This window comes from Burkholderia sp. BCC0506, from assembly GCF_902833145.1.
In the GTDB taxonomy this organism is placed as follows: domain Bacteria; phylum Pseudomonadota; class Gammaproteobacteria; order Burkholderiales; family Burkholderiaceae; genus Burkholderia.
The window spans coordinates 265456-323126 of the sequence record NZ_CADFEN010000007.1; the positions used below are offsets into that span (position 1 = coordinate 265456).

General features: G+C 68.5%; 48 protein-coding genes (1 of these 48 running past the window's edge). 33 read left to right on the forward strand and 15 right to left on the reverse strand.

The features are described from left to right. The 4 genes from adhA to HWX62_RS18625 form a co-directional block, all read left to right on the forward strand. On the forward strand, positions 1 to 7360 hold a 7360-nt coding region (adhA, locus tag HWX62_RS18610), incomplete at its 5' end, for an Ig-like domain-containing protein (protein WP_175985205.1). Positions 7361 to 7827: 467 nt separating this feature from the next. Beyond that, on the forward strand, positions 7828 to 9282 hold the full coding sequence (locus HWX62_RS18615; RefSeq protein WP_244136065.1) for a TolC family protein: 1455 nt from the start codon (positions 7828 to 7830) through the stop codon (positions 9280 to 9282). After that, positions 9275 to 11494: a type I secretion system permease/ATPase gene (locus HWX62_RS18620; protein WP_175931841.1), complete on the forward strand. Its 2220-nt coding sequence runs from the start codon at positions 9275 to 9277 to the stop codon at positions 11492 to 11494. The genes HWX62_RS18615 and HWX62_RS18620 overlap by 8 nt, the downstream gene beginning before the upstream one ends. Next, positions 11491 to 12663 (forward strand): HlyD family efflux transporter periplasmic adaptor subunit, encoded by a 1173-nt coding sequence (locus tag HWX62_RS18625; protein WP_175931746.1) that lies wholly within the window; start codon positions 11491 to 11493, stop codon positions 12661 to 12663. Before HWX62_RS18620 ends, HWX62_RS18625 begins: the two co-directional genes overlap by 4 nt. 18 nt (positions 12664 to 12681) lie before the next feature. On the opposite strand, the gene HWX62_RS18630 is transcribed toward HWX62_RS18625, so the two are convergent. Both HWX62_RS18630 and HWX62_RS18635 read right to left on the reverse strand, forming a co-directional pair. Continuing rightward, on the reverse strand, positions 12682 to 13242 hold the full coding sequence (locus tag HWX62_RS18630; RefSeq protein ID WP_175931747.1) for a DUF488 domain-containing protein: 561 nt from the start codon (positions 13240 to 13242) through the stop codon (positions 12682 to 12684). Continuing rightward, positions 13239 to 13466 carry a DUF2945 domain-containing protein gene (locus tag HWX62_RS18635; protein WP_175931748.1) on the reverse strand — a complete coding sequence of 76 codons (228 nt, stop codon included), beginning with the start codon at positions 13464 to 13466 and terminating at the stop codon, positions 13239 to 13241. The genes HWX62_RS18630 and HWX62_RS18635 overlap by 4 nt, the downstream gene beginning before the upstream one ends. A 280-nt stretch (positions 13467 to 13746) precedes the next feature. Between HWX62_RS18635 and HWX62_RS18640 the strand changes: the two genes are divergently transcribed. The 3 genes from HWX62_RS18640 to HWX62_RS18650 all read left to right on the forward strand — a co-directional run bounded on the left by HWX62_RS18640 (position 13747) and on the right by HWX62_RS18650 (position 17115). Then, positions 13747 to 15036: an FAD-binding oxidoreductase gene (locus tag HWX62_RS18640; RefSeq protein WP_175931749.1), complete on the forward strand. Its 1290-nt coding sequence runs from the start codon at positions 13747 to 13749 to the stop codon at positions 15034 to 15036. 22 nt (positions 15037 to 15058) lie between these two features. Beyond that, the gene (locus HWX62_RS18645) at positions 15059 to 15616 is read left to right on the forward strand and encodes an XRE family transcriptional regulator (protein ID WP_175931750.1); all 558 of its coding nucleotides are present in this window, start codon (positions 15059 to 15061) and stop codon (positions 15614 to 15616) included. A gap of 152 nt (positions 15617 to 15768) precedes the next feature. Continuing rightward, entirely contained in the window at positions 15769 to 17115 is a 1347-nt protein-coding gene (locus HWX62_RS18650) for a glutamine synthetase family protein (RefSeq protein ID WP_175931751.1), read from the forward strand. 25 nt (positions 17116 to 17140) lie between these two features. On the opposite strand, the gene HWX62_RS18655 is transcribed toward HWX62_RS18650, so the two are convergent. The 4 genes from HWX62_RS18655 to HWX62_RS18670 form a co-directional block, all read right to left on the reverse strand. Further along, positions 17141 to 17668 (reverse strand): GNAT family N-acetyltransferase, encoded by a 528-nt coding sequence (locus HWX62_RS18655; RefSeq protein ID WP_175931752.1) that lies wholly within the window; start codon positions 17666 to 17668, stop codon positions 17141 to 17143. Between the two features lie 98 nt (positions 17669 to 17766). Then, the gene (locus tag HWX62_RS18660) at positions 17767 to 18153 is read right to left on the reverse strand and encodes a lysozyme inhibitor LprI family protein (protein ID WP_175931753.1); all 387 of its coding nucleotides are present in this window, start codon (positions 18151 to 18153) and stop codon (positions 17767 to 17769) included. A 54-nt stretch (positions 18154 to 18207) separates the two neighbouring features. Then, positions 18208 to 18963: an N-acetylmuramoyl-L-alanine amidase gene (locus HWX62_RS18665; protein ID WP_175931754.1), complete on the reverse strand. Its 756-nt coding sequence runs from the start codon at positions 18961 to 18963 to the stop codon at positions 18208 to 18210. A 247-nt stretch (positions 18964 to 19210) separates the two neighbouring features. Continuing rightward, positions 19211 to 19663 carry an SRPBCC family protein gene (locus HWX62_RS18670; RefSeq protein WP_175931755.1) on the reverse strand — a complete coding sequence of 151 codons (453 nt, stop codon included), beginning with the start codon at positions 19661 to 19663 and terminating at the stop codon, positions 19211 to 19213. A 191-nt stretch (positions 19664 to 19854) separates the two neighbouring features. Between HWX62_RS18670 and HWX62_RS18675 the strand changes: the two genes are divergently transcribed. Further along, entirely contained in the window at positions 19855 to 20895 is a 1041-nt protein-coding gene (locus HWX62_RS18675; RefSeq protein WP_175931756.1) for a bifunctional nicotinamide-nucleotide adenylyltransferase/Nudix hydroxylase, read from the forward strand. A 73-nt stretch (positions 20896 to 20968) separates the two neighbouring features. Further along, the gene (locus HWX62_RS18680) at positions 20969 to 22402 is read left to right on the forward strand and encodes a nicotinate phosphoribosyltransferase (RefSeq protein ID WP_175931757.1); all 1434 of its coding nucleotides are present in this window, start codon (positions 20969 to 20971) and stop codon (positions 22400 to 22402) included. A gap of 42 nt (positions 22403 to 22444) precedes the next feature. On the opposite strand, the gene HWX62_RS18685 is transcribed toward HWX62_RS18680, so the two are convergent. Beyond that, on the reverse strand, positions 22445 to 23920 hold the full coding sequence (locus HWX62_RS18685; protein ID WP_175931758.1) for a PLP-dependent aminotransferase family protein: 1476 nt from the start codon (positions 23918 to 23920) through the stop codon (positions 22445 to 22447). Between the two features lie 124 nt (positions 23921 to 24044). On the opposite strand from HWX62_RS18685, the gene HWX62_RS18690 reads away from it, so the two are divergent. Further along, on the forward strand, positions 24045 to 24932 hold the full coding sequence (locus tag HWX62_RS18690) for a DMT family transporter (RefSeq protein WP_175931759.1): 888 nt from the start codon (positions 24045 to 24047) through the stop codon (positions 24930 to 24932). A 165-nt stretch (positions 24933 to 25097) separates the two neighbouring features. Here the strand turns inward: HWX62_RS18690 and lysA are convergent, their stop codons facing one another. After that, on the reverse strand, positions 25098 to 26336 hold the full coding sequence (lysA, locus tag HWX62_RS18695; RefSeq protein ID WP_175931760.1) for a diaminopimelate decarboxylase: 1239 nt from the start codon (positions 26334 to 26336) through the stop codon (positions 25098 to 25100). 108 nt (positions 26337 to 26444) lie between these two features. Between lysA and HWX62_RS18700 the strand changes: the two genes are divergently transcribed. Next, the gene (locus tag HWX62_RS18700) at positions 26445 to 27359 is read left to right on the forward strand and encodes a LysR family transcriptional regulator (protein WP_175931761.1); all 915 of its coding nucleotides are present in this window, start codon (positions 26445 to 26447) and stop codon (positions 27357 to 27359) included. A gap of 59 nt (positions 27360 to 27418) precedes the next feature. Next, entirely contained in the window at positions 27419 to 28039 is a 621-nt protein-coding gene (locus HWX62_RS18705) for a GNAT family protein (protein WP_175931762.1), read from the forward strand. Between the two features lie 96 nt (positions 28040 to 28135). Here the strand turns inward: HWX62_RS18705 and HWX62_RS18710 are convergent, their stop codons facing one another. Then, the gene (locus HWX62_RS18710; protein ID WP_175931763.1) at positions 28136 to 28714 is read right to left on the reverse strand and encodes a DUF4142 domain-containing protein; all 579 of its coding nucleotides are present in this window, start codon (positions 28712 to 28714) and stop codon (positions 28136 to 28138) included. A 406-nt stretch (positions 28715 to 29120) separates the two neighbouring features. Further along, positions 29121 to 29744: an HAD hydrolase-like protein gene (locus tag HWX62_RS18715; RefSeq protein ID WP_175931764.1), complete on the reverse strand. Its 624-nt coding sequence runs from the start codon at positions 29742 to 29744 to the stop codon at positions 29121 to 29123. 302 nt (positions 29745 to 30046) lie between these two features. Here HWX62_RS18715 and HWX62_RS18720 point away from each other — a divergent pair, with 302 nt between their 5' ends. Both HWX62_RS18720 and HWX62_RS18725 read left to right on the forward strand, forming a co-directional pair. Next, the gene (locus HWX62_RS18720; protein ID WP_175931765.1) at positions 30047 to 30490 is read left to right on the forward strand and encodes a GNAT family N-acetyltransferase; all 444 of its coding nucleotides are present in this window, start codon (positions 30047 to 30049) and stop codon (positions 30488 to 30490) included. A 56-nt stretch (positions 30491 to 30546) separates the two neighbouring features. Beyond that, positions 30547 to 30765 carry a DUF1653 domain-containing protein gene (locus HWX62_RS18725; protein ID WP_175931766.1) on the forward strand — a complete coding sequence of 73 codons (219 nt, stop codon included), beginning with the start codon at positions 30547 to 30549 and terminating at the stop codon, positions 30763 to 30765. Positions 30766 to 30835: 70 nt separating this feature from the next. Here HWX62_RS18725 and HWX62_RS18730 read toward each other — a convergent pair whose 3' ends face one another. Together HWX62_RS18730 and HWX62_RS18735 are read right to left on the reverse strand one after the other, a co-directional pair. Beyond that, positions 30836 to 32047 carry a crosslink repair DNA glycosylase YcaQ family protein gene (locus HWX62_RS18730; protein ID WP_175931767.1) on the reverse strand — a complete coding sequence of 404 codons (1212 nt, stop codon included), beginning with the start codon at positions 32045 to 32047 and terminating at the stop codon, positions 30836 to 30838. Between the two features lie 339 nt (positions 32048 to 32386). Next, a complete protein-coding gene (locus tag HWX62_RS18735; protein WP_175931768.1) occupies positions 32387 to 33775 on the reverse strand; it encodes an MFS transporter in 1389 nt (462 codons plus the stop codon). 325 nt (positions 33776 to 34100) lie between these two features. Here HWX62_RS18735 and HWX62_RS18740 point away from each other — a divergent pair, with 325 nt between their 5' ends. Then, positions 34101 to 34730, forward strand: coding sequence for a TetR/AcrR family transcriptional regulator (locus HWX62_RS18740; protein ID WP_175931769.1), 630 nt, complete (start codon positions 34101 to 34103; stop codon positions 34728 to 34730). Positions 34731 to 34866: 136 nt separating this feature from the next. Continuing rightward, the gene (gene treA, locus HWX62_RS18745) at positions 34867 to 36579 is read left to right on the forward strand and encodes an alpha,alpha-trehalase TreA (RefSeq protein WP_175931770.1); all 1713 of its coding nucleotides are present in this window, start codon (positions 34867 to 34869) and stop codon (positions 36577 to 36579) included. A gap of 95 nt (positions 36580 to 36674) precedes the next feature. On the opposite strand, the gene HWX62_RS18750 is transcribed toward treA, so the two are convergent. Both HWX62_RS18750 and HWX62_RS18755 read right to left on the reverse strand, forming a co-directional pair. Then, complete coding sequence (locus HWX62_RS18750) at positions 36675 to 38165, reverse strand: carbohydrate porin (RefSeq protein ID WP_175931771.1); 1491 nt, start codon at positions 38163 to 38165, stop codon at positions 36675 to 36677. Positions 38166 to 38255: 90 nt separating this feature from the next. After that, positions 38256 to 38525, reverse strand: coding sequence for a hypothetical protein (locus HWX62_RS18755; RefSeq protein ID WP_175931772.1), 270 nt, complete (start codon positions 38523 to 38525; stop codon positions 38256 to 38258). Between the two features lie 1081 nt (positions 38526 to 39606). Between HWX62_RS18755 and HWX62_RS18760 the strand changes: the two genes are divergently transcribed. Both HWX62_RS18760 and HWX62_RS18765 read left to right on the forward strand, forming a co-directional pair. After that, on the forward strand, positions 39607 to 39744 hold the full coding sequence (locus HWX62_RS18760) for a hypothetical protein (protein ID WP_175931773.1): 138 nt from the start codon (positions 39607 to 39609) through the stop codon (positions 39742 to 39744). Between the two features lie 122 nt (positions 39745 to 39866). Beyond that, entirely contained in the window at positions 39867 to 41513 is a 1647-nt protein-coding gene (locus HWX62_RS18765) for an Nramp family divalent metal transporter (protein WP_175931774.1), read from the forward strand. A gap of 114 nt (positions 41514 to 41627) precedes the next feature. Here HWX62_RS18765 and HWX62_RS18770 read toward each other — a convergent pair whose 3' ends face one another. Next, positions 41628 to 42536: a LuxR family transcriptional regulator gene (locus tag HWX62_RS18770; RefSeq protein WP_175931775.1), complete on the reverse strand. Its 909-nt coding sequence runs from the start codon at positions 42534 to 42536 to the stop codon at positions 41628 to 41630. A gap of 283 nt (positions 42537 to 42819) precedes the next feature. Between HWX62_RS18770 and HWX62_RS18775 the strand changes: the two genes are divergently transcribed. From HWX62_RS18775 to asnB, 15 genes are all read left to right on the forward strand, one after another. Beyond that, on the forward strand, positions 42820 to 43653 hold the full coding sequence (locus tag HWX62_RS18775) for an autoinducer binding domain-containing protein (RefSeq protein ID WP_175931776.1): 834 nt from the start codon (positions 42820 to 42822) through the stop codon (positions 43651 to 43653). Between the two features lie 250 nt (positions 43654 to 43903). Continuing rightward, positions 43904 to 46111, forward strand: coding sequence for a type III secretion system export apparatus subunit SctV (gene sctV, locus HWX62_RS18780; protein ID WP_175931777.1), 2208 nt, complete (start codon positions 43904 to 43906; stop codon positions 46109 to 46111). Next, a complete protein-coding gene (gene sctS / locus HWX62_RS18785; RefSeq protein ID WP_006480854.1) occupies positions 46108 to 46386 on the forward strand; it encodes a type III secretion system export apparatus subunit SctS in 279 nt (92 codons plus the stop codon). Before sctV ends, sctS begins: the two co-directional genes overlap by 4 nt. Then, the gene (gene sctC / locus HWX62_RS18790) at positions 46386 to 48440 is read left to right on the forward strand and encodes a type III secretion system outer membrane ring subunit SctC (RefSeq protein ID WP_175931778.1); all 2055 of its coding nucleotides are present in this window, start codon (positions 46386 to 46388) and stop codon (positions 48438 to 48440) included. The genes sctS and sctC overlap by 1 nt, the downstream gene beginning before the upstream one ends. Further along, on the forward strand, positions 48421 to 49764 hold the full coding sequence (gene sctD, locus HWX62_RS18795) for a type III secretion system inner membrane ring subunit SctD (RefSeq protein ID WP_175931779.1): 1344 nt from the start codon (positions 48421 to 48423) through the stop codon (positions 49762 to 49764). The genes sctC and sctD overlap by 20 nt, the downstream gene beginning before the upstream one ends. Before the next feature lie 140 nt (positions 49765 to 49904). Next, complete coding sequence (locus HWX62_RS18800; protein WP_006486267.1) at positions 49905 to 50114, forward strand: hypothetical protein; 210 nt, start codon at positions 49905 to 49907, stop codon at positions 50112 to 50114. Positions 50115 to 50238: 124 nt separating this feature from the next. After that, entirely contained in the window at positions 50239 to 50715 is a 477-nt protein-coding gene (locus tag HWX62_RS18805; protein ID WP_175931780.1) for a hypothetical protein, read from the forward strand. 53 nt (positions 50716 to 50768) lie between these two features. Further along, a complete protein-coding gene (gene sctJ, locus HWX62_RS18810) occupies positions 50769 to 51650 on the forward strand; it encodes a type III secretion inner membrane ring lipoprotein SctJ (RefSeq protein ID WP_175931781.1) in 882 nt (293 codons plus the stop codon). After that, a complete protein-coding gene (locus tag HWX62_RS18815; protein ID WP_175931782.1) occupies positions 51647 to 52405 on the forward strand; it encodes a SctK family type III secretion system sorting platform protein in 759 nt (252 codons plus the stop codon). The genes sctJ and HWX62_RS18815 overlap by 4 nt, the downstream gene beginning before the upstream one ends. Further along, positions 52387 to 53016, forward strand: a complete 630-nt coding sequence (gene sctL, locus HWX62_RS18820; protein WP_175931783.1) for a type III secretion system stator protein SctL — start codon at positions 52387 to 52389, stop codon at positions 53014 to 53016. Before HWX62_RS18815 ends, sctL begins: the two co-directional genes overlap by 19 nt. Beyond that, complete coding sequence (gene sctN / locus HWX62_RS18825; protein WP_175931784.1) at positions 53013 to 54389, forward strand: type III secretion system ATPase SctN; 1377 nt, start codon at positions 53013 to 53015, stop codon at positions 54387 to 54389. The genes sctL and sctN overlap by 4 nt, the downstream gene beginning before the upstream one ends. After that, positions 54382 to 55050 (forward strand): hypothetical protein, encoded by a 669-nt coding sequence (locus HWX62_RS18830; RefSeq protein ID WP_175931785.1) that lies wholly within the window; start codon positions 54382 to 54384, stop codon positions 55048 to 55050. Before sctN ends, HWX62_RS18830 begins: the two co-directional genes overlap by 8 nt. Then, positions 55044 to 55853 carry a type III secretion system export apparatus subunit SctT gene (sctT, locus tag HWX62_RS18835; protein WP_175931786.1) on the forward strand — a complete coding sequence of 270 codons (810 nt, stop codon included), beginning with the start codon at positions 55044 to 55046 and terminating at the stop codon, positions 55851 to 55853. Before HWX62_RS18830 ends, sctT begins: the two co-directional genes overlap by 7 nt. Positions 55854 to 55869: 16 nt before the next feature. Further along, the gene (locus HWX62_RS18840) at positions 55870 to 56904 is read left to right on the forward strand and encodes an EscU/YscU/HrcU family type III secretion system export apparatus switch protein (protein ID WP_175931787.1); all 1035 of its coding nucleotides are present in this window, start codon (positions 55870 to 55872) and stop codon (positions 56902 to 56904) included. A gap of 264 nt (positions 56905 to 57168) precedes the next feature. Next, positions 57169 to 57671 carry the start of an asparagine synthase (glutamine-hydrolyzing) gene (gene asnB, locus HWX62_RS18845; RefSeq protein WP_175931788.1) on the forward strand. Its footprint extends 1465 nt past the window's final position, so the window shows 503 of its 1968 coding nt (coding positions 1-503); its start codon is at positions 57169 to 57171; its stop codon lies beyond the right edge, outside the window.

The following is a 57671-nucleotide window of genomic DNA, read 5'->3' on the forward strand; positions in this document are numbered from 1 at the left end:
TGTGACGGCACCTGCGGCACCGACGATCAGTGGTGTTACGGATGACGTTGGTTCGATCGTAGGCGCAATCGTTTCCGGAGGGAGCACGGACGACACGACGCCGACGCTGACCGGTACGGCAGAAGCGGGCAGCACGGTCAGCGTGTACGACGGCACGACGCTCTTGGGCACGGCGACGGCAGACGTGTCCGGAAACTGGACGTTCACGCCGGGTACGGCGCTTGGAGAGGGGCCGCATGCGATCACGGTGACTGCAACCGATGCGGCTGGCAACGTAAGCACCCCGAGCGCGGCCTTCAACCTGACGATCGACACGACGGCGCCGGCAATCCCGACTGTGAACGCAACGGACGGCACGTCGTTGTCCGGCACGGCGGAAGCTGGCGCGACGGTCAACATCGACACGAACGGCGATGGCACGCCGGATGCAACGGTTGTGGCCGATCCAAGTGGCGCATGGACGTACACGCCGACGACACCGCTGCCGGTTGGTACGGTGATCGGCGTGACGGCGACCGATGCGGCAGGCAACACGGGTCCGTCAGCCTCGGTGACGGTCACGGGTGATGTGACGGCACCTGCGGCACCGACGATCAGTGGTGTTACGGATGACGTTGGTTCGATCGTTGGCGCAATCGTTTCCGGAGGGAGCACGGACGACACGACGCCGACCCTGACCGGCACGGCAGAAGCAGGCAGCACGATCAGCGTGTACGACGGCACGACGCTCTTGGGCACGGCGACGGCAGACGTGTCCGGAAACTGGACGTTCACGCCGGGTACGGCGCTTGGAGAGGGGCCGCATGCGATCACGGTGACTGCAACCGATGCGGCTGGCAACGTAAGCACCCCGAGCGCGGCCTTCAACCTGACGATCGACACGACGGCGCCGGCAATCCCGACTGTGAACGCAACGGACGGCACGTCGTTGTCCGGCACGGCGGAAGCTGGCGCGACGGTCAACATCGACACGAACGGCGATGGCACGCCGGATGCAACGGTTGTGGCCGATCCAAGTGGCGCATGGACGTACACGCCGACGACACCGCTGCCGGTTGGTACGGTGATCGGCGTGACGGCGACCGATGCGGCAGGCAACACGGGTCCGTCAGCCTCGGTGACGGTCACGGGTGATGTGACGGCACCTGCGGCACCGACGATCAGTGGTGTTACGGATGACGTTGGTTCGATCGTAGGCGCAATCGTTTCCGGAGGGAGCACGGACGACACGACGCCGACGCTGACCGGTACGGCAGAAGCGGGCAGCACGATCAGCGTGTACGACGGCACGACGCTGCTCGGTACGGCTACAGCAGATGCGTCCGGCAACTGGACGTTCACGCCGGGCACGGCGCTGGGTGAAGGCGCACACGCCATCACCGTGACAGCAACGGACACGGCCGGCAACGTGAGCACCCCGAGTGCGGCATTCAACCTGACGGTCGATACGACGGCGCCGGGAATCCCGACGGTAAATGCGACCGATGGTACGTCGCTGTCGGGCACAGCGGAAGCGGGCGCGACGGTCAACATCGACACGAACGGCGATGGCGCACCGGATGCAACGGTCGTGGCTGATCCGAGTGGTGCATGGACGTATACGCCGACGACCCCGCTGCCGGTGGGGACGGTGATTGGCGTGACGGTTACCGATGCGGCAGGCAATACGGGTCCGTCAGCCTCGGTGACGGTCACAGGTGATGTGACGGCACCTGTGGCACCGACGATCAGTGGTGTTACGGATGACGTTGGTTCGATCGTAGGCGCAATCGTTTCCGGAGGAAGCACGGACGACACGACGCCGACCCTGACCGGCACGGCAGAAGCAGGCAGCACGATCAGCGTGTACGACGGCACGACGCTGCTGGGCACGACGACGGCAGATGCGTCTGGGAACTGGACGTTCACGCCGAGCACCGGCTTGGGTGAAGGCGCACACGCCATCACCGTGACTGCGACGGACACGGCCGGCAACGTGAGCGCACCGAGCGCGGCCTTCAACCTGACGGTCGATACGACGGCGCCGGCAATCCCGACGGTGAACGCGACGGACGGCACGTCGCTGTCGGGCACGGCTGAAGCCGGGGCGACGGTCAATATCGACACGAATGGCGACGGCACGCCGGATGCTACCGTGACCGCGGACCCGAGCGGCGTCTGGACGTACACGCCATCGACCCCGCTGCCAATCGGTACGGTGATCGGCGTGACGGCCACCGATGCGGCAGGCAATACGGGTCCGTCAGCCTCGGTGACGGTCACGGGCGATGTGACGGCGCCTGCGGCTCCGATCATCGGTACTGTGACGGATGATGTGGGTTCCGTTGTTGGCGCGATCGCTTCAGGCGGCACGACTGACGACACAATTCCGACGCTCGCTGGCACAGCGGAAGCAGGTAGCACGGTGAGCGTGTACGACGGGACGACGCTGCTGGGCACGACGACGGCAGATGCGTCTGGGAACTGGACGTTCACGCCGAGCACCGGCTTGGGTGAAGGCGCACACGCCATCACCGTGACTGCGACGGACACGGCCGGCAACGTGAGCGCACCGAGCGCGGCCTTCAACCTGACGATCGATACGACGGCGCCGGCAATCCCGACGGTGAACGCGACGGACGGCACGTCGCTGTCGGGCACGGCGGAAGCGGGCGCAACGGTCAACATCGACACGAACGGCGACGGCACGCCGGATGCTACCGTGACCGCGGACCCGAGCGGCGTCTGGACCTACACGCCATCGACCCCGCTGCCAATCGGTACGGTGATCGGCGTGACGGCGACCGACGCGGCCGGCAATACGGGCCCGTCAGCATCGGTGACCGTCACAGGCGATGTGACGGCACCTGCGGCTCCGATCCTCGTCAGCGTGACGGACGACGTGGGCTCGATCCTCGGTCAGTTGACGACGGGCGCGAGCACCGACGACACGACGCCGACGCTGACCGGCACGGCAGAAGCAGGCAGCACGATCAGCGTGTACGACGGCACGACGCTCTTGGGCACGGCGACGGCAGACGTGTCCGGGAACTGGACGTTCACGCCGAGCACTGCGCTGGGTGAAGGAGCGCACAGCCTGACCGTCACCGCAACGGATGCCGCCGGCAACGTAAGCACCCCGAGCGCGGCGTTCAACCTGACGATCGATACCACCGCGCCGGCAATTCCGACGGTGAACGCGACGGACGGCACGTCGTTGTCGGGCACGGCCGAAGCCGGTGCGACGGTCAACATCGACACGAACGGCGATGGCACGCCGGATGCAACGGTCGTGGCCGATCCGAGCGGCGCCTGGACGTACACGCCATCGACCCCGCTGCCGGTTGGCACGGTAATCGGCGTGACGGCGACCGATGCGGCAGGCAACACGGGTCCGTCAGCCTCGGTGACGGTCACGGGTGATGTAACGGCCCCTGCGGCCCCGATCATCGTCAGCGTGACCGACGACGTGGGCTCGATCCTCGGTCAGTTGACGACGGGCGCGAGCACTGACGACACGACACCGACACTGAGCGGCACGGCAGAAGCAGGCAGCACGATCAGCGTGTACGACGGCACGACGCTGCTGGGTACGGCGACGGCAGACGTGTCTGGCAACTGGACGTTCACGCCGGGCACGGCGCTGGGTGAAGGAGCGCACAGCCTGACCGTCACCGCAACGGATGCCGCCGGCAACGTGAGCACCCCGACCGCGGCGTTCAACCTGACGATCGACACGACGGTTCCGGCAATCCCGACGGTAAATGCTACGGATGGCACATCGCTGTCGGGCACGGCCGAAGCTGGGGCGACGGTCAACATCGACACGAACGGCGACGGCACACCGGATGCAACGGTCGTGGCCGATCCAAGTGGTGCATGGACGTATACGCCGACGACCCCGCTGCCGGTTGGCACGGTAATCGGCGTGACGGCCACCGACGCGGCCGGCAACACGGGTCCGTCAGCCTCGGTGACAGTGACGGGCGACACGACGGCACCTGCGGCCCCGATCCTCGTCAGCGTGGCAGACGACGTCGGTTCCGTTGTTGGTGCGATCGTGTCGGGCGGCACGACGGACGACACGACACCGACGCTGACCGGTACGGCAGAAGCGGGCAGCACGGTCAGCGTGTACGACGGCACGACGCTGCTGGGCACGGCGACGGCAGATGCGTCCGGCAACTGGACGTTCACGCCGAGCACCGGCTTGGGCGAAGGAGCACACGCCATCACCGTAACTGCGACGGATACGGCCGGCAACGTAAGCACCCCGAGCGCGGCGTTCAACCTGACGATCGATACCACCGCGCCGGGAATCCCGACGGTGAACGCGACGGACGGCACGTCGTTGTCGGGCACGGCCGAAGCCGGTGCGACGGTCAACATCGACACGAACGGCGACGGCACGCCGGATGCAACGGTCGTGGCTGATCCAAGTGGCGCATGGACGTACACGCCGACGACCCCGCTGCCGGTTGGCACGGTAATCGGCGTGACGGCCACCGACGCGGCCGGCAACACGGGTCCGTCAGCCTCGGTGACAGTGACGGGCGACACGACGGCACCTGCGGCCCCGATCCTCGTCAGCGTGGCAGACGACGTCGGTTCCGTTGTTGGTGCGATCGTGTCGGGCGGCACGACGGACGACACGACACCGACGCTGACCGGTACGGCAGAAGCGGGCAGCACGGTCAGCGTGTACGACGGCACGACGCTGCTGGGCACGGCGACGGCAGATGCGTCCGGCAACTGGACGTTCACGCCGAGCACCGGCTTGGGCGAAGGAGCACACGCCATCACCGTAACTGCGACGGATACGGCCGGCAACGTAAGCACCCCGAGCACGGCCTTCAACCTGACGATCGACACGACGGCGCCGGCAATCCCGACGGTAAATGCGACGGACGGCACGTCGCTGTCGGGCACGGCCGAAGCCGGTGCGACGGTGAACATCGACACGAACGGCGACGGCACGCCGGATGCAACGGTTGTGGCTGATCCGAGTGGCGCATGGACGTATACGCCGACGACCCCGCTGCCGGTTGGCACGGTAATCGGCGTGACGGCGACCGACGCGGCCGGCAACACGGGTCCGTCTGCGTCGGTGACGGTGACGGGCGACACGACGGCACCTGCGGCCCCGATCCTCGTCAGCGTGACCGACGACGTGGGCTCGATCCTCGGTCAGTTGACGACGGGCGCGAGCACGGACGACACGACGCCGACCCTGACCGGTACGGCAGAAGCAGGCAGCACGATCAGCGTGTATGACGGCACGACGCTGCTCGGTACGGCGACGGCGGATGCATCCGGGAACTGGACGTTCACGCCGGGCACGGCACTGGGTGAGGGTGCACACAGCCTGACTGTCACCGCAACGGATGCGGCAGGCAACGTGAGCGCACCGAGCACGGCCTTCGGCCTGACGGTCGACACGACGGCCCCGGCAATCCCGACGGTAAACGCGACGGACGGCACGTCGCTGTCCGGCACCGCCGAAGCTGGCGCGACGATCAACATCGACACGAACGGCGACGGCACGCCGGATGCAACGGTCGTGGCCGATCCGAGCGGCGCCTGGACGTACACACCGACGACCCCGCTGCCGATCGGTACGGTAATCGGCGTGACGGCGACCGATGCGGCAGGCAATACGGGCCCATCCGCATCCGCGACGGTCGTGGATCTGACGGCGCCTGCGGCCCCGATCATCGTCAGCGTGACGGACGACGTCGGCTCGATCCTCGGCCAGTTGACGACCGGCGCGAGCACGGACGACACGACACCGACGCTGACCGGTACGGCAGAAGCAGGCAGCACGATCAGCGTGTTCGACGGCACGACGCTGCTCGGCACGGCGACGGCAGACGTGTCCGGAAACTGGACCTTCACGCCGAGCACCGGTTTGGGTGAAGGCGCACACAGCCTGACCGTCACCGCCACGGATGCGGCAGGCAACGTGAGCGTACCGAGCGCATCGTTCGCGATCACGGTCGACACGACCGCCCCGACCGCGACGGCCACGCTCACGACCCTGACCGACAACACCGGCGCGCCGAACGACTGGATCACCGGCGACACGACGCCGATCCTTGGCGGCACACTGAACGCGGCGCTCGGGGCGGGCGAGGTCGTGCAGGTCAGTATCGACGGCGGCGCACACTGGACCGACGCGACCGTCAGCGGCACGAACTGGACCTGGTACGCGCCGGGCGTGCTGTCCGCGGCCGACTACACGGCGACGGTCCGTGTCGTCGATGCCGCGGGCAATCTCGGCCCGACGACCTCGCATCTGTTCACGATCGATCCGAACGTCGCGCCGGTCGTATCGGCACAGTCGTCGGGGAACCTGCTCGGGATCGTCGGCGCGAACCTGCTCAACCTGATCGATTTCAGCACCCAGCAGGCGTTCTCGGCATCGGATTACAACAACAACATCGATCACGTGACGCTGCACTACGGCGGGCTGCTCGGTCTCGGGGCGCTGCAATTCAACGCGAACCAGGCGCTGGCGAACGAACTGGGGCTGCATTTCAACGTCGTCAACAACAACGGCATCCTCGGCGTGATCGGGCCGTCGTCCGACCTGGCGATCACGGCGACCGACGGCGGCGCGATCGACAACCTGAAGCTCAACGAGTTTCTCGGTTCGGTCACGCTGAACGGCGGGCTGATCAGCGTCAGCGCGCTCGACAGCGTGACGATCTCCGCGACCGACAAGACGGGGTTGTCCGCATCGGCGACGGCCGGCCAGTTGCTGAATGCGAACCTGCTCGGCTCGACGCAGTCGGCGTCGATCATCGAGGGCACGCCGGGCGGCGACACCGTCACCGGCACGTCCGGCAACGATCGCCTGTATGGCTATGGCGGTGACGACGTGCTGAATGCCGGCGACGGCAACGACCTGCTGCGTGGTGGCGCCGGCAACGACACGCTCAACGGCGGCAACGGCAACGACATCCTGATCGGCGGCGCCGGCAACGACACGCTGACGGGCGGCGCCGGCACCGACGTGTTCCTCTGGGAAGTCGTCGGCGCGGACAACACCGGCGGCAACGGCCAGGACGTCATCACCGACTTCCAGTTGGCGAGCGGCCCGGCCGATACGAGCAGCGACAAGATCGACCTGTCGAAGCTGCTGGTCGGCTACACGTCGGACGCGGATGGGCCTGCCCACTACGTGAACGGCGTGCCGACGATCGACGCGGGCGACACGATCGGGCAGTTCCTGTCGGTGACGAACGTCGGCGCCGACACGGTGATCAGCATCGACCGCGACGGCGCCGGAACGGCGTTCAGTTCGGAAACCCTCGTCACGCTGAACAACGTGACGACCAACCTGGAGACCCTGCTCGCGAACCATCAGATCATCGTCTGACCGCAATGGCACGGGGAGGACGGCCTGCCTCCCCGACACGGCAAGCCCGTTCGCATCGCGACGCGGGCTTGCCCGACGCATATCCGTCCCCGCGTCGACGGGGGCTTGCTTGCTTTGCCGGACGGCACGCCGCCGGCGTCCTGATGATGCTCAAGACAACCGATCGTTCCAGATTCACCTTGCATCGCGCCGCTCGTGCGGCGATGACCGTTTTCCATCCAGGCCATGTGTTGTTCGCGATCGCGCTGTTCGACACCGCACCGGTGGCGTTCGCATCGCCGTCATCGCTGCTGCCGAGCGGTCGACTGACCGATTCGTTCGAGGTCGCGGCGCGCGCGCCGGCTCCCGCGGTGCAGGCTGCCGCGGTATCGCCCGCGCGTTCGTCGCCGCCCGCCTCTGCGCGGGCGGCCGCGCCGGCGATTCGCACCGCGACGACGGCGTCGTCGTTCGTGCCGCTGCCGGCCGGTATGCCCGCTGGCGCAACCCGCCGGCACCTGGCGCCGCCCCTGCCGCCCGCGGACCCGGCGCGGCGCATCGTCCTCGCGAACCTGTCTCGCGCGATGGCGCCGGGCGACATGCCATCGCCGATGCCGCCGTCGCACGACGGGGTGACGACGATCACGCCGGATCTGCCGGACGCCTTCGATACGCCCGCTGCCGCGCAAGCAGAGGATGCCGACGGCGCATCGGACGAAACGCTGCGCATCGCGCTCGACCGCCTGACGCTGCGCGACGCGGTCGGTGTCGCGATCGCGCGCCATCCGGACATCGGCCGTGCCCATGCGGAAGTGGCGCAAAGCACGTCGGAGGTCGAGGTCGCGAAGGCGGCCTGGTACCCGAAGATCGACTACGGCGTGCGTCCCGGCTACGGCGGCAGCTTCGGCAGCAACGGCAACCGCACCGGCACGCGCGCATCGATCGGCGTATCGCAGTTGCTGTACGACTTCGGCCGCACGTCGGGCCGGATTTCCGCTGCCGATTCGACGCGCAACCAGAAGCAATACCAGTTGGCCGACACGATCGAGACGGTCGCGTACCAGACGGCGTCGACGTTCGTCGAACTGGCCGCCAGCCAGGACGTCATCGCCGCCGCGCGGCGCCAGGTCGCCGCGCTGAGCGACACGCGCACGAAGATCCTCGACCGCGTGCGTGCCGGGCTGTCGGTTTCGTCCGACCGCAATCTCGTCGAGGTGGCGATCCTCCACGCGCAGGCGGAAGTGCTCAAGGCCAACACGCGCTTCGACGTCGCCGCCGCCAAGCTCACCGAACTGATCGGCGCCCGCCCGCGGCGTGTCGCGAATCTCGGCGGCACGGTCGATTTCGTCGGCGCGCTGGGGAATGCGGGCAGTGACGTCGAACGCACGCCGTCGGTGCTCGCCGCGGCGGCGGCCGTCGACGCCGCCGATGCGCGCGTGCGGGTCGCGCAGGCGGAACGCTTCCCGTCGATCGGCATCGGTGCGAGCCGTTCGATATCGAGCGGCCGCCCGAACGCGACCAACGACACGTGGATCGGTTTCGCAGTGAGCGGTAATTACTCGCTGGGCGGGCTGGCGAGACACCAGATCGCGGCGGCCGAAGCCGAATTGCGCGCGAACCGGGAAAGCCTCGAGAACCGGCGGCTCGTGACGCGCAGCGCGCTCAAGTCGGCGGAGATCGAGGCGTCGGGCGCCGCGGCGCGCCTGAACAGCTACGAGAAGTTGATCGCGCTGTCGCGGGCGTCGCGCGACCTGTACTGGCAGGAATACATCCTGAACAAACGCACGTTGACCGACGTCGTGAATCCGGAGCGTGACATCTTCGAATCGGAAGTCGAGGGGATCAACGCACTGGCCGACGGCGCGATTGCACGCATCAAGGCATACGTGGCGGTCGGCAAGTTCGTCGAATTGCTGCGCGAACACGAGGGGAATCGTCATGAATGATGCGTTTCGCGCCGGGCGCGATGCCGGCGCCGATATCGCGCGCTGGGCCGACCCGCTGATTTTCGCCGCACGGCATCTCGGCCTGGCCGTTTCGCCCGAGCAGGTGCGCGGCGCGGCGTCGTGGGCGAGCGTCGCGGAGCCGGAGGCCGCCGTCATCGAAGTCGCCGCGTCCGCGGGGCTCGCCGCGCAGTTCGTCGCCTTGCCGCCGGCGCGGCTCACGCCGGCGATGCTGCCGGCGCTTGCCGTGTTCGACGATGCGCATGTCGGCGTGATCGTGTCGGTCGCGGCGGGGCGTGCGGTCGTCCAGTTCGTCTTCGACGGCAAGCCGCTCGAACGCGCGATCGATCTCGACGCGCCGGTGCCGTCGTGGCCGGCCCGCATGCTGATCGTTCACGAGCGCGTCGCGCGGCGCGACGAACGGATCGACGACTACCTGTCCGCCAAACCGGATACGTGGCTGCACGATCTGTTCGCGGCGCAGTGGAAGGTGTTGCTCGATCTCGGCGCCGGCTCGCTGTTCGGCAACCTGCTCGCGATCGCCACGTCGCTGTTCGCGATGCAGGTGTGGGACCGGGTGGTGCCGGCGCGGGCGACGCATACGCTGTGGGTGCTGGCTTCGGGCGTCGTGCTCGCGCTCGCGCTGGAGTTGTTGCTGCGTACCGCGCGCGTGTCGATCGCCGATCATTTCGGCAAGCAGGCGGATCTCAAGCTGTCCGCGATGTTCTTCGCGCGCGTGCTCGACATCCGCAACGACGCGCGGCCGCGCTCGCCGGGCACGCTGGTCGCCCAGCTTCGCGACCTCGAACAGCTGCGCGAACTGCTGACGTCGAGCACGATGGGCGTGCTGATCGACATCCCGTTCGTCGTCACATTTCTCTTCATCATCTGGCTGCTCGGCGGGCCGCTCGCGTTCGTGCCGCTCGCGGCGATCCCGCTGCTGATCCTGCCGGGCGTGCTTGCGCAAATCCCGCTGGCGAAGCTGTCGAACCAGGGGCTCGAGGAATCGGCGCTGCGCAGCGCGATCCTGATGGAGTCGATCTATCGCGCCGAGGACATCAAGGCGCTGCAGGCGGAGCCGCGCTTCCGGCAGTTGTGGGCGCATACGAACCGCGTGAATGCCGACATCGGCCTGCGGCAACGCCGGCTGGCCGGCCTGCTGGTCAATCTCGCGCAGACGGTGCAGCAGTTGGCCTACGCCGGCGTGCTGATCGCGGGCGTATACGGCATCCTGGACTCCAGCCTGTCGTTCGGCGCGGTGCTGGCGTGTTCGATCCTGACCAGCCGTACGATCGCGCCGCTCGGCCAGATTCCGGCCGTGCTGTCGCGCATCCAGAACGTACGTGCAGGCAAGAAGGGCCTCGACAACCTGCTCGCGCTGCCGGTCGATCACGATCCGGCGGTCGATGCCTATCACAAGCCGGCACTCGTCGGCCGATATCGCTTCGAGCAGGTCGGATACAGCTTCGATCCCCTGGAAAAGCCGGTGCTCAGTATTCCGAATCTGTCGATCGAACCGGGTGAGCGCGTCGCGATTCTCGGCCGGGTCGGCGCGGGCAAATCGACGCTGCTGCGCTTGTTCGGCGGGCTCGCGACGCCGGTTCAGGGCCGTATCCTGTTCAACGACACGCCGATGCCGCTGATCGATGTCGCCGACGTCCGCCGCGATGTCGGAATGCTGCTGCAGGAATCGAGCTTGTTCTACGGCACGCTGCGCGAGAACCTGCTGATCGCGAATCCGCTCGCGACCGACGAAGCGATGCTCGCCGCGATGAAGGTCGCCTGCGCGGATCAATTGCTGCTGCGGCAGCCGCATGGCCTCGACCTGAAGCTGCGCGAAAGCGGTCTTGGGCTGTCCGGCGGCCAGAAGCAGGCGCTGCTGCTGGCCCGCGTGATTCTGCGCTCGCCCAACGTGTTGCTGCTCGACGAGCCGACCGCGTCGCTCGACGAGGCGACCGAGCGCGCGATCGTCGAGCGCCTGCAGCAGTGGCTCGGCCATCGCACGTTGATCGTCGCGACGCATCGTTATCCGGTGCTGTCGATCGTCGATCGCATCATCGTGCTCGATGGCGGACGCGTGGTGCGCGACGGTCCCAAGGACGAGGTGCTGGCCGCGTTGCGGGGATCCGGCACGCCGGAGCGCGCGGCCGCTTCGCGCGCGCCGGCCGGCGGCCCGGGCGCGTTGGCGACGCAGATGGCGGGGGAGGCACGATGAGCGATTTTCCGTGGTCGGCAAGCGGCGCGCGCGAGGCTGCGCCCGCCCGGCGGATACTGTGGCTGATCGTCGCCGCGCTGGCGATTTTCCTGGTGTGGTCGGTGTTCGCGAATCTCGACGAAGTCGCGGTCGGCGAGGGCAAGGTTACACCTGCCTCCAAAGGGCAGGTGATCCAGAGCCTCGAAGGCGGCATCCTGTCGGAGCTCGCGGTGCGCGAAGGCGACGTCGTGGATGCGGGCCAGCGGCTCGCGACGCTCGATCCGGTGCTTGCACGCTCGTCGATGGAGGAAACGCTCGAGCGGATCACCGCGTTGCAGGGGCGCGCCGCGCGGCTGTATGCGGAGATGAACGACCTGCCCGGCATCGACTTCCCGGCGGAACTGGCGAACGAGAAGGCCGTGACCGCGCGCGAGCGTCAGCTGTTCGTCGCGAACCGTCGCGCGTTTCGCGAAAACGTCGCGAACCTGCGCGAACAGTTGCGCCTCGCCGAGGACGAGCTCCGGATCGCGTTGCCGCTGCTGAAAACCGGCGCGACCAACGAGGTCGAGGTGCTCCGGCTGCGTCAGAAGGCCGCCGAATTCTCGACGAAGCTCGCGTCGGCGCAGAGCGAGTACTACGTCGCGCTGAAAGCCGACTATTCGAAGACGATGGCCGATCTCGAACCGCTGCTGAAGGTTCGCGAAGGGCGGGCCGATCAGCTGCGCCGCACCGTGATTCGGTCGCCGGCGCGCGGCATCGTGAAGGATATCCGCGTGTCGACGGTCGGCGGCGTGATTGCGCCGGGCGGCATGCTGATGGAGATCGTGCCGCTCGACGACCAGTTGCTGATCGAGGCGCGCCTCAGCCCGCGCGACATCGCGTTCATTCATCCGGGGCAGGAAGCGACCGTGAAGATCACGGCGTTCGAGTCGTCGATCTACGGATCGCTGCCGGCGAAGGTCGAGCGGATCTCTCCCGACACGATCGAGGACCAGGTCGACCGGCGCGTGTATTACTACCGCGTCTACGTGCTCACGCAGCACGCGTATCTGGAAACCCGCGACGGCAAACGGCATCCGATCCTGCCGGGCATGGTCGCCACCGCGGAGATTCGCACCGGGCGCCGCACCGTGTTCGACTATCTCGTCAAGCCGTTGAACCGCGCGGCCGAGGCGTTGCGCGAACGCTAGCGCGCCGGTACGGCACGGTCATGTGCGCGGCGCCGGAGCGCCGCGTTCGGCGCCCGGATACACGATCGTGCCGTCGTCCCGGATCACGGCGCCGGCCGTGAGGCGCGCGGGCTCCACGCGGTTGCGGCCCATGATGTGCAGCACCGTTTCGCCGCGCGCGATCAGGTAGTCGGACACGATGCGCCGGTGGCAGCGCCACCACACGGCTTCCGAACACATGATCGCGCAGCGCTGCTCGTGCCCCTGCGCGATCAGCCGGTCGAGGCCCGCGTGAAATTCGGGCGACAGCGCGTAGTCCGCGTAGCGGTGAAAGCTGCGATTCGTCCAGAAATCGTTGACGTCGTCGGCTACGCCGTGCGACTTGCCGCGCAGGCCGCCGAGTTCGGCGATGTGTTCGTACGCGATGTCGGCGGCGGCAAGCACATCCGGCAGCGTCGCTTCGTTGAATTGCGGGTTGGTGCGCGAACGCGTCATCTTGCGGATATCCGCGAGCAGCGTGATCTCGACCGCGTCGAGGAGGTCGATGAATTCGTCGAGCGTGCGGTTCGAATGACCGATCGTGTAGAACGGGAGCGTCATGCGTCGTCCTGGTCGGCGATGCGTTCGAGCACGCGGCCGCGATGCGCGGCGACGTGATCGGTCCGGTCGCTCTTGATCTCGTACTGCGGATCGTCGGGCGATGCGCGATGGCGATGGCCCTTGTAGTCGAAGTCGGCGGTGTGGATCGCGATGATCGTGCCGGTCACGTAGCCGGCCTCGGAATGCCAGCGGACGTGGTCGCCCAGCTTGAATGGTGTGGTCATGCCGCGGTGCCTCCTTGTGTCGATGCCGGGGCGGTCGGCCCTCGTGGCCTTGGCGGCGCGCGCCGGGGGCCGCGAGGGGGAACGTGCATGAATTCAGTATCGGCCGCCACCCCACACGGCAAAAGATACAGACGTGCGAACGGCAGGGCCTTGCCGCCTGCGCAATCGGCATGCCTTTCATTTTCATGACGACGTGGGTGTCGATCCCCCGCTTGCCCGCGTGAAATTGTCATGCTAGTTTTTCATGAAATTTCTCGGCGTAATTTTCACGGAAGCCCGCATGTTCGTGCAATCCGACCGTCACGTCGCCAGCTACTACGCCGGCACCTACCCGGCACCGATCCCGCATCGGCCCGCGCTGGACGAACGCGTCGACGCCGACGTGCTGGTTGTCGGCGCGGGCTTCAGCGGGCTGCATACGGCACTGCGGCTCGCGCTTGCCGGCAAGCGCGTCGTGATGCTCGAAGCGAGCCGCGTCGCGTGGGCCGCATCGGGTCGCAACGGCGGACAGGCGCTGCTCGGCTGGTCGTGCGACATGCAGCCACTCGAGGATGCGCTCGGCCGCGACGGCGCGCGCCTGCTGTGGGACAGCATGCGCTGGGCGGCGGCCGAAGTGCGCGAACTGCCGGCGCGGCACGGTTTCGACATCGACTACCGGCCCGGCAGCCTGTGGGCCGCGGTGCGGCCGCGGCGCGTCGCGATGCTGGCGCAGGCGCGCGACGAGGCGGCCGAGCGCTGGGGCTACGACCGGCTGCGCGTGATCGGGCGCGACGAGATGCCCGAATGGGTCGGCAGCACGCGCTATCTCGCGGCGCTCCACGACCCGGAGGCCGGCCACCTGAACCCGCTGAAACTCGCGCTCGGCCTCGCGCAGACGATCGAGCGCGCGGGCGGCCGCATCTTCGAACAGAGCCGTGTGCTTGACTGCCGCGAGACGGCCGGCGGCCACGTCGCCCGCACCGCGCGCGGCGAGGTACGGGCGGACGTGCTGGTGCTGGCCTGCAATGCGTACGTCGACCGGCTCGACCGCGACCTCGCGCGCCGGCTGCTGCCGGTGGGCACGTATCAGGTCGCGACCGCGCCGCTCGCGCCCGACGTCGCGCGTGCGCTGCTGCCGCGAAACAGTTGCGTGATCGACAACCAGTTCGTGCCCGACTACTTCCGCCTGAGTCCCGACGACCGGCTGCTGTTCGGCGGCGGCTGCACGTATCTCGGCGGCATCCCGGCCGATATCGCGGCGGCGACGCGCCCGCATCTCGAACGCGTGTTCCCGCAGCTGGCCGGCGTACCGCTCGACTACGCGTGGGGCGGTCACATCGACATCAGCATGCGTCGCACGCCGGACATCGGCCGCCACGGGCAGCGCTTCTGGCTGCAGGGATTTTCGGGGCACGGCGTGCTGCCGACGCTCGCCGGCGCGCGCGCGGTGGCCGACGCCGTGCTCGGCGACGAACGCCTGCTCGCGCAGTACCAGCGCATTCGCAACCCGCGCTTTCCCGGCGGTGACCGGCTGGCCGCGCCGCTGGAGGCGATCGGCAAGGCCTGGTACCGTCTGCGCGATACCGTTTGATTGCACCGGAATCCATCACGTCATGAACGAACAGGAAGAGATAGAAAGTCTGGCGATCCTGATCCGCGACCTGCGCAAGCATCGCAAGGTCACGCTCAACGATCTGGCCGAGCGGATCGGCCGCTCGGTCGGCTTTCTGTCGCAGGTCGAACGCGGGCTGTCGCGCCCGACGGTCGCGGATCTCACCGCGATCGGCGAGGCGCTCGGCGTGCCGACCACGTATTTCTACAGCCTGAGCAAGCCGCGCGGCGTGCCGTGGGTCACGCGGCCCGACGAACGTCGCACCGTGTATTACGCGGCCGGCATTACCGACATCCTCGTGTCGCCGAACATGCGCTCGCGCTTCTCGATCCTCGAAAGCCATCTCGCGCCCGGCGCGAGCAGCGGCGAGCGGCCGGTCGACGACAGTGACGAGCAGGGCGGCTTCGTGCTCGAAGGAGAACTGACGATCTGGCTCGATGGTGACGACACGCCCGTCACGCTCGGCCCGAACGATGCATTCCAGCTTCCGGCGCACAAGCGCTTCCGCTACGCGAACCTGACCGACGCGCCGACGCGCGTGATCTGGGTGTTCACCTGAGTGGCCGGCGGGGCGGGCGGTGCTGCATGCCGCCGTGCCGCGCATGATGTTTGCAGTACTGATCGACATGCGGCGTGCGTTGCGCCGGGTGTCGCATGAATCCGGTTCGCCGCGCCGCGGCGCCGCCCTACGAGACATGGAAAGGATGAGACATGGCTGACGTCGTTCCCGCGCTGGTCAGTGAAGTCCGCGCGTTCCGGCAGGCGCACCCCGCGATTCGTTATGTCGACCTGATCTGCCTCGACCTGCCCGGGCATTTCTACGGCAAGCGCTACCCGATCGATGCGCTCGAAAAGGTCGCGGCGGGTTCGCTGCTGAAGCTGCCGCAGAACTGCATCCTGCTCGGCACGCAAGGCGGGCTCTACAAGATCGGCGACTACTGTTTCAACGACGGCGACCCGGACGCCGTGCGCCGGCTGATCCCCGGCACGCTGAAGCCGGTGACCTGGGAGAAGCAGCCGCTCGGCCAGATGCTGATCACGACCGACGGCACCGATTCGCCGGTCGAATTCGAGCCGCGCGAGGTGCTCGCGCGCGTGCTGCGGCGGTTCGCGGCGCGCGGCATCCGGCCGGTCGTCGCGTTCGAGCTCGAGTTCTACCTGTTCGATGCGCAGCTCGAGGACGGGATGCCGAAGTATCCGCGCGACCGCCTGTCCGACGATCGCGACGATCAGCCGAACATGCATATCGAGCGGCTATCGCGCTTTTCCGACGTGCTGCACGAGATGGTCGACGTCGCGTGCGAGCAGGGCGTCGATGCGACGGTGATCACAGCCGAGCTCGGGCCCGGCCAGTTCGAGATCAACTTCGGCCATTGCGATGACGCGCTGCGCGCGGCCGACTGGTCCGCGATGTTCTGCCGCAGCACGCGCGGCGTCGCGTTGCGGCACGGCTATCGCGCGAGCTTCATGGGCAAGCCGTATCTGCATGCGCCGGGCAGCGGAATGCACGTGCACGTCAGCCTGTATGACGACGCGGGGCTCAACCTGCTCGCGGCGGACGGGCAGCGGCCGCTGCGGCACGCGGTGGCCGGCTGCCTCGCGCTGCTGCCGCACTGCATGCCCGTGTTCGCGCCGAATCACAATGCGTTCCGCCGCTACGGGGCGATGGTGAACGCGGCGAGCCGCGCGAGCTGGGGCTTCGAGGATCGCGACGCGTGCATCCGGATTCCGGAGTCGGATGCATGCAACCTGCGGATCGAGCACCGGCTCGCGAGCGCGGATGCGAATCCGTACCTCGTGCTTGCAGCGATCCTCAGCGGGATGGAGCACGGGCTCGATGCGCGGCTCGCACCGATCGCGCCGCTCAACGAGGATCGCGGCAGCGGGATCGATTTCCCGAAGGAGATGCTGTCGGCGGTGGCCGCGATGCAGGATCATCCGGCCGTGCGCGAAGGGCTCGGCAGCGAGTTCGTGATGGTGTATTGCGAGAACAAGCGGCAGGAGGAGCTGGATTTCCGCAACGAGATCGGCGCGCGGGAGTATCGGTGGTTTCTGTGATTGACGCGCGCGCCGAGGAACCCGGTCAGGGAAGTGCGCGCCAGTAGCGCACTTCCTCGATCGGCGTACCGTCGATCTCGAACGTCTTGATGTCGCCTTCGGCAACGAAACCTTCGCGTTCGTAGAACGCCCTTGCCCGACGGTTCTTGACCAGTACCCACAGCGACACCCACGCATGGCCCGCGTCATGCAGCGATCGGCATGCGTGATCGACGAGCCGCGCACCGATGCCTTGCCCGCAATGCGACGGATGCAGATAGATCGCTTCGATTTCGCCCCACGAAGGATCCTTGTCGGTGTCGCGCGTCGGGCCGTAGGCGATCCATCCGGCCGGTGCGTGGTTCGCGAACGCGAGTGCGACGCGTGGCCGTCCCGCGTCGAGCGCGTCGCGCCACGCGGCCGTACGCTTGTCGACCGACAGGCCGGCGAGGAACGGGGCCGGCATGATATCCGTGTAGGTTGCTTGCCACGACGCGACGTGGATGTCGGCAATGGTCGCTGCATCGGCGGAGGCGGCCGCGCGGATGTCGATCGTCGTCGTGTTCGGTGCCATGCGTCCCTCGTGTGATCGGTTGCCGCATACCGCGTTGCTGTTTCTTTCAGGCGCGCCATGCCGCGAAGCGGCTTCGCGGCATGGCGCGCTCCGCGGCCTTATTCGCCGAGCTTCGACGTCACGCACCCGGTACTCGAGCACTCGCGCTCACGCTCGCGCAGGAACGACAGCCGCGACTGCGTCATGTCGTTCGCGCACTGGATATCGACGAGGTAGCTGCTGCCGCGCGTCTCGCTGCATTGGGCATCGCGTTGTTTCAGCCACGCGAGCTGGCCGGCCTTCAGCGCCGCCTGCTGATCGCCGCTCAGTTGCTTGCGCAACCGGCCGTATTCGTCGTTGAGATCGCGGTCGGACTGCGAGAACTGCGTGCTCGTGCAATACACCTGGTCGAACGCGCTACGCGGCTTTGCGCAGCCGGCCGCGTGCGCGGCGAACGGAACGGCGAGCGCGAGCACGGCGCAGGATGCGAGCAGATTCTTCTTCATGGTGAGGCTCCTGACTGGGTGAAAACCGTTGAACCCGACGGGCGAGACCGTCGTTTATCGGGGCGTCGTACACGCGTCGATGCCGCCCGCGATCGCGGCGGACAGGCGCTGGATCGTCTCGCGCCGCGCGAGCCGCGCTTCTTCGTCCGGATTGACGATCACGCCGGCTTCGACGAGCACGGCCGGAATCGGCGCGGTGCGCAGCACGACGAGGTCGTCGAAGCGGTGGATGCCGAGCGACGGGTCGATCAGCGGGCGATTCTCGCCGCGGATCGGCTGCGCGTGATACAGCGACGGTCGTTCGCCGGCCGCGACCAGCCGCTCGGCGATCGCCTTCGCGCACCGCAGGCTTTCCGCATAGTGCGGATTGCGCTCCGACACGAACACCGAGAAGCCGCGGAATTCGCGCTGCCGGCCCGCGTCGATGAACTGCTGCTGCATCGAGTCGTGGTGGATCGACACGAACAGGTTCGCGTCGGGCGCCTGCGTCGAGCGTTGATCGAGCTTGATTTCGCGACCGTCGGCCGACGTGCGCAGCACGCGGTCGCCATGGGCGGCGAGTTTGTCGGCGATCGCGCCGGACAGGTCGAGGTTGTACAGGTATTCGACGCGGCCGCTGGCCCCGGTGGAGCCCGGATGCGCGGGTGTATGGCCGGTGTCGACGACGATGTAGCGCGCGGACGCGGGCTCGGTGCCGGCGGTGTCGGCCGCGTGCAGCGCCGGCGGTGCGCCGAGCAGCGGGGCGCACGCGAGCACGCGCGCGGCGGCGCGCCCGAGCCGGCGAAGGCGTCGGAGGGTTCGGTTCGTCATTGTTGTTGTCGAGAAGGGCGTGCGGCGCGTCGAACGGCGCGCCATCGTCGGCCTGCTCAATGCAGTCGGAATGTCGCGCGATTATAGCGGGTGGCGGCGACGCCGCAATGACGAAACGGCGGCCATCGCACCGATCCGAAGCCGAGCGTCGGGCCAGCGGCGCCGGGCCATGATCGTGGCGTGACGGGTGGCGCCGCGCGCATGTCTCGGGGCACGCGCGCGGCGTGCGGCCGGTGGCGAGCGCCGGTCAGCGCGGCAGCGCCTCGGCTTCGGCCCAGCGCTTGAACGAATCGAGACGCCGGCGTGTCTGCACGAGATAGAACGCGCCGATCAGCGGTTCGAGCAGCCAGCGCAGCCACGACGGCTGCGCGCGGAAGTGGTACGTGAACTTCACCTCGGTCGACCCGGCCGTGCGCTCGGTGAAATTCCAGCTGCCGCTGAAGCGTTCGAGCACCTTCGGCCCTTCGACCATTTCGACGGCGGCGACCTGCGGCGGACGGTACGAGATGTAGCGCGACACCATCGTCGCGCCCGACTGGCTGCGGCAGAACGCGTCGACGCCGACGTCGGCGGTCGTGCCGTCGAGCAGATAGGCGTCGGTGAGGAAGCTGTCCCACACGAGCCGCCGTCCGTAATCCTGCGACCACGTGAACAGGCGCCTGCGATCGACGCCGACGGTCCGGCTGACTGAGATCCTCATGAGGGCGGGCGCCGGGGCGCGGATTGGGATGAAATCGAGTGTAACTCGCCAATAACCTGTGTTTCGTCAGACTTCGTCAAGTCGAGCGCGCGCTCGACCAGGCTCGATTGACGTATTTCGGGATTTCCCCTAGGATTCATTTCAACCCTTCGGGACAGACCCGGAGCGTTTCAATCTCTTGAGGGAGCCTCATGAGTACGCAACAGAACCGGCGCTTCGACGCGCTCGTTTTCATTGGTCGTTTCCAGCCTCCGCATCGTGGTCACCTGAACGTGCTGAAGTCGGCACTGAGCCGGGCCGAGCGCGTGTGCGTGCTGATCGGGTCGACCGACAAGCCCCGCACCATCAAGGATCCGTTCTCGTTCGACGAGCGCCGCCAGATGCTGGCTTCGCTGCTCGACGCGTCCGAGCGCGACCGCGTGACGGTCGCGCCGCTGCAGGATTCGACCTACAACGACGGCGACTGGGTGCGCTGGGTGCAGGAGGCCGTCGCGTCCGCGCTCGGCGATATCGCGCAGCGCAAGGTCGGGCTGATCGGCCACGAGAAGGATGCCACGTCGTATTACCTGCGGATGTTCCCGCAATGGGAACTCGTCGACGTCGACGCGACGGAAGACATTTCCGCCACCGAAATCCGCGACCAGTATTTCGCCGAACGGACCAACAGCTTCGTGCAATGGGCCGTGCCGGACCCCGTATTCGGCTGGCTCGAGCGTTTCCGCACGCAGCCGCAATTCGCGCAACTGAAGTCGGAAGCCGAATTCATCGCCGCGTATCGCAAGGCGTGGGCGGCCGCGCCGTATCCGGTCACGTTCGTGACGGTCGACGCGGTGGTCGTGCACTCGGGCCATATCCTGCTCGTGCGTCGCCGCAGCGAACCGGGCCGCGGCCTGTGGGCGCTGCCGGGCGGCTTCGTGAACCAGGACGAGCGGCTCGATGCGGCCTGCATCCGCGAATTGCGCGAGGAAACCGGCCTCAAGCTGCCGGAGCCCGTGTTGCGCGGCTCGATCAAGGATCGCCAGGTGTTCGATCACCCGACGCGTTCGCTGCGCGGCCGCACGATCACGCATGCGTGCCTGTTCAACTTCCCGACCGGCGAGCTGCCGCGCGTGAAGGGCAGCGACGACGCCGACAAGGCGCGCTGGGTGCCGCTCAACGAATTCGCGCAGATGCGCAACGTGATGTTCGAGGATCACTTCGACATCGCGTATCACTTCCTGGGGAAGCTGTGACGCGCTGATTCCCCGCATTCGGTCCGCCGCGACAGACGCGGCGGCACTTCAACGGCCTAGAGGAGCTCTAGCCATGCAGAACGATCCCGGCGGCTTTGCCGCGTTTCTCGCCAATCCGATTCTCGACACGGATTCGTACAAGGCTTCCCACTTCCTGCAATATCCGCCGGATGCATCGGCGATGTTCTCGTACGTCGAATCGCGCGGCGGCCGTTACGACCGCACGCTGTTCTTCGGCCTGCAGATGCTGCTGAAGCAGCACCTGTGCAAGCCGGTCACGCACGCGATGATCGACGAGGCGCGCGATTTCTTCACGGTGCACGGCGAGCCGTTCAACGAAGCAGGATGGCGCCATATCGTCGAGCACTACGACGGCTACCTGCCGGTGAGGATCCGCGCGGTGCCGGAGGGTTCGATCGTGCCGGTGCACAACGTGCTGATGACGGTCGAATGCGACGATCCGCAGGTGTTCTGGCTCGCGTCGTATCTCGAGACGATGCTGTTGCGCATCTGGTATCCGGTGACGGTGGCGACTCGCAGCTGGCACCTGCGGCAGACGATTCGCCGTTTTCTCGACAAGACCGACGACGATCTCGCGCAACTGCCGTTCAAGCTGCACGACTTCGGCGCGCGCGGCGTGTCGAGCGCGGAATCGGCCGCGATCGGCGGCGCCGCGCACCTCGTGAGTTTCATGGGCTCGGACACGGTGCTCGGCGTGCTGGCCGCGAACCGCTTCTATCGCGAGCCGATGGCCGCCTACTCGGTGCCGGCGGCCGAGCACGGCACGATCACGTCGTGGGGGCGCGACGGCGAGGCCGATGCGTACCGCAACATGATTCGCCGCTTCGGTGTGCCGGGCGCGATCGTGTCGGTCGTGTCGGACTCCTACGATCTGTTCGCCGCGCTCGATCTGTGGGGCGGCGAGCTTCGGCAGGCGGTGATCGATTCGGGTGCGACGCTCGTCGTGCGCCCCGATTCCGGCGACCCGGTGACGATCGTGCTGCAAACGGTGCGCGCGCTCGACGCGTCGTTCGGCTCGACCGTGAACGGCAAGGGGCGGCGCGTGCTGAACCGCGTGCGCGTGATCCAGGGCGACGGGGTCGACGAACAGTCGATCGAAGCGATCCTCGTCGCGCTCGACGAGGCGGGCTACGCGGCCGGCAACGTCGTATTCGGCATGGGCGGTGCGTTGTTGCAGCGCGTGAACCGCGATACGCAGCGCTTCGCGATGAAATGTTCGGCGATCCGGCGCGGCGAAGTGTGGCACGGCGTCCGCAAGGATCCGGTCACCGATCAGGGCAAGCGTTCGAAGCAGGGACGGCTCACGCTGCTGCGCAATCGCCGCACCGGCGAGTATCGGACGGTGACGCTGCCGGTTGCGTGGGACGACCGTGCGCTGGAAGGCGAATGGGACGAGGCGCTCGAGACGGTGTTCGATACGGGGCGTTTGCTCGTCGATACGTCGTTCGCCGAGATCAGGGCGAGGGCGCACGCGGGAGAAGTGTGACGCGGGCGGCGCGGCGTCTCGCCACGGTGCGGCCGGCTCGCGTCACTTGCCGGTCAGCATCCGGCTGCCGGCATCCGCCGGCGTGCCGCCGCGCTCCGCCCCACGCACCGCCTCCATCGCCCGCGCAAGCGCGTCGAATACCACGGGCCCCTTGCAGCGCGACACGTTGAAGCGCATGTACGACGTCGCGCTGCGCGACGCGCTGAACACGTCGCCGGGAGCGAGCACCACGTCGTGGTCCAGCGCGTGGCGTGCGACGCGTGCGGCGTCGAGCCCGTCGGGCAATTGCGCCCACACGAACAACCCGCCGCGCGGCTCGGTCCAGATCGCGAGCCCGGCCCGCGTGAGGCGCCGGACCGTTTCGCCCGTTGCATCCGCGAGGCGCGCGCGCAGGCTGTCGAGATGGCGCCGGTACGTGCCGTCGATCAGCAGCCGGTGCACGAGGTTCGCGCCGATCTGCGCATTGCCGAACGACGTCGCGAGCTTCAGGTCGACGAGTGCGTCGATCCATTCCGGGCGCGCGGCGACATAGCCGCAGCGGATCGCGGCCGACAGCGTCTTCGAGAAGCTGCCGATCGACACGACGCGCGACAGCCCGTCGAACGCCGCGAGGCGCGGCGCGGGCGTGCTCTCGAAATCCGCGAAGATGTCGTCCTCGACGATCAGCAGCCCGTGCTCGGCCGCGAGCGTCAGCAGCCGGTGCGCGACGGGCGGCGCGAGCGTCGCGCCGGTCGGGTTGTGCAGCGCGGCGTTGGTGATGTACAGGCGCGGCCGGTGCTCGGCGAGCACCTGTTCGAAGCGCACGAGATCGGGGCCGTTCGGCGTGAACGGCACGCTGACGATTCGTGCACGGTGCGCGCGCAGCAGCGCCTGGAAGTTGAAGTAGCACGGGTCGTCGAGCACGACCGTATCGCCGGGCTCGAGCAGCAGGCGGCACACGAGGTCGAGCGCGTGCGTGCCGCCGTCGGTCAGCATGATCTGCGCGGGTTCCGCGTGGACGCCATGCTGCGCGAGCCGCCATGCGAGCTGCTGGCGCAGCGCGGGCAGGCCGAGCGGCGTCGCGTAGTCGGTCAGCGCGTCGGCTTCGTCGCGCGACACGGCGCGCAGCGCGCGACGCAGGCTTTCGTCGGGCAGCCACGACGACGGCAACCATCCGCAGCCGGGCTTCACCGACGTCGGCGCCGCTTCGAGCGACTGGCGCGACAGCCACAGCGGATCGAGTTCGCGATCGAGGCGCGGGCCGAGTTCGGCGAGTGCGAGCGGCGGCGCGTGGCCCGACACGTAGAAGCCCGAGCCGCGCCGTGCGACGAGCACGCCTTCGCTCGCGAGCCGCTCGTACGCATCGACGACGGTCGATTTCGACACGCCGAGCGCGTCGGCCATCATCCGGATCGACGGCACACGCGCGCCGGGCATCAATGCGCGGCTCGCGATCCGTGCGCGCAGGGTGTCCATGACGGTTTCCACGCGCGTGCGCGACGGCGCGGGCGGAGCGGGAATCGGGGCGGAATGGCGCATGGCGAACGATGAACTGTACGGCCGGTTGTCCAGTACAGTTTGTCTGAATTGTATTGGGCTGTAGCTTACGCCGTTTTCGCCGGCGGCGGATCATCGGTCATCCACTCTCCATTCAGGATCGACCGTGCAAAAGACGACCGACGGATGGCTCAGCGGCTTGCTGGGCGTGATCATCTTCAGTGGCTCGCTGCCCGCGACGCGGGTCGCGGTGCAGGGGCTCGACCCGCTGTTCCTCACGTTCGCCCGTGCGACGATCGCCGGCGTGCTCGGCCTGTTGCTGCTCGTCGTGCTGAAGCAGAAGCGGCCGTCGCGCGCCGAGGCCGCGTCGCTGGCCGTCGTCGCGCTCGGTGTCGTGGTCGGTTTCCCGTTGCTGACGGCGCTCGCACTGAAGCACGTGACGTCGGCGCATGCGATCGTGTTCGTCGGGCTGCTGCCGCTCGCGACCGCGCTGTTCGGCGTATGGCGCGGTGGCGAACGGCCGCGGCTGCCGTTCTGGATCTTCTCGATCGTCGGCAGCGGCGCGGTGGCCGCGTTCGCGCTGCGCAACGGCGGGCAGGCGTCGGTGGTCGGCGATGCGCTGATGCTGGCCGCGATCGTCGCGTGCGGGCTCGGCTATGCGGAAGGCGCGCGCCTGTCGCGCCAGCTCGGCGGCTGGCAGGTGATCTCGTGGGCGCTGGTGTTGTCGCTGCCGCTGATGCTGCCGCTCACGTGGTTCACGTGGCCCGCGACGTTCGACGGCGTCGATGCCGCCGCGCTGTGGGGGCTCGCGTACGTGTCGCTGTTCAGCATGCTGATCGGCTTCGTGTTCTGGTATCGCGGGCTCGCGCTCGGCGGGATCGCGGGCGTCGGGCAGTTGCAACTGCTGCAGCCGTTCTTCGGCTTCCTGCTCGCGGCCGGACTGCTGCACGAGACGGTGCCGCCGTCGATGGTCGTCGTGACGGTGGTGGTGGTCGGCTGCGTGGCGGGCGCGAAGTATTTCTCGAAGATGGCGCCCGTGCAGCGTGCGGGGTGATGCAGGCGCAGCGGCGTGCCGCGCATCGGGCCGCCGTCGCCCGCCGTGGAGCGGGCGCCGATGCGCCGGATCGCGACGTGCGCTCGACGACGGGACCCCAGGGCAAAACGGCCAGGCTGCCGATAGCGGCAAGCCCGGCCGTTGGCGTTCGTCACGCCGAGCGGGTTACTCGAACGTCTCCAGCGCGAGCAATTCGCCGATCGTCTGCCGGCGACGGATCAGTCGCGGCGTGCCGCGATCGACGAGCACTTCCGGCGCGAGCGGCCGGCTGTTGTAGTTCGACGACATCGACGCGCCGTACGCGCCCGCGTCGTGCAGGAACAGCAGATCGCCGATCCGCGGCTGCGCGAGCTTGCGGTTCGTGACCACGCCGCCAGCATCCTGCGTGAACACGTCGCCCGATTCGCACAGCGGCCCCGCGATCGCGAGGTCGACGAGCGGCCGGCCGGCGGGCAGCGCGCCATCGTGCGCGTGCACCGACACCGCGTGATAGCTGCCGTACATCGACGGGCGCATCAGGTCGTTGAAACCGGCGTCGATCAGCACGAAATCGTGCTTCGGCCGGCGGTTGACGGCTTGCACTTCGGTGACGAGCGTGCCGGCTTCGGCGACGAGAAACCGGCCCGGTTCGATCTCGATGCGCACCGGGTGGCCGAGATGCCGTTCGATCCGCTTGCGCGCGGCGTCCCACTGGCTGAAGTAGTGACCGACGTCGACGCGCGGCTCGCCGTCGCGATACGGGATCGACAGGCCGCCGCCGGCCGAGATCGCGTCGATGTCGTGGCCGAGCGACGTGACGAGATCGACCATCGCGTCGCACACCTGCGACAGGTGCCCGTAGTCGACGCCCGAGCCGATGTGCATGTGGATGCCGACCAGCTTCAGCCCGTACTGGCGCACGATCTCGATCGCGCGCGGTACGTCGTCGATCCAGATGCCGTGCTTGCTCTGCGGGCCGCCGGTGTTGGTCTTGTTGCTGTGGCCGTGGCCGAACCCGGGGTTGACGCGCAGCCACACGCGGTGGCCGGGCGCGTGCTCGCCGACGCGCGCGAGCATGTCGAGAGAACCGGCGTTCACAGTCACGCCGTGCTCGAGCACCGCCGCGAGCGTCGGACGGTCGATCAGGTCGGCCGTGAACACGACGCCTTCCGGCTCGCCGGCGGGACTGAACCCCGCCGCGAGGCTGCGCTCGATCTCGCCGAGCGATACGGCGTCGACGCACGCGCCTTCCTCGCGCATCAGCTTCAGGATATGGATGTTCGAGTTCGCCTTCTGCGCATAGCGGATCACGTCGAACTGGCGCAGTTGGGCGATGCGGTCGCGGATGACGTCGGCGTCGTACACCCACAGCGGGGTGCCGTATTGCTGCGCGAGCGTCGCGAGCTGGCGGGAATCGAGGGACATGGCGGATGAACCGGATCGAATGAACGGATAGCGGGATGATGCGCCTGATTGGCTATACAGTAAAATGCCTGGATATCGATACTCAATTCATTTTTGATATACAAATTCATGCTGACGCATCGTCATATCGAGGTTTTTCGGGCGCTGATGGTCACCGGCAGCACGACGCGCGCGGCCGAGATGCTCTACACGTCGCAGCCGACGATCAGCCGCGAGCTGGCGCGGATGGAGCAGGTCGTCGGCTTCGCGCTGTTCGAGCGTACGCACGGCCGGCTGCGGCCGACGATGGCCGCGCTCACGCTGTTCGACGACGTGCGGCTCGCCTATGTGGGGCTCGAGCGCGTCGCGGCGACGGCCGCGCGCCTGCGCGAGTTTCGCGACGGGCAACTGTCGGTGATCGCGCTGCCGGCGTTCTCGCACGCGATCCTGCCCGGTGCGTGCCGGCGCTTTCACGACGCGCATGCGGGCGTCAGCGTGTCGGTCGCGACGCAGGAGTCGCCGGTGCTCGAGGAGTGGCTCACGGCCCAGCGATACGACCTCGGGCTGACCGAGCACGACGTCGCGCCGGCCGGCACCGTGCTCACGCCGCTGCTCGAAGTCGACGAGGTGTGCGTGCTGCCCGACGGCCATCCGCTGCTCGCGCAGGACGCGATCGACCTGCTGGATCTCGCCGACCGTCCGTTCGTGAGCCTGTCGCTGAACGATCCGTATCGCATCCTGATCGACGAGGCATTCGCGCAACTCGGCGTCGCGCCGCGCTCGGTGGTCGACACGCCGTCGGCCGTGTCGGTGTGTGCGTTCGTGCGGCAAGGGCTCGGGGCCGCGATCGTCAACCCGCTCACGGCGCTCGATTTCGTCGGCCGCGACCTGCATGTGCGGCCGCTCACGCGATCGTTTCCCTACCGGGTCAGCGTGATCGTGCCCGAACACCGGCCGAAGAACCTGCTCGTCGACGCGTTCGCCGATGCGTTGCGCGGCGAAGCGAAGGCGATCCGCCGCCGGCTCGCCGCCCATCTCGGCTAGCGGCGCCGCCGTATGATGGGCGTTTCGCCGCCCATGCCCGCGTTTTCCGGAATCCCGCCATGACCGACGCATCGTCTTTCCTCGAACAACCGACCCTCGCAGGCGAACGCGTCGTCCTGCGCCCGCTCGACGCATCCGATCGGCAGGCGCTGCTGGACGCCGCGGCCGACGGCGAGTTGTGGAACCTGAAGGTCACGGTCGTGCCCGGCGCGCAGACGGTCGACGCCTACATCGACACGGCGTTGCAGGGGCGGGCGGCCGGCACCGTGATGCCGTTCGTGATCGTCGATCGCGCATCGGGCCGCGCGATCGGCAGCACGCGCTTCTGGAAGATCGACCGCAAGAATCGCAAGCTCGAGATCGGCCATACGTGGCTGAGCGAATCGGCGCAGCGCACGCGCGCGAATACGGAAGCGAAGTGGTTGCTGCTGACCTATGCGTTCGACACGCTGCACTGCGTGCGCGTGCAGTTCACGACGGACGAGCTGAACGAGCGATCGCGCGCGGCGATCCTGCGGCTCGGGGCAAAACAGGAAGGCATCGTGCGTCACGAACGGATCATGCCGGATGGCCGCAAGCGCAACTCGGTGCGCTTCAGCATCATCGACGACGAATGGCCGGAGGTGCGCGCACGGCTCGAGGCGAAGCTGGCGACGTCCCGCGCGACGCGGGACGCTTGATGTTGGACGCGCGTCGCGCCGCCGGCAGGGAAGGCGGCAGCGCGACGGCGGGGGAAACGGTGCGCCGCGCACGAGGCGCGGCGCTGCATCGATGAATTACTGCGCCGATGCGAGGTGATGACGCTGCGCGAGCTTCTGCGCGTCCGCGTAGTGCGCCTGCAGGATCGGCAACGCCTGGCGGGCGACTTCCTTCAGCTTGGTGTCGCGGCCCGATGCGATTTCGGCCTGGAATGCCGAGATCGCCTTCTGCTGGCCGGCGAGCGCGACCTGTTCGATGTACGCCTTGTCGAACTCGGCGCCGCGCAGGCTCTTGATGCTGTTCAGCACGGCCGTGTCCGGATCGTTGGCCGGCACGTCGACGCCGCGCGGGCTCGCCGCGCGCATCGCCTGGATGATCTTCGCGTCGTCGGTCGACACGCGTTGCGCGAACGCCTTGACCTGGCTGTCCGACGTGCGCGAATCGGCGATGCGCGCGGCGTCGTGCTGGGTCGACACGGTCTTCGTGCCGTCCGTGATGAAGGCCTGGTCGGCTTCGTGGATGCGCGTCGCGGTGGCAGCCGGCGCGGCGGACGCGGCGGGTGCCGGTTGCGCGGTTTGCGCGGTCGCCGTCACGGCGACGAAAAGCAGGCCAGCGGCAGACAACGCAAGGCGCGAAATGGGGGGAAAGCGGTTCATGGGACCTCCTTTCGATCGGGGCTCTGGTTGAAAAACGGATCGCGTGATCCGTCGCTGTGCGAGAGACCGGGCGCGCCCGGGCCGGATTCGACCGCCGCTCTGCCGCGGCGGCGTTCGAAGTGTTTTCCGGCCCGACTGATTCTAGGAGAGCGGTCGGGTAGCAGGTGCAACCGTGCTGTGGTTTGTGTAACGGTTGGTAAGACGAATCGATGAGCATGCGCGCGGGCCGGTATTGCGTACCGGACGCGCATGCGGCGACGGCAATTTTTGCGCGCGCGTGGCGCATGCAATGCATGAGATGCACGTGCGTGCCATCTGCATTTCATCGGCGTGATGCCGTCGCGGCAGATTGCCGTGGCGGTGCCGGGCGAGTGGGCGGTGTGAGTGCGCGACGTGCGCGAAAGCGTTACACGCGATCGAGCAGCGCATTGAGGCGCGGCAGCAACGGCGTCGCGCAATGCGCCTGCAATGCGTCGGGCGCCGTGTAGCCCCACGCGACGCCCTGGAACGCGATACGCGCGCGTCGTGCCGCGTCGGCGTCGCGGATTTCGTCGCCGACGTACAGCACTTCGTCGGCGCGCACGCCGGCCTCGCGAACGAGCGCGCGCAGGCGGCGCGCCTTGCCGAACAGCGGAATGCCGCACGCGAAATGGTCGACGCGTGCGCCGGCGCGCGGGCCGAGCCGGTCACGCACGATCTCTTCCGTATTCGACGTGGCGATCGCGATGCGGATGCCGCGCGCGGCGAGCGCATCGAACGTTTCGTCGACACCGGGAAAGAGCCGCACGTTTGCGACGCGCGGCCGCATCAGGCGGCGCATGTCGATCGTCACGCGTGGCACTTTCCACATCGGCACGTCGAGCGCGCGGATGATGTCGCGCGCCGACATCCCGCGCAGCGCCGGGCGCAGCTCGGGCGTGGCGTCGCGAAAACCGTGCAGGCGCGCTGCGTCCGATAGCGCGGCGAGAAAACTGTCGAGCGAATCGGCGAGCGTGCCGTCGAAGTCGAAGGCGATGAGGCGGTAGGTCATGAACCAGCGTCGCGGGTGGATCGGGCGGACGTTATTGTCGCCGAATCGAGGGGGCGTGCGGCGGATGCGAGCACTGCGGCGGCGAGCCGGAACATGCCGCGCGACGGGATGGCGGGTGGCCGGGACGGTGCGTGCGGTTTCCGCGCGCATCGATACGCGGTGCTGTTCGTAGTGGTAGCGGCAGGACACGAGGCCGACGCGCATCCGTTCGCCCGCAGCGGCCCGGCCGTGCCCTTGTCCCGCACCCCGCGGCGCGGTATCGTCGATGCTCCGCTTTCCGCCCCTCGAACCGGAGAACAGACGTGCCCGCTGCCACCCCCGCCATGCTGAGATTTTCCACCGACAAGCGCGAACTCGACATCGACGCGATCTTCGATTTCCTGCATCGCGACGCGTACTGGTCGCAGGGCATTCCGCGCGACGTGGTGGAGCGGGCGATCGAGGGCTCGCTGTGCTTCGGCGCGTATGTCGGCGACCGGCTCGTCGGGTTCGCGCGGCTCGTCACCGATCATGCGACGTTCGCGTACCTGTGCGACGTGTTCGTACTGCCGGCCGAACGCGGCAACGGCTACGGCCGCGCACTGATCGACCATATATTCGCGCAGGAGTGGGTGCAGCGGCTGCGCCGCATCATGCTCGTGACGACCGACGCACACGAACTGTACCGGCCGGTCGGTTTCGGTCCGCCCGCGAACCCCGAGCGGCTGATGGAGATCCGCCGCCCCGACATCTACACGAAACGCTGACGCGCGGCGCAGCGCATACAATACGCGCTTTCCGTTTTTGCCCAGAGAAGCACACCATGACCGAACAGGAAGCCGAACAGCTCGCGACGCACCGCCACTACAAGGGCGGTCTGTACCGCTACATCGGCGTTGCCCGCCATTCCGAAACCGAGGAATCGGTGGTCGTCTACGAGCACCTGTGGCCGCATGCGCGCGGGCTGTGGGTGCGGCCGGAAGCGATGTTCAACGGCACGCTCGAAGACGGCACGCCGCGCTTTCGCAAGCTGCGCGACTGATCCGCGGCTCGCGGCGCATGCGCCGCCCGCGCGGGCGCGCTGCGCGAACGCATGCGCGAGCCGGTATGCGCTACGCGCCGGCCAGCGCGTTCACCAGTTCCGGCGGTGCATGCCTCACCGTCACCTGCGGCGTGCCGTGCCACGCCGCGAGTTTCTTCACGGCCTTCGCAACGTCGGCCGCGAGCCCGGTGCCGAAGCGCACGCCCGGCTCGACATGCACGGCCTTCAATTCGAACGTGCCGAGCGTGCGATGCGCTTTCGCATCGACGCGGCCCACCAGCCGGCCGCGATGCAGCACGGGCAGGCAGAAATAGCCGTAGCGTCGCTTGTGCGCGGGCGTATAGCACTCGATCGTGTAATCGAAACCGAACAGCGTCGACGCGCGCCGGCGATCCCACACGACCGGATCGAACGGCGACAGCAGCGTCGTGACCGTCGAGCGCAGCGTGTCGGCCGCGGCGGCCGGCAGCAACGCATCGAGTGAACGGTGTACGTAGGTCGGCTCCTTCCAGTCGTCGACCTGCACCGGAATCAGGTCGCCCGCCTCCGCGAGCCGCTCCAGCTCCGCGCGGTACGACCGGCGCGGCAGCCGATAGTAGTCGGCCACCCAGTCCGCGCGCACGACGCCGAGCGCGCGGCACGTGTAGTCGAGCAGCGTGGGCAGCACGGCCTCGCGCGGCGGCAGGTCGCGCGTATCGTCCCAGCCGGGCAGCACGCGTTCGCGCACGTCGTACACACGCTGGAAATTGCGGCGTTCCGACACCATCAGGTCGCCCGTCGTGAACAACACTTCCAGGTGACGCTTTTCGGGCTTGCGATCCCACCAGCCGTTGCCCTTCACGCCGTCCTCGCGTGCGAAATCGGCCGACCGCACCGGGCCTTCTTCGCGAATCCGCGCAAGCAGGCGCTCGATCTCGGGACGATTCTGCTCGTGCCATTCGGCCGCATATTTCCAGCCCATCCCGGACGGATCGAGCATCTTGTAGCGCATCAGCCCGAACTGCTCGATCGGCAGGAAACACGCTTCGTGCGACCAGTATTCGAACAGGCGCGCCTCGGCGAGATGTTCGTCGAGCCAGTGCGGCGAGAAATCGCCGAGACGGCTGAACAGCACGAGATACGGGCTGCGCGCGATGACGTGGATGGTGTCGATCTGCAACTGCGCCATCCGGCGGATCGTGTCGAGCACATCGGACTTGGTCGCCTTGCGGCGGGGTGGCGTGAGCAGGCCCTGTGCGGCGAGATGCAGCGCGCGGGCGGCGGGGGACGAAAGCGTGAGCATCGGCAGGACGGTCGAGGGTGGCGATCGGGAACCACTTTAGCGCGAAAGCGGCGCGCGCGTGCGACGCGCGGCCGCCACGCGTCTGACAATGGTTGACAGATGCGTGGCGCAAGTTTCCCTATAGTGCAGTTCATGGCGCGACGACAAGTGCGCGCAACGATTCCGCTTCCGACGCACATATGTCCATGGCACGCAGGAAGCGAATCCGGGATTCTCAACCCCCATCGGGAACCCCGGAGCCCTGAGCGGACATCCATGCGGCTGTGCACCGGCCCCGTGTGGATGTCCGCTGATTTTTTTTTGTTTTTCCGGTCTTTCGGCCGTCGCCGTGTCGGCTGCTTACTGCCGCTTGCCGCGCGCGACTTCATCGCCGGCGCCGGGCGGCAGCCGCCGCGTGATCGGAATCGACGCGAACGAGCACAGCCCGACCACGAGGAACGCGGGCCAGAAATCCGACCACACCATCGCCTGATGGCCCTGGAGCCAGTGCGACACGTGCAGCACGAGGCCGGCCACCGTCACGCCGAGGCCGAGCGACATCTGCTGCACGACGCTGCCGAGGCTCGTCGCGCGGCCCGCGTCGCGCGGCGAGATGTCCGCGTAGATCATCGAATTCAGGCTCGTGAACTGCAGCGCGGGGAAGATGCCGCCGACGAGCACGATCAGCCAGATCGCCCAGGTCGCCATGCCGGGATGGAACACCCCGTACGCGGCGATCGCGAGGCCCGCGAATGCCGCGTTGTAGATCAGCACCGTACGAAAGCCGAAGCGGCGCAGCGTATGCGTGGCCGTCGAGCGGCTGACCGCGCCGCCGAGCGCGGACGCGCACGTGATGAGCCCCGAGTGGAACGCGCTCATGCCGAGCCCTTCCTGCAGCGCGAGCGGCAGCAGGAACGGCACCGCGCCGAGGCCGATGCGGAACAGCGATCCGCCGACGACGCTCGCGTGGTACGTCGGGATCTTCAGGAAACTGAGGTCGAGCACCGGGCGCTCCTTGCGGCGCGCGTACGGCACGTACAACGCGAGCATCGCGGCGCCGGCCGCGCACATGAGGAGCGCGTTCGAGCGCGACGTGAGCGCACCGTCGATCAGCGTGAGGCCCATCAGCAGCAGCGCGGCGCCGCTGGCCGACAGCAGGAAGCCGAACCAGTCGAGCGGGCCCGGATCGGGCTCGTGCGTGTTCGCGATGTGCTTGCTCGCGAGATAGATCCCGTAGATGCCGATCGGCACGTTGATGAAGAAGATCATCCGCCAGTGCAGGTAGGTCGTGATGAAGCCGCCGACGAGCGGCCCGACCGTGGGCCCGAACAGCGCGGGAATCGCGAGGTAGTTCATCGCGCGCACGAGATCGGCGCGCGGCACCGCGCGGAAGATGATGATGCGGCCGACCGGGACCATCATCGCGCCGCCGACGCCTTGTATGAAGCGCGCGAACGTGAGCACGCCGAGGGAGTTGGATGCCGCGCACATCAGCGAGCCGACGACGAAGATGCCGATCGCGGTGCGGAACACGGCGCGCGCGCTGAAGCGGTCGGCGAGCCAGCCGCAGATCGGGATGAACACGCCGAGGCCGACCACGTAGGCCGTGATCGCGATGTTCAATGTGACGGGGTTGTGCCCGAAGTCCCTCGCCATCGCGGGCAGTGCGGTGACGATGATGTTCGCGTCGACGCTTTCCATGAACAACGCACAGGCAACGATGAGCGGTGCTAGAAAGACGGGCGACATGGGCTGGGCGCGCGGTAAAGGCGTCATTATGCCCACAATGTGACCGATGCGTCACCTGCGACAACAGTTGTTCCGCATGTTGCAACAGTCGTCCTTTTGCGCGGATGGCGCGCACAGGACGACTGCGAACCTGCGGTCGACCGGCTGCCTGTGCATGCCGCATCGACGTGGATGACGAGCGGCGCGGCGTTGCCGCAGGAGGGCGAGCATGACCCATGGCGAGCGGAGCGGAAGCCGGCTCGCTCATGTCGGTTTCTTTTGACGGGGCGGCAGTGCGTTCCTAAAATGTGAGCGATCGCTCATATTGTAAATTCGACTTCCCGCCATGTCCGAATCGTCGTCGCGCATTCCGCTTTCGCCGCGCAAGGCGCCGCGCCAGCGTCGCTCGGTGGCCACCGTCGATGCGATCGTCGAGGCTGCCGCTCGCGTTCTGGAGCGCGACGGCTTCGACGGTTACACGACGAATGCAGTGGCCGCGCTGGCCGGCGTGAGCATCGGCTCGCTCTATCAGTACTTTCCGAACCGCGATGCGCTGACGGCCGCGCTCGTCGAGCGCGAGAGCGCGCATCTGCTCGACGACGTCGACCGGGCGGCCGCGCTGTCGTCCTGCGACGATGTGCTGCGTACGCTGGTGCGCGGCGCCGTCGCGCACCAGATGCGCCGGCCGGCGCTCGCGCGGCTGATCGATTTCGAGGAGGCGCGGCTGCCGCTCGGGGCGCGCACCGCGCGCGTCGCGGACCGCATCCACGCGACCTTGCTGCATGCGCTCGCGCTGCGCGATGCGCCGCGCGTCGCCGCGCCCGACGCGGTCGCGCACGATCTGCTCGCGATCGTGAAGGGCATCGTCGACGCGGCGGGCGCGCGCGGCGAGACCGATGGGCAGGCGCTCGAAGCACGTGCGTGGCGGGCGGTACGCGGTTATCTCCGGGAGTCGCGCGAACCGAAACTTGCTTGACATGCATGTTTTGTGCGACAGTCGGAGCCACTCGCAGCACAAGATGACGCGTATCGATCGAAGGCCATCGAGACGAACGCGCGCGCGAACGAGACCTCGTGCCGATCCACTCAACACCGAAAGGAGGGGACACGCCATGACGTCACGTCGTGCCGCACCGCTTGCATCTCGCTTCTCGTCGCGCCAGTCACCGCCCGCGCCGCGTTTGCGCTGGGCCGCCGCACTGGCCATCGCGTATCTCGCCGTCGCCGGCTGCGCCGCACAGGCCGACAATGCGCACCAGGCCGCCGCGCAAGCGGCCAGCCAGGCCGCGATGCCGGCCACCACCGCAGCCGCGCCCGCGTCGGGCACGCTGCTGCCGCCGCCGAGCCAGCTTTACGGTGACCTGTTCGTCGCGGTGCAGACCGCGCAGCTCTATCCCGACCAGAAAACCTTCGTCGACGCCACGCCCGACACCGATCCCGCGACGATCGTGCAGTTGTATCAGCAACAGAAATCGCAGCCGGGCTTCTCGCTGAAGACGTTCGTCGACCAGCATTTCACGCCGCCCCCGACAGGCGGCGTGACGCCGCCGCCGAACCAGACGCTGCGCGAGCACATCGACTGGCTGTGGCCGCAGCTCACGCGCACGAGCGTCACGGTGCCCCAGTACGGTTCGCTGATCGCGATGCCGAAGCCGTACGTCGTGCCGGGCGGCCGCTTCCGCGAAGGCTACTACTGGGATACCTATTTCACGATGCTCGGGCTGCAGGTGTCGGGGCGCGAGGATCTCGTCGACGACATGCTCGACAACTTCGCGTACCTGATCGATACGGTCGGGCACATCCCGAACGGCAATCGCACGTACTACGCGAGCCGCTCGCAGCCGCCGTTCTTCGCGTACATGGTCACGCTCGCCGCGCAGGTCGAGGGCGACAAGGTCTACCAGAAATACCTGCCGGCATTGCGCAAGGAGCACGCGTACTGGATGCAGGGCGAAACCACGACGCCGCGCGGGCAGGCCGCGCGCCACGTGGTCGCGATGCCCGACGGCGCCGTGCTGAACCGCTACTGGGATGCGAGCGACACGCCGCGCGACGAGTCGTATCTCGAGGACGTGACGACCGCGAAGTCGGTGCCGTCCCGGCCGGCGAACGAGGTGTACCGCGACCTGCGCGCGGGCGCCGAAAGCGGCTGGGATTACAGCTCGCGCTGGTTCGGCGACGGCAAGACGCTCGCGACGATCCGCACGACGTCGATCGTGCCGGTCGACCTGAACAGCCTGATGTTCCATCTCGAGACGACGATCGTGAAGGGCTGCGCGATCACGCGCGACATCGCGTGCGTGGCCGATTTCTCGGCGCGGGCCGGACGGCGCGCGGCCGCGATCAATCACTACCTGTGGAACCGTCGCGGCTATTACGGTGACTACGACTGGCAGTTGCGCAAGCCGCGCGACGGCGTGACGGCGGCCGCGCTGTATCCGCTGTTCGCGGGCGTCGCGTGGCCGGAGCGCGCGAAGGCGACCGCGCGCGAAGTGCGCAAGACGCTGCTGCAACCGGGCGGCCTCGTGACGACGACCGAGAACACGGGCCAGCAGTGGGATGCGCCGAACGGGTGGGCGCCGCTGCAGTGGATCGCGATCGACGGGCTGCGCCGTTACGGCGAACCGGCGCTCGCGAAGGACATCGGCACGCGTTTCCTGTCCGACGTGAAGCACGTGTACGCGACCGAAGGCAAGCTCGTCGAGAAGTACGTGGTCGAGGGCACCGGCACGGGCGGCGGCGGGGGCGGCGAATATCCGTTGCAGGACGGCTTCGGCTGGACCAACGGCGTCACGCTGAAACTGCTGGGGCTGTACGGCGAGTAATGCACGGCGCGGGCCGCGTGCTCGCATTGCAACCGAACGCACGGGCCGGACCGTCGCGCAAGCGGCCGTCCGGCCCGCGTTTTATGCGGCGCGCGTCAGAACGTGATCGTCGTGCGCACGCCGACCACCGTCTCGTCGCCGATGCGCGCGCCGGCCGCGTTCGGGTTCGGGATGCCGCCGCCCGGGCGGAAGAAGTGCTGCAGGTCGGCCTGCACCTGCCACCACGGCGCGACCTGGTACTGGTAGGTCGCTTCGATGACGGTTTCCGCGCGGCGCACCGGATAGCCGGGCGTCGTGTACACGCCGGTATCGCCGTCGAGGCCGCGCGCATGCGAGCCGATCTTCGCGTAGCCGATCGCGATGCCGGCGACGTCGTTGTCGCGTCCGGCGAACGGCGCCTTCAGCGTCACGCCGGCGTTGGCCGCGAAATCGACGACGTTGCGGTCGCCCGGCGAACCCATCACGCGCGCGAACACGCCGACCGAGCGCGGGCTGTCGGCGGACGGCCGCCACACCATCTGGTCCGCGACCGCATAGAACCCGTAGTTGCCGCGATGCGTGGCGGGCGTGCCGTTGCTCGCCGGATCGGCGAGCGACAGCCCGTCGGTGCCGTAGCGCGGATCGTCCGCGTGCTGCGAGTGATACCAGAAGCCGAGCTTGTACGTACCGGGCAGGCCGGCCGGCTGCGGGGCCTTCGGGTCGGCAGGCGGCGCGTTCAGCGCGTACTGCACCTCGCCGATCACGAATGCGCCGCTGCGCAGGTTGAAGTTGGTGCCGTGCGCGTTCAGCACCTGCGCGTCGCCGTCGCTGCGGCCGGCCGGGTTGCCGTCGAACACGCCGACCATCGCGGTCCACGCGTCGGCCGGCTTCACGCGCAGCCGCACGCCGAGCGACGACAGCGGATACGCGGGGCCGCCGGACGGCAGGTCGGTGGACGGCAGCACGGGCCAGCCGAACGTCGCGTTCATGAACGTCGCCGCGTTCTGGCTCACCATGAATTCCTGGTCGACGCTCTGCTGGCCGACTTTCACGTCGACCTTGCCGTCGAGCAGCGACTGCTGGTACCAGAGCTCCCACAGGCGCGTGGTCGAATTGGCCTCGATGCCGGTCGCGGTCTGCAGCGTCTGCAGGTAGCGCTGCGTGAGGTTGGTGCCGTGGATCTGCAGCGCCGACACGTTGAACGTGCCGCCCGGCAGGCCGACCGCCTTGCCGGTGTCGACGTTGAAGCCGAATTGCGTGAGCCCCTGGTATGCGCCGCCGCGGCCCGTGCCGCCGGACGTGTTGTACAGGTACTCGCTGGTCTCCTGCAGGCTCAGCGTGACGCCGTGCTCGTCGAGCACGTCACGCAGGCCGCCCATGTTGCCGAGCAGGTTCGAACGCTCCCACAAGCCGGTGGGCGCGGGCGGGGCAGCATCGGCGGCCTGTTGTTGCGCAGGGGCGGCGGCATCGCTCGCACCGGCGGCCGGTTCGGCAGCGGCGGGAGACGATGCCTGCGCGAATGCGGAGGCGGCCGCGAGCGACAGCAGCAGCGTGGCGAGCGCATCGACGCGAAGCTTGCGCGGGACGGACTGGAGCGGGTTCTTCATGTGATTTCCGTTGGCAGTTTGATTGGTTAAGCCGAAGAAACGAGAACGTCATGCGGGGCACATGGCGAGACGGCCCGCACGGAGAAGGGCTTACGGCAGCCAGCCGCCGACGCGCCACACCTGCGCGAAGCCGACGCGTGGCGCGAACGAGCACAGCAGCGCGGCGAGCGCGATCGCGGCCGCCGTCGCGGCAAGGAGCACGCAATCGAGCAGGCGGGGCGCCGCCGGCAGGTGGGCGAGCGCGAAGCCGCGCCAGTTGCTGAATGCATGGGCGAGCGGCGAAAGACCGGAAACGAACGAGCGGTCGCACGCGACGTGCACGATGCGCTTGAGTCTGGCTGCGAACGATGGAAAGAACATGACGTTGCCTCCGTCCCGTCCGGCGGACGCCGGACGACGTGATCGAGCGCGGGTGCGTGACGCGGCCTGCGATCGGAGGGTGGAACATAACGGAAGCGTGCGACTGACGAACCGGCGATGGCCGGCCCGGGAGGAGGCGCGCTAACCCGACGAATGCGAGCTAGCGGCGAAAGACATGCGTCTGGCAGCTATCTCGCGATGGCTTGGCCGGCCTGGACCGGCATCGAACTGCAACTGGAGCATGTGTCCACGGAGGGACTCCCTTGATGAATTGGGGCGGATTGTAGTCGCGACTTTTGCTGCGGCGCAAGTAAAAAACGCACGAAAGATGCGCTGCGTGGCATGTGCGTCGCAGCGGAGCGGGGCCGTCACGTGGCCGCCCGGCAACGGCGGAAAGGGTGCGCGCGCGGGCGCCGCGCCGTTGCTCGCACGCATCGGCCGGGGTCGCCTCATGACGGCGCTGAAAGGTTTCGGAACGTTATTTCAAGGGCAAATCTTTCAGTCCCGCCGGGCGGAAAATTTATTTCGAAAAATGCGGTTTCGAGGGGTTGACTTCACTTTCGGGGCGTCCATAGAATCCGCCATCTTCACTCTTGGGGCCGCCGCCTTGGACGCCTGCAGTAGTCGATCTTCGAACGAAATTTCCGCCTGAGCGACCGACGTCCGCGCCTCATCGAAGCCGCCGTTTGTCTCCCGGGCAAACGGTGCGCGCAGCAGTTATCCGCAGCAACTCCCTACGTGCACCCTGATTCGCGCCGGTTAGCGTGATGCGTTTTCGCATGCGTTGCCCGGTTTCACCGCCGCCTGGCAGGCGGCCGCGTTCGCGCATCCGTTCTCCGGGCGTGCGAATGCCGGCCCGCACGCCGGCCGGCGGTCAACCGTGTTCCCCGGAACACCGCACAGGAGCCGCCATGAACGACAGTGACAGTTGTCCCTTATGCCCGTTGCATACGCAGACCCTTTTGAACCCGGGTCGCGGGGACAATCCGGCCGACTAGCCTGACACGTCGTTCAGGCTCCGGACTGGCCCCGCGCCCACCACGCGGCCGGCACGCCTGCCGTCGCCGCACGGAGCCAGACCATGAACTTCGGCCTTCTGCTGTCGAACTTTCCGCACGTCACGGAATCGCGCCACCACTACGACGCGATGCTGACGCTCGACGCCCGTCCGCGGGTGTTCTCCCGCCTGCTGAATCAGCTGAAATCGTTGATCCACTGAGAAGACACGCCGAGCGCGCCTCGGCATGCGCACGCGCGGCTGCCTGCGGGCAAGCGCCGCGTGCGCATGCCAAGGTCACACGCTCATCGAATCGAATCACGCTTAGCCGTACGGAACACATCATGTCCACGCCCTCCAACGTTTCTCCACCGATCGCCGTCGAGCGCAGCGCCGTGCTCGACGAAGCCCACCTGGGCGACATCCGCGGTGCGCTCGGCACGATCTCGCACCACGACACCGGCGCGCGCGGCAGCTGGTGGGCGCGCCTGCGCACGCTGCTCGCGATCATCGGCCCCGGCCTGATCGTGATGGTCGGCGACAACGACGCCGGCGCATTCGGCACCTATACGCAGGCCGGCCAGAACTACGGCACGACGCTGCTGTGGACGCTGTTGCTGCTCGTGCCCGTGCTGTACGTGAACCAGGAAATGGTGCTGCGCCTCGGCGCGGTCACGGGCGTCGGCCATGCACGCCTGATCTTCGAACGCTTCGGCAAGTTCTGGGGCGCGTTCAGCGTGATCGACCTGTTCCTGCTCAACGCGCTGACCATCGTCACCGAGTTCATCGGTATCACGTTCGTGCTGGATTTCTTCGGATTGCCGAAGGTGGCCGGCGTGTGCGTGGCCGCCGCGCTGACGATGGCCGCGGTGAGTACCGGCGATTTCCGGCGCTTCGAGCGGTTCGCGATCGGGCTGTGCGTGCTGAGCCTGCTGCTCGTGCCGGTGCTCGTGTCGATCCATCCGCCCGTCGCGCAGATGACGCGCGATTTCTTCGTGCCGAACTGGCCCGCGCACGCGAAGCTGTCCGACGTGATGCTGCTCGTGATCGGCATCGTCGGCACGACGGTCGCACCGTGGCAGTTGTTCTTCCAGCAGAGCTACGTGATCGACAAGCGCATCACGCCCCGCTTCATGAAGTATGAAAAGGCCGACCTGTGGATCGGCATCGCGTTCGTGCTGGTCGGCGCGGTCGCGATGATCGGCTTCAGCTCGGCGTTGTTCGGCGGCCATCCGGAAGCCGGCAACTTCACCGACGCGGGCGGTGTCATCGCCGGCCTCGAGAAGTATGCGGGCCGCACGAGCGCGACGCTGTTCGCGGTCGCGCTGCTCGACGCGTGCATCATCGGCGCGGCGGCCGTGTCGCTGTCGACCGCGTACGCGATCGGCGACGTGTTCAAGATCCGTCACTCGCTGCACCGCGGCGTGACCGACGCGAAGGGCTTCTATCTCGTCTATTTCGGCATCGTCGCGGCCGCGGCCACGCTCGTGCTGATTCCCGGCAGCCCGCTCGGCCTGTTGACCGAAGCCGTGCAGACGCTCGCCGGCGTGCTGCTGCCGAGCGCGACGGTGTTCCTGCTCGTGCTGTGCAACGACCGCCAGGTGCTGGGGCCCTGGGTCAATTCGACGAAGCTCAACGTGTTCACGGGCGCGGTGATCTGGGTGCTCGTGCTGCTGTCGATCATCCTGACCGCGTCGGTGATGTATCCGGATATCAGCGGCGAGGCGATCGTCGACGTGCTGGTGGGCGGCACCGTGCTCGCGATCGTCGGCTATCTGGCGACGGTATTGATCCGTCGCAACAAGCGCGTCGTCGAGCCGGGCATCGATCGCTCGCTGCGCGACACGTGGCGCATGCCGCCGCTCGACACGCTCGCGCCGCAGAACATGACGCTCGCGACGCGGATCTGGATGGCCGTGCTGCGCGGCTATCTGGTGATCGCGGTCGGCCTCGTGATCGTGAAGGTCGTGCAGATGACGCTGCTGAAGTAACGGCGCGCGCCTGCCGGAAGCGGCGCTCGCGCCGCAACCCGCACATGCCGGCCCGCGAGGCCGGCATGTGCGTTGACGCGGTCGTTCGCACGTAACGGCGCCGTGCCGCCGCCGTCAGATCAGCTCGAGCTTCGACGTCAGGTACGTGAGCTGAATCCGGTTCGCGACGCCGAAGCGCTTGCGCAGCTTGCGCAGGTGATAGTCGACGTTGTGCGCGCTGGTGTCGAGACGCCGGCCGATTTCCTTGTCGGACGCGCCTTCGGCGATGCCGAGCAGCAGTTCCTGCTCGAACGGCGTGAGCCCGTTGACCGCGCGTTCGCGCGACGTCGAGATCAGTTGCGGCGACGCGAACTTGTGTACCGACAGCCCGATCGACAGCGCCTGCTCGATCGTCGCCGGCGTGATCCATTCGCGCGTACGGCGCGGCGCGGTGAAGCTCATGAACGCGTGCAGCCGCGTGCCGGGCACGGCCATCGAATACATGATGCCGCTGCACATCCCGTCGTCCTGCATCGTCTGCAGGAAGCCGTCGAGCGCGGCCGGGCTCACGGGCGGCACGTCGTCGCGCTCGCGGTGTTCGCGGCGCAATTGCTGCAGGTCCCACACGATCGGCATGTTGCACACGCGCGCGCCGAGCGTGCGCGGATCGACGTCGTGATGGTTGTGCCGCACGTAGTCGCCGCGATAGGTGGGCGGCGTGAACGCTTCGTGCAGGTAGAGGCTTTCGACGCGCTCGCGTGCGAATTCGAGTGCGAAGTAGGCGAACGTCGAGAAGCCCGTCAGGTGCAGCAGGCTCGTGACGATCCGGTTGCGCTCGGCCGTGCTCTGCGCGTGCGCGAGCGTATCGGCGACGCCGAGCTTCGGTGCGTGCGGCTGCGCGACGTCGCCGCGTTTCACGTCGTCGCACCAGACGACCTGCACGGGGCGCTCGCGCAGCGCGTCCGCGCAGGTGTTCAATCCGCGCGACGCGCGCGGCAAGGTGGTTGGGGCGACCGCTTCTTCATGCAATGCAATATCGGACATGAGCCATCCCTCGGAATCGACGCGCATCGCCTGGCGGCGGCCGTATCGTGTACGGCATTCGCGGCGGTGCGACCGAGCATCGTTGTGATATGCGCCGATCGTCATCCCTGACGAAACGCGGGGGCATTGTACAAAAATGCCGGTGTGTGGGTAATATGCCGTAATACTAATGGCGGCGAAAGGTTCATGTTCGCGCGCATATAACGACGACCAGAAAATCGTAAAGAAAAGACCAGATCGTGACGGGGCGCAGTTTCACATATTGGGAAAGGGCGGGCTCCTCATGACATATGCTGACGGCGCACCACGCGTCGAATGGTTCTCACAAGCCGATATAGCGGCCGCGGCCGCTTATTCGAACGAATATCACGCAATCGAGCGTGACGTTTTTACCGGTATTCAAATGGCGCCCGGTAAAACCGACCTCGCGTCATTCGATTTCGCGCAATGCCATGCGCGATTGCGGCAAATCGGATTCAGTACGCTCGGTTACGGCGCCTACGAAATGATCGGGCGGCGCATCCTGCGCGCGCATCTGCTGCGCGATCTCGCGCCGGCGACGTTCATGCAGCCGTTCATCGAAGGGATGCTGTACGAAAGCGACCCGCGCTTCGCGCAGGTACGGCAGAGCGGCTTCCCGGTCGCGTGGCGGCTCGACGAGATCGAGGCGGCCGCGCACGGCAGCGGCGACCGCAAGGTGCTGGCGCTCGCCGGCCATCTGCGCGCGCATGCGATGAACAGCGGCGTGATCTTCAGCCTGTCGGCGCCGCGCCTCGACCTGCGCGTCGCGGTGAACCTGACGTCGGAAACGCACGGCACCGACTGGATCGACGATCGCGTGATCGGCGGCGCGCTGTCGGTCAGTCTTGCCGTGCATCGCGTCGCGCTGCCGTTCCTCGAGGCGCGTGTCGCGCGCATGCGCGGCTTCGCGCTCGGCGACGAGCAGCAGCAGGTGCTCGACCGGCTCGTGCACGGACTGTCCGACCAGGAGATCGCGAGCGCGCTGCGCACGTCGCTGCACAAGGTCGGGCACCACATCCGCTCGCTCGAAAAGCTCTTCAACGTGCAGAACCGCGCGCAGCTCGCGTACCTCGCCGCACGGCGGCTGCCGTCCTGATCCGACGCCTGCTGCAGGCGCGCGCCGGCGGCCCGGCGCGCGATGGAAGCGGTTCCGGCGATGCGTGCCCAAGCGGGCCGCCGGGTTTCGTAGTCCGATTCGATCGTCTGAGGAAAACGCGCTTTCACGCTACGAGGCGCGCTTCTTTTTCCGCGGTTCCCCGTCGCTACACTCGTCGCATTCAACGGTCCGCGCAGCACGGGGAAGGGTTGCCCGTGCGAGCCGGCGATAACGACAGGACGACGGCACGATGGCTGAACCGAAGGCGCTCCCCCGCGACTGGCAGCGGTTGTTTACCGCCGGCCGCGGCGTGTCCGGACGGCGCCTCGGGGGCGCGTCGCCGCGCGCCGACCTGTTTCTCGCGACCTTCATCGTCGCGGTCGTCGCGTTGTTCATCCTGCCGCTGCCGCAGGCGGCGCTGGACGGGATGATCTCGCTGAATCTCGCGGCGAGCGTCGTGCTGCTGACGGTGTCGACCTACGTGCCGTCGGCGGTCAGCTTCTCGTCGTTCCCCGCGCTGCTGCTGTTTACGACGCTGTTCCGGCTCGCGCTGAACATCGCGTCGTGCAAGCTGATCCTGCTGCATGCGAACGCCGGCCACGTGATCGACGCGTTCGGGCGGCTGGTGGTCGGCAACAACGTGGTGGTGGGCGGCGTGGTGTTCCTCGTGATCGCGGTCGTGCAGTTCATCGTGATCGCGAAAGGGTCGGAGCGGGTGGCCGAAGTCGGCGCGCGCTTTTCGCTCGACGCGATGCCGGGCAAGCAGATGAGCATCGACGCGGACCTGCGTGCGGGCATCATCAGCGCCGACGAGGCGCGCGAGCGGCGCGAGAAGCTCGAGCAGGAATCGCAGATGCACGGCGCGATGGACGGCGCGATGAAGTTCGTGAAGGGCGACGCGATCGCGGGCCTCGTGATCGCGTTCATCAACATCGTCGCCGGGATCGCGGTGGGCACGCTGATGCACGGGATGGACATCGGCGAAGCGCTGCAGCGTTACGCGATCCTGACGGTCGGCGACGGGATGGCGTCGCAGATTCCGTCGCTGCTCGTGTCGATCGCGGCCGGCATCGTGACGACGCGCGTCGCGACGCGCGATGCGCGGCAACGCCAGCTCGGCGAACAGCTCGGCGAGCAACTGGGCGCGCACCCGCGCGCGCTGCTGATCGCGGCGTTCGTGCTGACCGGTTTTCTCGTCGTGCCCGGCTTTCCGAAATGGTCGTTCGCGCTGATCGCGCTCGGCCTCGGCGCCTTTGCGTTCTCGCAGTTGAAGCGCAAGACGTCCGCGCCGAGCTTCAACCTGATTCATGTCGCGGGGCGCGTCGGCGCGGCCGACGACGGCCAGCCCGCGAAGGTGTCGCATGCGGCGGGCGTCACGTCGCTGATCGCGGTGTCGCTGTCCGACGACCTGCGCACGAGCCTGAATCTCGCGCAACTGCAGGCGGCGCTGTCGAGCGCGAAGGCGCGCGTCGACGCGGACATCGGCACGGTGTTTCCGCGCATCACGCTGAACGACGACGAGGGCGCGCCGGCCGGCACGTACCGGATCTATCTGCAGGATGTGCTCGCCGCGCAGGGCGCGCTGAAGCCGGGCTGGCTGCTGTGGGACGGCGTCGCGCCGCTGCCCGAGCGCGCGGAGCGCCAGCCGGCCGAGCCGTTCGGCCCGTTCGCGACCGCGCTGTGGATCAAGCCCGACGGCGCGGCGCCGGACGGCAAGTGGCTGTCGAGCGAGAGCGCGCTCGCCGCGCACGTCGAGCAGATCGTGCGCCAGCATGCGGACGAATTGCTCGGCATCCAGGAGACGCAGGCGCTCGTGCATCTGGTGCGCCGCGATCACCCGGAGCTCGTCGGCGAACTGACGCGGCTCGTGCCGCTGCAGCGCGTGACCGAAGTGCTGCGCCGGCTGCTCGCCGAACAGGTGCCGATCCGCAACTTGCGCGTGATCTTCGAGAGCCTGATCACATGGGCGCCGAACGAGCCCGACGACGTGATCGCGCTGGTCGAGCTCGTGCGCGTCGACTTGCGGCGGATGATCACCGACCGCCACGCGGGCACGGCGCGCCAGCTGCGCGTCGTGCTGTTCGAGCAGAACCTGCAGGAGCGGATCGAGAGCGCGGTGATGCGCACGAAGCAGGGCAATTTCCTCGCGCTGTCGAGCGCGGTCAAGCAGGACATCGGCGAACAGGTGCGCGCGATCGTGCAGGCCGCGCAGGCGGCCGGCTCCGGCGGCCACGGCAATGCGCCCGGCGCCGCGCGGCTCGCGGTGATGGTCGCGCTCGGCGCGCGCCGCTACGTGAAGACGATCCTGCAGCCGGTGCTGCCCGACCTCGCGGTGCTGTCGTACCAGGAAGTCGAGGAGGACGTGCAGTTGCATACGGTCGGCTGGGTAAAGAACCCGCCGGACGACGGCACGGTCGGCGCGGGCGCCGAGGTGCGCGCGCCGGGAGCGATGCAATGACGAGCTCGACGATCCTCGACCTGACGCGCCAGGCGCTGATGCTCGTGCTGCTGCTGTCGCTGCCGATCGTGCTGATCGCGACCGTGACGGGCCTCGTCGTCGCGATCCTGCAGGCCGTCACGCAGGTGCAGGACGCCAACATCGGCATCGCGGTGCGCTTGATCGCCGTGATGGTCGCGCTCGTATTGCTGTCGGGCTGGCTCGGCGGCGAAGTGCTGCGCTTCGCGCAGCAGGCGCTGGAACGCATGTTCGTTTCTTCCACAGGAGTCCTTTGATGCGTCGACGCGTCGCCTCGATCCGGTTTCAACCGCGCAGCCTGCAACGGGCCGCGCTTGCCGTGTGCGCCACCGCGCTGCTCACGGCGTCGCTGTGCATGGCGCCCGCGCAGCCCGCGCGCGCCGCGGACCTGCGCTGGCGCAACAAGCCGTTCACGATCGTCGCGAACGGCAAGAAGATCGGCGACTTCATCCGCGAGCTCGCGTCGTCGCAGGGCGTGACGGCGGTGGTCGACCCGAAGGTCGACGGCGTGATCAGCGGCCGCTTCTCCGGCACGCCGCAGCAGACGCTCGACACGATCTGCTCGACCTACGGGCTCACGTGGTACTACGACGGCTCGTTCCTGTACGTCGATCCGGCCGACCAGTCGCAGACGCAGATGATCCCGATCCCGCCGAATGCATCGGGCGAAATCGGCCGCGCGCTGCAGGCGATGCAGATTCCGGACAAGCGCTACACGCTGGTGATCAACGATCGCGCGAACAGCGTGTACGTGGCCGGCCCGCGCCGCTACGTCGAACTCGTGCGGCAGGCGGTCGGCTCGGTCGGCGATCCCGCGGCGAACGGCGCGCATGCGGACATCCGCGCGTTCCGGCTCAAATACGGCTGGGCGTCGGACTTCACGATCAACCGCTCGGGCAAGGAAGTGACGGTGCCGGGCGTCGCGACGATCCTGCGCCGGCTGTTCGGCAAGACCGGCGACACGGCCGCCGCGCCGTCGAGCACGCCGCTCGGGCAGGCCGCGCGCCAGGTGAAGCTCGGCTCGGGGCTGACGATCGCGGTGCCGCGGCTCGACTTCCCCGATATCTCGGGCGGCCCGCGGCAGGGCGGCTATGGCGGTGCGGACGGCGGCACGGGCGGCGGTTTCTCGCCGTTCTCGAACGCGGGCGGCGGCGACACGCTGCCGCAGATCGTCGCCGATCCGGCGATCAACGCGGTGATCGTGCGCGACCTGCCGGAGAACATGTACCGCTACCAGTCGCTGATCAACCAGCTCGACGAGCGGCCGCGCATCATCGAGATCAACGTGACGATCATCGACATCAACGAGGATTCGCTCGACAGCCTCGGGATCGACTGGCGCCTGCACACGACGCACGGCGACGTGCAGATCGGCAACGGCCAGAACCCGCTGAACGGCAACACGCAGTACAACGGCGTCGGCAACCCGCCGCTGACGTTCGGCATCGGCACGTCGGAAACCGGGCAGACGGGCACCTTCATGCCGACCGGCATCGCGCTGACCGCGTCGATCGGCGGGTCGCTGCGCAACTACCTGCTCACGCGCGTGAACGCGCTCGCGCAGAAGGGGCAGGCGCAACTGCGATCGAAGCCGAAGGTGCTCGCGCTCGACAACACCGAGGCGATCCTCGAGAACCTCACGCAGTTCTACGTGCAGGTGCCGGGCTATCAGGATTCGTCGCTGTACAGCGTGACGACCGGCACCAGCATCAAGGTGACGCCGATGATCGTCGACGAGGCGATCCGCAACGCGGCGGCCGTGTCCGCGGTAGCCGTTCGCAACCCACAGAGCGTGATGATGTCGATCGACATCCAGGACGGCAACATCGTGCCCGGGCAGGCCGTGTCGAACGTGCCGGTGATCCAGCAGCGCAACATCGTCACCAAGACGATGATCGACGAAGGCAAGAGCCTGCTGATCGCCGGTTTCAACGACGACGAGGTGCGGCTGAACAAGAGCGGCGTGCCCTGGCTGTCCGACATTCCGCTGATCGGCAACCTGTTCAAGTACACCGACAAGTCGGGCAACCACATGGAGCGGTTCTACCTGCTGACGCCGCGCGTCGTGACGAACGCGTCGATGTATGCGCCGGACGGCTCGCCCGTGAACCCGGGCGTCGACGGCCCGGCGAACCAGGAGGGGATGTCGATGTATCGGCCGCCGGACAACGACGTCACGGTGCCGCTGACGCCGAAGCCGCTGCCCGGCACGAAGTTCGGTCCACCCGCGTTGCCGCCGCCCGTGGGCGCGGCGTCGCAGCCGGCGGCGACGACCGCAGGAGTGGTCACGCATGTCGACGAGCATCATTGATCCGCACGGCGACGGCGCATTGCCCGGCGGCGCGGCAGGCGCGGGGGCCGGCTCGGCCGCGCTCGCGTCGCCGTGGAACCTGTGCTTCCTGAGCGGGCCGATGTACGGCCGCACGATGTCGCTCGCGCGCGGCGCGAACTGGGTCGGCACGGCGGCCGACTGCGAAGTGATCCTGCCCGATCGCGAGATCGGCGCGAAACAGGTGTGCCTGCAGGTCGGCGCGCTCGCGGTGACGGTGCAGAACCACGGCGGCGACGCCGGCGCGCCGGTGCTGTTCAACGACGAGCCGCTCGGTACCGGCCGCCGCTCGCTGACGCCGAACGACGTCGTGACGGTCGGCTCGATCCGGTTCGGCATCGCGCGGCATGCGCAGGCGAGCGTCGCGGTGCCCGACGAAACCGGTGCGCCGGACGCCGCGCGCGAGGCCGCGTGGCTCGGCTGGCTCACGGGCGGCCTGCGCCGCCTCGGCAGCCGGCGGCTCGTGATCGCGCTGGTCGCGCTGTGGGTCGGCGTGCTGCTCGGCGCGCTCGGCTACGGCTTCGTCGCGTGGTCGGGGCGGCTGCCGTGGCAGCACGAATCGGTGCTCGCGCGCACGCACCGGCTGCAGCAGTTGCTGCACGCGTATCCGGAGCTGGCGGTCGCGCCGCGCGACGACGGCGTGATCGTGTCCGGCTACGTGAGCGACCCGGCCGCGCGCGAACGCGTCGCGCAGATCGTCGCGGGCGTCGACAACGCGGCGCTCGGCAACCTCTACGTGGTCAGCGATCTGGTCGCGACCGCGCAGACTTATTTCAGCGACACGGCGCTGACGGTCACGTATCTCGGCCGCGGCCGCATCGAGCTGACGGGCGCCGCCGCGCGCGCGCAGATCGAGCCGCGCATTCGCAACTACATGAAGGACGCGCGCCCGGCGCTCGAGGTGGTCGATCACGTGCGCGATGCCGATGCGGGCACGCCGCGCACGGCGACGACGCTCGGCGGCACGGCGGGCATTCCGGAGATCACGACCGTGTTCGCCGGCGACGGCGACCAGCGCTACATCGAGACCGCCGACGGCAGCCGCTATTTCGAGGGCGCGCGGTTGAAGGAGGGCGCGACCGTCGTGTCGATCGGCCCGGACGAAGTGGTGTTCGAGCGCAACGGCCAGCGCATCACGATGCCGCTCGGCGGCCCGCCGGCGCATGCGCCCGAGCAGGCGCCGGCGCCGCCCGTGGCGCCGCTCGCGAGCGGCGCGGCGGCGGGCGTCGCGCAGCCGGTGCCGGGGCCGACGCTGTTGCCGGGCGAGCCGGCGGCCGGTGTATCGACGAAGGAGGCGGCGCATTAGCGTCGCGACGAATCAGGCGCAGCGCGACTCGCGATGCGCGCATCACGCGACACGCCGCCGGCAGGCGGCGCGTCACGTCATCGGCGGGGCATGGGGCCGCCGCCGGCAACGCAAGTGAACGTCACGTAAAGGAGCGAAACATGACTGCCCCCACCGGTAGCGCAACCGACACGAAGCAAGTCCAGCAGCAGGCGGACGACCTGACCAAGACGCAGCTCGAACTGACGAAGATCAACTTCCAGGTTCAGCAATCGACTGCGACGTTCGAAACCAGCAACGCAGTGACCGCGCAGGAGGGGACGGCGAACGCCCAGGTCGCGCAACACCTGAGTTCCGCCGGCCGCGCGTGACGCCGGTCGCCGGCCGTGCCGCGCGACGCCGCGTGCCGGGGCCGCCCGTGACGGGCGCCCGGCGTGGCGTGTGTGCGTGCCGGCCGGCCCGTTCCCGGCCCTGCCGGACAAGGAGGACACGATCATGTCGGTAACAGGCGTAGGCGCGGCGCCGCCGGGCGCGGCCGCGCTCGCGAGTGCCGCGCAGCAAACGGGCGCGACGTCCGATCCGGCGCAGGTGCGCCAGTTCGATGCGCTGATGCAGCCGGGCGCGTCGCCGGCCGCCGGGCCGTCCGCGTCGGGTGTCGCGATGTCGCGCGCGCCGGCGGATGCGGCGCCGGCCGTGCAGATGACGCCCGCGCAGGCGAACCAGTCGTCGCTCGTCGAGCGGTTGCGCACCTACGGCAACGATCTCGACGCGCGGTACGCGAACATCGACAAGCATCGCAGCGAGATGCTGACGTCGATGGCGGACAGCCGCAGCGATCCGCTGATGACGATGGTGAAGGCGATGGATTTCCAGTGGACGGCAACCACCACGATTTCGGAATACCAGTTGAGCCTGTCGGTTGCGCAGGCGGCGAACGGCTTCACGCACACGGTGCTGAAGACGCAGGAGTGACGAAAGCCGGTGCGTGTGCCTGCAACGGCCGCGCGCCCTGAAGCGGACAAACGATGACGACGATCGATTCGACGCCGCGCACGCATGCGTGGCGCAGCCGGGCGGCGCGCGCGCTGCTCGCGGGGCTGCTCGTGCTGTTGGCCGGGTGCCAGAAGGAGCTGTACTCGGGGCTGTCGGAGCGCGACGCGAACCAGATGATCGCGGTGCTCGGCGACGCGGGCATCAGCGCGTCGAAGGACAACGATGCGCGCGACACGTCGGACCGCAACGCGTGGCTCGTGAGCGTCGCGGACGGCGACATGCAGGCGGCACTCACGGTGCTGCACGCGAACGGGCTGCCGAAGCCGAGCTATGCGAGCCTCGGCGAGCTGTTCCAGAAGCAGGGCCTCGTGTCGACGCCGGCCGAGGAGCGCGTGCGCTACCTGTACGGCGTGTCGCAGGATCTGTCGCGCACGCTGCAGGACATCGAAGGCGTGGTGGTCGCGCGCGTGCAGGTCGTGATTCCGGAGAACGATCCGCTCGCGGACAAGATCAAGCCGTCGTCGGCGGCGGTGTACATCCGCTACCGGCCGGGCGTCGACCTGCGCGCGATGGCGCCGATGGTCAAGGATCTCGTCGCGCACAGCATCGAAGGGCTGCAGTACGACAACGTGTCGCTGTTCCTGCAGCCGGCCGCCGCGAGCCCGGCGCGCGTGGACGGCATCGGCAGCGCGGTGTCGGACGTCCTGCGGCTGCGCTCGCCGCTCGGTTGGCTCGTGTTCGCGCTGATCCTGCTGACCTGCGCGGTGATCGCGCTGTCGGCGGCCCGGCGCGGGATGTTCGGCGCGCGGCTCGCGGGCCTGCTCGGTGCACCGCGCGGCGCGAACGGCGGCACGGCCGCACAGCAGGCGGGCGGCGGGCTGCGTGCGCCGGACGGCGCGCGCGACGGCGCATGAGCGATCCGCACGCGCTGCCGCCGGGCGAGCCTTACGATGGCGCCGCCGCATCCGACGCGGTGCTGCTGCCGTGGCTGCAGCCGCTGGCGCCGCCGCCCGCCGCGCGGGCTGCGGCGTTCCATGCGCTCGTCTGCGACTTCAACCTGCGGCCCGACCGCTATCTGCACGTGACGCGCGTGCCGGCGGAGTGGCCCGCGCGCTACCGTTCGCCGGACGCATTCGGCGCGGCCGGCCGCAAGCTGCTCGCGCGGCACCTGCTCGCCGTGAACGGCGTGGCCGACCGGCACGATTTCGACGCGGCGAACCCGTGCGCGCGGCTCGCGCTGCTGCCGGGCGCGGCGCTCGAGCAACTGGCCGCGTATGCGGGGCTGCTGCTGCATCGCGCCTGGCTGCGCGACGCGCTGGCCGGGCGGCGCATCCGCGCGGAAGTCGCGGCGCGACTGGGCGGCGATGCGCTCGAACTCGCGCTCGAACGCGCGCCGGAATTCGGCGCGCTGGCCGAGACGCTCGAACCGTGGCGCGCCGATCCGGCCGCGCTGCCGGTCGTGATCCGCGCGCGCGGCGGCCGGCTGCTCGCGGATTTCATCGGCGTGGCCGGCGACGCGGTCGCGCGGCGCGTGCGCCTGAAATTCAACCGCGCGATCGACGACGAGGCGCCGTACTGGCTGAACCGCGCGCAACGCGATCAGTTCGGCGAACTGATGTTCCTGTTTCTGATTCCCGAGAGGCTTGCGTCATGGGACTGGCTTTTCTGATCACGAGCGACAACCTGCAGCTGCTGTCGGAGCGCAAGGTGCTCAAGGAGCGCGAATACGCGGCGCTGCTCGACGCGTCCGATGTGATCGCGACCGCGCACGAGGAAGCGGCGCGCATCGTCGCCGACGCGCAGCGCGAATTCGACAAGCGCCAGGCGGCCGGCTACGACGAAGGCATGCGCCGCGCGCAGCGCGAGCAGGCCGCGCAGGCCTACACGCAGGCGCTCGCGGCCACGCGCACGATGGAGACGATGAAGGACGCGATGGCCGATATCGTCGTGAAGGCCGTGCGCGCGATCGTCGGCGAGATGAGCACGCAGAAGCTGTACGAGGCCGCGCTCGCGCGGATCGCGCCGCTCGTGCGCGACGAGGCGTTCCTGATCGTGCGGGTCGCGCCCGGCCGCAAGGACGAGATGCGCGACGCGCTCGACGGCGCGTTCGCGGGGCAGTCGAACCGGCAGAAGATCCGCATCGTCGAGGACGCGCAGCTCGAACGCCACGCGTGCACGGTCGAGACACCGTCCGGGCGCATCGACGCGAGCCTCGACCTGCAGATCGACGCGTTGCGCCAGGCGATCCGCCGCGACGCGCTGAAGGGCGCCGCGCGATGAACGCGCCGCTCGACGATCCGCCACCGTTCGGCGACGACGACGGCGCGCCGTTCGACCGCGGCCGCCTCGTCGGCGAGCTCGACGCGGGGCTCGCATTCTTCTCGCCGGTATCGGTGCAGGGCCGCGTCAATCACGCGGTCGGGCAGATCCTGAATGCGACGGGCATCCGCGCGCGGCTCGGCGAGATCTGCGAGCTGCGCACGCCGAACCAGCCGACGCTGCTCGCCGAAGTGGTCGGCTTCTCGCGGCAGACGACGCTGCTCACGCCGCTCGGCGACGTGGCCGGGTTGTCGCCGGAGACGACCGTCGTGCCGTCCGGGCGCGAGCACGTGTTCCCGGTCGGCGAGGGGCTGTTCGGCCGCGTGCTCGACGGGCTCGGCCGGCCGCTCGACGATCGCGGGCCGGTCGCGGGCGCCGCGTGGGTGTCGACGCAGCAGGACCCGCCGAACCCGCTCGCGCGCAGGATGATCGACACGCCGTTTCCGACCGGCGTGCGCGTGATCGACGGCCTGATGACGCTCGGCGTCGGGCAGCGCGTCGGCATCTTCGCGCCGTCGGGCGTCGGCAAGAGCACGCTGCTCGGGATGATCGCGCGCGGCGCGCAGGCCGACGTGAACGTGATCGCGCTGGTCGGCGAACGCGGTCGCGAGGTGCGCGAGTTCATCGAGCACAGCCTGTCGCCCGAGGTGCGCGCGCGTTCGATCGTCGTCGTGTCGACGTCCGATCGCCCCGCGATGGAGCGCGTGAAATCCGCGCTGGTCGCGACCGCGATCGCCGAGCACTTCCGCGATGCGGGCAAGCGCGTGCTGCTGCTGGTCGATTCGCTGACGCGGTTCGCCCGCGCGCAGCGCGAGGTCGGCCTCGCGAGCGGCGAGCCGCCGACGCGGCGCAGCTTTCCGCCGTCGACGTTCGCGGTGCTGCCGCGCCTGCTCGAACGCGCGGGGCAGGGCGCGACCGGCTCGATCACCGCGCTGTACACGGTGCTTGTCGAAGGCGACGAGGAATCGGATCCGATCGCCGAGGAAGTGCGCTCGATCCTCGACGGCCATATCGTGCTGTCGCGCAAGATCGCGCTCGCGAACCGCTATCCGGCGATCGACGTGCTCGCGAGCCTGTCGCGCGTGATGCCGCTCGTCGCGGGGCGCGCGCACCAGCATGCGGCCGCGCGCGTGCGCGAGCTGATCGCGAAGTACCAGGAGATCGAGCTGCTCGTGCAGATCGGCGAGTATCGCGAAGGCAGCGACCGGCTCGGCGATCTCGCGCTGCGCGCGCGCGACGCGATCGGCGCGTTCTGCGCGCAGGGGGCGGACGAGGACGTGCGCTTCGACGCGCTGCTCGCGAAGCTGACGAAACTGGCGAACGATCATGTCTGAAGCCGACGACCGTCTCGTGCTCGCGACGCTTGCCCGCCTGAAGCGCGTGCGCGAGATGCGCAGCCAGATCGCGCGCGTCGCGGCCGCGCGCCAGCAGGGCATCGCCGCGCAGAGCCGGCGCGCGCTCGCGGCCGCGCAGGCGCAGCTCGCGCAGCAGGTCGCCGCGAAGGCGGCGATCCAGGCGCGCCTCGCCGACGACGTGCGCGAAGCGCGTGCATTGCAGAATGCGGCGGCCGACACGCGCACGTTCGACCGGCATATCGGCACCGCGCATGCGTCGGTGAGCGAGGCCGCGCACGTGCACCGCGGCCACGAAGCGACGCTCGCCGACCTGCAGCGCGCCGCGCGCAAGGCGAAGGCCGCGGAGGACAAGCTGGAGAAGGCCGGCGAGAAGGCGCTGCACGCACGCACCGCGCGGGTCGAGCGCGATGCCGACGACGTCGCGGACGGCTACGCGGTGCGGCGCTTCGCGACGGGCGGCACCTGGGTGGCCGGAGCCGGCGACGCGTCGGGGCATGCGCCCGCGCCGCCGGAGGCCGCCGCCGTGTTCGATGCGGCCATGGCCGAAGCGGAAACGGGCGCCGACATCGCCGATGACACCGCTCCGTCCGACGTGCCGGACGATCCCGTCCCGCCTGCCGCCGCGGAGCGCCGATGCTAGACCAGGCCGCGGGTTTCAACGACGTCGCGGGCATGCTGCGGCCGCTGCTCTACGTGATGCCGCGCCTGTTGCCGGTCATGTTCGTCGTGCCGGTGTTCAACGAGCAGATCGTCACGGGCCTCGTGCGCAACGGGATCGCGGTCGTGATCGCCGCGTTCGTCGCGCCGACGATCGATGCCGCGCAGGTCGCCGCGCTGCCGTTCCTGATGTGGTGCCTGCTCGTCGCGAAGGAGGCGATGGTCGGCATGCTGCTCGCGGGGGCATTCAGCGCGGTGCTGTTCGCGATCCAGGGCGTCGGCTACCTGATCGACTTCCAGACCGGCAGCGGCAGCGCCGCGTTCTTCGATCCGATGGGCGGGCACGAGGGCGGCCCGACTTCGGGATTCCTGAATTTCGTCGCGATCGCGCTGTTCGTCACCGCGGGCGGCTTGCAGGTGCTCGTGCAACTGTTCGCGCAGTCGTATGCGTGGTGGCCGATCGGCTCGCTCGGCCCCGATTTCTCGTCGATGCTGCAGACCTTCATCGTGCGGCAGACCGACACGATCTTCGAATGGATGGTGAAGCTCGCCGCGCCGGTCACGATCGTGCTGGTGCTGGTCGAGCTCGGCATCGGCCTGGTCGGCCGCGCGGTGCCGCAGCTCAACATCTTCGTGTTCTCGCAGCCGCTGAAGAGCGCGCTCGCGATGCTGATGATGATTTTGTTCCTGCCGGTGGTGTACGCGTCGCTGCATGCGCTGCTGAGCCCCGACAGCGGACTGATGGCGCTGCTGCGCGCGCTGTTCGCCGCGCACGGCGGCGGCTGAGCGCGCCGGAGCCGCGATGGCCGAAAAGGACCAGAAGCCGACCGCGAAGCGCCTGCGCGAGGCGCGCGAGAAAGGCGAGGTGCCGAAGAGCGCGGAAACGGTGTCGTCGGCGTTCTTCGTCGGCGTGTGCGTGGCGCTCGCGGTGGGCATCGGTTCGCTGTTCGCGCGATTGCAGGCGCTGTTCCGGCTCGTGTTCGACGCGGTCGGCGCGGCCGATCCGTCCGCGCGGCTCGCGGTGCTGATCGACGGCGCCGCTCGCGACTGGGCGACGGTGTCCGCGCAGATCGTCGCGGCCGGGTTGCTGGCGGGGCTGCTCGCGGGCTTCGTGCAGGTGGGCGGCGTGATGGCCTGGAGCCGCCTCGTGCCGCAGTTGTCGCGGCTCAACCCCGCCGAGGGGCTGAAGAACCTGTGGTCGCTGCACAACCTCGTCAACCTCGCGAAGATGCTGCTGAAGACGGTGCTGCTCGTCGCGACGCTCGGCTGGCTGATCGTCGAGTCGCTCGATCCGTCCGTGCAGTCCGGCTTCACGCGGCCGGTCTCGATCCTCGCGCTGATCGTGAAGCTGCTGATGCTGCTGTTCGGCTGGGCCGCGCTGATCTACATCGTGATGGCGCTGATCGACATCGTGCACCAGCGGCACACGTTCAACCAGAAGATGAAGATGTCGATCGACGAAGTGCGGCGCGAGCACAAGGAGGACGAAGGCGATCCGCACATCCAGGCGAAGCGCCGCCAGCTCGCGCGCGAAGTGCAGTTCGCGTCGCTGCCCGACCGGATCGGCTATGCATCGGTGGTCGTCTATTCGCCGCGCGTCGCGGTCGCGCTCTACTACGGCGGGATGGGCTCGCTGCCGTGGGTGCTCGCGCGCGGCGAGGGCGACGCGGCCGAGCGGATCGTGCGGCTCGCCCGCGACGCGCTGCGCCCGACACTCGCGAACGTCGGGCTCGCGCAGGCGCTGTACGAGACGACGCCCGAGAATGGCACGATCCAGCCGCAGCATTTCCGCGAGGTCGCGCAGTTGCTGAAATGGGCGACCGGCACCGCTCGATGACGCGTGGTGCGGCGGCGTCGCGCCGGCATGCGGCCCTTTTTTGTTCGCCCTGCTGGCCGGCCATCGAGCCGGATTCGATATGGCCCCGTGACACGGCCATGTGCACGCGGCGCTTGACGTTCAATTTTTTCCGGCCCTCGCCAACATTCACTGGTGAATTATTGCTGATTTATTTCTTCGTAATATGGCTCGACCGTCACGCCCGACGGCGGCCGCGAGGTGGCGCGGTGCGTGACGGAACAGGTCAACAGGGCGGACAAATCAATGTGCGGAATCGACGGCTTTCTGAATAGCGTCGCCTTCGATGAGGAGACAGCGCGCGGCACCCTCGCGCGAATGACGGCGAGCCTCGCGCATCGCGGGCCGGACGGGCAGGGCATCTGGGTCGACCCGGAAGCCGGCATCGCGCTCGGCCATCGGCGGCTCGCGATCGTCGACCTGTCGGTGCACGGCCGGCAGCCGATGGCTTCCGCGTGCGGACGCTACGTCCTCGTCTTCAATGGCGAAATCTACAACCATCGCGAACTGCGCGCGGAGCTCGAGCGCGCGGGGCGCGCACCGGCGTGGCGCGGCCACTCCGACAGCGAGGTGCTGGTCGCGGCGATCGTCGCGTGGGGCGTCGAGGCCACCTTGCGCCGCGCGACCGGCATGTTCGCGTTCGCGCTGTGGAACCGCGCGTCGCGGGTACTGACGCTCGCACGCGACCGGATCGGCGAGAAGCCGCTCTACTACGGCCGGATCGGCGACGCGCTCGTGTTCGCGTCCGA

Excerpts from the sequence above, each read along its gene's own strand:
- HWX62_RS18645 (WP_175931750.1), top strand. The coding sequence starts at position 15,059 with ATGAACGAACAGGAAGAGATAGAAAGTCTGGCGATCCTGATCCGCGAC.
- HWX62_RS18760 (WP_175931773.1), top strand. The coding sequence starts at position 39,607 with ATGAACTTCGGCCTTCTGCTGTCGAACTTTCCGCACGTCACGGAATCG.
- sctN (WP_175931784.1), top strand. The coding sequence starts at position 53,013 with ATGAACGCGCCGCTCGACGATCCGCCACCGTTCGGCGACGACGACGGC.
- HWX62_RS18675 (WP_175931756.1), top strand. The coding sequence starts at position 19,855 with ATGAGTACGCAACAGAACCGGCGCTTCGACGCGCTCGTTTTCATTGGT.
- HWX62_RS18625 (WP_175931746.1), top strand. The coding sequence starts at position 11,491 with ATGAGCGATTTTCCGTGGTCGGCAAGCGGCGCGCGCGAGGCTGCGCCC.
- sctC (WP_175931778.1), top strand. The coding sequence starts at position 46,386 with ATGCGTCGACGCGTCGCCTCGATCCGGTTTCAACCGCGCAGCCTGCAA.
- HWX62_RS18730 (WP_175931767.1), bottom strand. The coding sequence starts at position 32,047 with ATGCTCACGCTTTCGTCCCCCGCCGCCCGCGCGCTGCATCTCGCCGCA.
- HWX62_RS18715 (WP_175931764.1), bottom strand. The coding sequence starts at position 29,744 with ATGACCTACCGCCTCATCGCCTTCGACTTCGACGGCACGCTCGCCGAT.
- HWX62_RS18710 (WP_175931763.1), bottom strand. The coding sequence starts at position 28,714 with ATGAACCGCTTTCCCCCCATTTCGCGCCTTGCGTTGTCTGCCGCTGGC.
- HWX62_RS18840 (WP_175931787.1), top strand. The coding sequence starts at position 55,870 with ATGGCCGAAAAGGACCAGAAGCCGACCGCGAAGCGCCTGCGCGAGGCG.
- HWX62_RS18800 (WP_006486267.1), top strand. The coding sequence starts at position 49,905 with ATGACTGCCCCCACCGGTAGCGCAACCGACACGAAGCAAGTCCAGCAG.
- sctJ (WP_175931781.1), top strand. The coding sequence starts at position 50,769 with ATGACGACGATCGATTCGACGCCGCGCACGCATGCGTGGCGCAGCCGG.
- HWX62_RS18685 (WP_175931758.1), bottom strand. The coding sequence starts at position 23,920 with ATGCGCCATTCCGCCCCGATTCCCGCTCCGCCCGCGCCGTCGCGCACG.
- HWX62_RS18765 (WP_175931774.1), top strand. The coding sequence starts at position 39,867 with ATGTCCACGCCCTCCAACGTTTCTCCACCGATCGCCGTCGAGCGCAGC.
- HWX62_RS18660 (WP_175931753.1), bottom strand. The coding sequence starts at position 18,153 with ATGAAGAAGAATCTGCTCGCATCCTGCGCCGTGCTCGCGCTCGCCGTT.
- HWX62_RS18750 (WP_175931771.1), bottom strand. The coding sequence starts at position 38,165 with ATGAAGAACCCGCTCCAGTCCGTCCCGCGCAAGCTTCGCGTCGATGCG.
- HWX62_RS18775 (WP_175931776.1), top strand. The coding sequence starts at position 42,820 with ATGACATATGCTGACGGCGCACCACGCGTCGAATGGTTCTCACAAGCC.
- HWX62_RS18655 (WP_175931752.1), bottom strand. The coding sequence starts at position 17,668 with ATGGCACCGAACACGACGACGATCGACATCCGCGCGGCCGCCTCCGCC.
- HWX62_RS18805 (WP_175931780.1), top strand. The coding sequence starts at position 50,239 with ATGTCGGTAACAGGCGTAGGCGCGGCGCCGCCGGGCGCGGCCGCGCTC.
- HWX62_RS18830 (WP_175931785.1), top strand. The coding sequence starts at position 54,382 with ATGTCTGAAGCCGACGACCGTCTCGTGCTCGCGACGCTTGCCCGCCTG.
- lysA (WP_175931760.1), bottom strand. The coding sequence starts at position 26,336 with ATGTCCCTCGATTCCCGCCAGCTCGCGACGCTCGCGCAGCAATACGGC.
- sctD (WP_175931779.1), top strand. The coding sequence starts at position 48,421 with ATGTCGACGAGCATCATTGATCCGCACGGCGACGGCGCATTGCCCGGC.
- HWX62_RS18620 (WP_175931841.1), top strand. The coding sequence starts at position 9,275 with ATGAATGATGCGTTTCGCGCCGGGCGCGATGCCGGCGCCGATATCGCG.
- treA (WP_175931770.1), top strand. The coding sequence starts at position 34,867 with ATGACGTCACGTCGTGCCGCACCGCTTGCATCTCGCTTCTCGTCGCGC.
- HWX62_RS18615 (WP_244136065.1), top strand. The coding sequence starts at position 7,828 with ATGCCCGCTGGCGCAACCCGCCGGCACCTGGCGCCGCCCCTGCCGCCC.
- HWX62_RS18770 (WP_175931775.1), bottom strand. The coding sequence starts at position 42,536 with ATGTCCGATATTGCATTGCATGAAGAAGCGGTCGCCCCAACCACCTTG.
- HWX62_RS18665 (WP_175931754.1), bottom strand. The coding sequence starts at position 18,963 with ATGACGAACCGAACCCTCCGACGCCTTCGCCGGCTCGGGCGCGCCGCC.
- HWX62_RS18700 (WP_175931761.1), top strand. The coding sequence starts at position 26,445 with ATGCTGACGCATCGTCATATCGAGGTTTTTCGGGCGCTGATGGTCACC.
- HWX62_RS18650 (WP_175931751.1), top strand. The coding sequence starts at position 15,769 with ATGGCTGACGTCGTTCCCGCGCTGGTCAGTGAAGTCCGCGCGTTCCGG.
- HWX62_RS18740 (WP_175931769.1), top strand. The coding sequence starts at position 34,101 with ATGTCCGAATCGTCGTCGCGCATTCCGCTTTCGCCGCGCAAGGCGCCG.
- sctV (WP_175931777.1), top strand. The coding sequence starts at position 43,904 with ATGGCTGAACCGAAGGCGCTCCCCCGCGACTGGCAGCGGTTGTTTACC.
- HWX62_RS18725 (WP_175931766.1), top strand. The coding sequence starts at position 30,547 with ATGACCGAACAGGAAGCCGAACAGCTCGCGACGCACCGCCACTACAAG.
- sctS (WP_006480854.1), top strand. The coding sequence starts at position 46,108 with ATGACGAGCTCGACGATCCTCGACCTGACGCGCCAGGCGCTGATGCTC.
- HWX62_RS18735 (WP_175931768.1), bottom strand. The coding sequence starts at position 33,775 with ATGTCGCCCGTCTTTCTAGCACCGCTCATCGTTGCCTGTGCGTTGTTC.
- HWX62_RS18755 (WP_175931772.1), bottom strand. The coding sequence starts at position 38,525 with ATGTTCTTTCCATCGTTCGCAGCCAGACTCAAGCGCATCGTGCACGTC.
- HWX62_RS18705 (WP_175931762.1), top strand. The coding sequence starts at position 27,419 with ATGACCGACGCATCGTCTTTCCTCGAACAACCGACCCTCGCAGGCGAA.
- HWX62_RS18815 (WP_175931782.1), top strand. The coding sequence starts at position 51,647 with ATGAGCGATCCGCACGCGCTGCCGCCGGGCGAGCCTTACGATGGCGCC.
- HWX62_RS18630 (WP_175931747.1), bottom strand. The coding sequence starts at position 13,242 with ATGACGCTCCCGTTCTACACGATCGGTCATTCGAACCGCACGCTCGAC.
- sctT (WP_175931786.1), top strand. The coding sequence starts at position 55,044 with ATGCTAGACCAGGCCGCGGGTTTCAACGACGTCGCGGGCATGCTGCGG.
- sctL (WP_175931783.1), top strand. The coding sequence starts at position 52,387 with ATGGGACTGGCTTTTCTGATCACGAGCGACAACCTGCAGCTGCTGTCG.
- HWX62_RS18635 (WP_175931748.1), bottom strand. The coding sequence starts at position 13,466 with ATGACCACACCATTCAAGCTGGGCGACCACGTCCGCTGGCATTCCGAG.
- HWX62_RS18670 (WP_175931755.1), bottom strand. The coding sequence starts at position 19,663 with ATGAGGATCTCAGTCAGCCGGACCGTCGGCGTCGATCGCAGGCGCCTG.
- HWX62_RS18680 (WP_175931757.1), top strand. The coding sequence starts at position 20,969 with ATGCAGAACGATCCCGGCGGCTTTGCCGCGTTTCTCGCCAATCCGATT.
- HWX62_RS18640 (WP_175931749.1), top strand. The coding sequence starts at position 13,747 with ATGTTCGTGCAATCCGACCGTCACGTCGCCAGCTACTACGCCGGCACC.